Here is a 48,302-nt window from a genome sequence, read left to right as displayed (position 1 = left end):
ACGATGGACACCCTTGCCTTCGGCTATATCCTTCCCACTACCGGGCGGATTCCGGACTTGCACCGGTTAGAAACGTGCGCCGCCGGGCGCACACAAAAACGCCACTGTACACATTAATTGTACAGTGGCATTTGCTTTTTGTAGTGTTACCATAGGTCACTACTTTTCTGTGCGGAAGCGTTTTTCCAGTTCCAGACGCTTGTTTTTGCTGTCTGGGCTTATCTCAAGCTTCTCGAAAATGCGGGAAAGCTGATTTTTTATGGTTCCTTGGGCCAGATGCAGCCTGTCTGCGATTTCTCGGTTGGTCAGGCGCTGTGCCGCGAGCTTTGCAATCTCCAGTTCCCGCCCGCTGAGGCCGTAGTCCTCATCTTCGCCCCATAGGGCGCGTAAAATCCGCTGCTTACTTTTTCTGTACTCCGCTGCCAGCGTGAGAATTTTTTCGATCTGATCCGGGTAGATATCGCGCTTTTGCAGCTCTTGCAGTTGAGTTATGATATAGTCGCAGTTTTCCGCGAAGGGCATCACACTGCCGTCCGGCAAAGCCAGTTCCAATGCGGTTTTCAGTTCCTCTATAGCCTGTCCCCGGCGTCCGAGCTGATCCAGCGCAGCGGCAAGCTGGATATGTAAATGTATACTGCATTGGAGGGAGTGGACTCTTTCATAAAGCGCGGCGGCTTCTCCCTTTTTCGCCACAACCTCTGTGTATCTGCCTTGCGCCAAGAGGTATTGTATATAGATAGCCTCCAACATGGGGGCGGCAGGGTACATCACCATGGATGAGGGCGCTCCGCTGGCAATCCACGCCGGAACCTCCTCTGTACGGCCCAACAAAGAATAAATCCATGTCTGGCACATATCCAAAGTATTCAGCAAGATATACTGCTTGTTTTCCCGCAGACTGTCTCGCAGTCCGGTCATGATTGTCCGGAGCTTTTCGGCGTCGCCTTCCAGCAGCGCCATGCGCATTCCAAGAAATTCAGCCGTCACCCCAATACTGTGCTGCCTGCGCCGGGTAGCAGCGCCTACGGCCAGATGATAGCTGATCTGTGCGTCGGTCAGGCGGTTTCGCATAAAATCCGTTTCGCCCTGCATGACATGCTCCGCGCCGTTTCCGTGACCATCCACTACTTGATAATAATAGGGGATAAATTCCCGCATTTTAGCGGTTTCGTGATCCAGCTCGCCCACGGCGCGGTGGTACATCATGAGTACGGACGGCGCGCCAAAGGTCCAGGCACTGTCAGGGTCGATGCAGCGGGAAAAGCGGCTCATCATGGTACAGGCGTTACGTTGGTGGGCGCTCATGGCGGATATGTCATTGTATTGCAAAAAGCCGATAACCAGCTCATATTCACCCAGATAGTCCTGCCGTTCCTGTTCCGTCAGCGATGTGTTTGTTTCAAGGCTTTTTAGCAAAATCTCTTTCAGCCGAAGCATTTCGGGGACGTGCTGAAATGCGAACAGCTTGTGCATCAGCACCAGCACCGCGTCGGGATGCCCCATCAAAAGGGAGACAGGGCACTCCACGCTCCACTGATACAGCGTCTCCCCATACTCACTGCCCAAAGATTTTCCGCAGTCGGTACTCAGCGCGTCCAGCAGCTTGCCCCAAGCCCCCGCCCGATGATAGGAAAGCTCTGCGGCGACATATTCCTGCCGGTTCATATGCCAGTCGCCCAGACGGGCGTATGCGGCCGACTGACGGTCGGCCGGAAGCTGGGAAAACTTCTGGCGCACACATTGACGCAGCATATGGTGATAGCGGTATACGCCGTTTTCATTCCGGGTAATGAAGGCATTGCTTTGCGACAGGGATTCCAAAAGTTCCTCCGTATCGGACTGCTGCCAGAGCCAGGCAGCTTCCACCGCTGTAAAACCATCTGTGATACCGATCAGGATCAAAAATTCCTGCTGGCGTTCCGGCAGGGGGGAGAGCAAAATCTGATCGATCAGATTAAAAATATCGGCGCTGCCGGAAATCCATGCCCCAGTCTGGGCATACGCCTTGAAGTTCAGGTAAACCATGGAAATCCATCCCTCGCTGGCGGCGGCAAGGGCGGCAATGTCACGCTCCTCCGCTGTCAGCCCGCACCGTTTTGCGTATTGTGCAACTTCGTTTCCATGCAGCCGCAGGTCGTCGGCGGTGATCTCTCCGAGACTTGCGCCCATGCGCATCCGCTCTTCCTCACCAAATATCTGGCTTCGGGAGAGAAGGAGGAATTGTATGCGGTTCTCCAAACGGCGGGAGAGATACAGCAGCAAGGAAGCAAGCTGCTTATCCGTGAAAATGTGCAGGTCATCCAGCACATAGTAAATTCGCCTGTCTGTTTCCGGCAGCGCATCCTCGATTAACTCAGCCATAATGGACATGGCTTGAATATCGCCCGGAAATCCCAGCGCCGCGAGCTGCTCCGCCAGCGTGGGATAACCCCGCAGCGCCCGGCAGAGTCCTGTCCAGAAATCCGTAGCGCTGGGCGTGTCGATCATCTGCCGCAGAATGATCCAGTCAGGATGATATTTGGTCTGCTGCTTCATCCACCATGTAATCGCCGTGGTCTTGCCAAAGCCCATGGGCGCAATGACGGTGGTGATCGAGGCGCTGCCGATAACCGTCAGCCGCTGCTTAAGGCGTTCTGTTATATAAATATCATTCAGGTGCGGATAATAGCTCATGACCTATCGCCACCTTTCTTTATCATTTTGCGCAGGTCCGTTGGCTTTCCGCATCAGCGGGAATCACCCATCACCATCCGAAACGGGTCTGGCCAGGAATGGGTCCCTTAGCGCAGTATTGCAAAACACACCGCTCCGGCACGTATTTATATAATATACGAATATTGAAATACTTTCAAGAGATTCCGCAAAAAAGTCCCACGCATTAAAGGTTCCAGCAGACCAGTTATACCGAATTCGGAACAAAAGCGGCGGTCAATGTCCTGTGCATATGATAGAGTTTTACAGGCCCCAGCAGCCCGGACAGGAGGTTTTCCCCATCCCGGTCTATATTATCTTCATTCCAGTAGCGGTTCCAGCCCAGGGCCATTCCTTCATCCACCAGCATATACCTCCGCTGGTTCGCGGCAGAATTGGATACAATTACCGTGATCTCATTTTCTCCCGGATGTACAAATTCTGTTGCATCCACCTCGTAAGGCTCCCATAACTTCACCGCTGCCAGTTTTCCGTTGATCCAGACTTCCGCGTGGAAACAGATCTGCCCCAGGCGCAGCAGATACCGTCCCGGCTCTTGTTTCAGGGTAAAATGATTCCGGTAAAGCACGCGCCCGGCGTACCACTTCAGGCCGTGCATCCTCCAATCGCACAATGGCGCGAAAAACGGCGCCATCCTGATTTCAAGCGGAGCTTTCAGGCCGTCCTGCCCGCTCCCTGCCTCCATTCTCAGAATCAGCTGTCTCGCTCTGTTTTCAGGTTTCATCCGCACCGGAAAATCTTTTTCCTGCAGCCCTGCGCCATCCAGTGAACAAGTGAATTTTCCTTCTGTTTCCGGGAGGCAGATTTCACAGGCGCCGGCCGGAACTTCGATTTGGTAGGTGAGCGTTACCGGGAAAGATATGCTCTGTCCGAATAGGGGCAGATCCCCCCAGGGCTGCAGCGGCAGTTTTCCTCTCTCCCAGGCAAAGGTCCACTCCGGATCTGAGCCTCCGAAAGGCCGGGCGCTTTCCCAGGCAATTCTCCTGGCCACAGACTCATAATCCCATTCCGGCTGATTCCATCCTTCCCTCTCCTGACCGCACACAATAAAGCTGCCGTCGCTGCTCAGGCGGAAAATCTCCTCTTCCGTTTTAATTTCTGCTTCCAGCAGCAGGGAAATATACCGGTCCGGAGGAAGCTCATCCGTGGCGCACATATCGCAGTCGTCAATGGGATTGTGGTTGATTACATGGACCGCCAGCAGGTTGTCCCCCTGTTTCAGCCCTTTCAGCTCTATTTCCTGCGGCACAGCATACCCCCGGACAACTCCTGCGCTGACCCCATTGACAAATATTTCAGCCGTATCCACCGCTGCAATGCAGATCCGTCCGCGTTCAGGGATATGGTCCAGCCGGAATTTCCTGCGGAAATAGAGGTCTCCGTCATCCGTCCCATCATGCCAGAAGGCCCTTCTGGTGATCCAGGATCCTTTCCACAGGCTCAGGTGACGCCCGCAGTACCCAGGTTCCCCTTCTTTATTGCAGATCCTGATTTCCCTTGGAGAAGGGTCCAGACTGCTGGAAAACATACAAACAGGAATGCTTAAGGAGCAGCAATCCGCCTGATCCGACCATATATCGTCCAGCGTTTTATCCAGAATCTGCGTTTCCCAGCGTCCTCCGATCTGCTGACAGTCATCCTCCTGCCATAGTTCAGGCGCCTGTTCCTGCAGCTTGTCTGTCAGAAGAAGCCAGCCCGCCTGGGCGGGAGCCAGATGGACCCGCACCATTCTTCCGTCCCCTGAAGCAACAGAATATACCGGGGTCATTTCTCCTGACTCCGGATCCAGCCACCGCATAGCTCCGCTTCCCCGCACCCACAGTTCCAGGTCTTTTTCCTCATCCGCTCCGCTTCCCAGGAAATACCACCGTTCCCCGTTCATTTCCCGGCAATTCACAAACAACTCGTATCTGTTTCCATAATTCACCCGGATGTCCGGCACGCCCAGCTCCAAGATGCAGCGGTAGATCTGTTCTGCCCTGCAGGCAGGCTGAGTCAGCAAGTCTGATGGCAGCCGGACTCCGCCGCTGCAGCCATAAGCCAGAACATGGCCCCCTGACCGGACAAAACAGCGCAGCTTTTCCTCCAGTCCCTCTGTCAGCCTCCCATATTCCGGCAGGATCAGCACCTGGAAGCACTGGTCCCCGATCCTGGCTATTCCGTCTCCCATTTCTGCCTTCAGAAGATTCTCTCCATCAATCATGTCCGCGTCGATTTGATGGCGGAGCAGACCGTAAAGGGTCTTATGGAATCCGTCGTGTACAGAACAGCCGGATGATGTGCTCTTCCCCGCCTCTGTCTCCTCTGCCAGCGCTTCTATGGGATAATAGATTCCCACTTTTACCACCGGTTTGCCCAGGCTGTTGAGATAGCTGATCCGGCTCATATAATCGCTGAAAATGCGGAAATATTTCCAGTAGGGATTCTGGTAGAAAAAGCTGGTGGGCCAGTCTGCCTGCGCTCCCTGATGCTCGCATTCATAGTAAAATCCGTGCAGGACAAACTGGTTTGTCCCCAGTCCCGCCATCACATTGATGCCCTGCTTGAACTGCTGCAGGCTGCAGGCCCAGCCTGCCCCGCCCATGGACTCTGCCATGGCCCGTTTTTTTCCATACGCCCGGGCTACGGATACAGCATATTTGGGTTCGCAGGGCTTGATCCAGCGTGGAAAACCGTACCGGTATCCGTGGATATCCGAACCGGGATTGTGCATATGGCGCATGGTATCAAAATAATTTCCCTGCCTGCGGGGATGGTCCTTCAAAATCTCCTCTGTATGGCCGGTAAAAATCAGCCCCCGCTCTTCGCACCAGTCCCCGATCTGCTTGAAAACCGCTTCTTCATACAGCTGTGCTGTTACACTGTAGAAATCCCGGCGAAACGCTTTTGCCTGTTCTGTTTCCCCTTCCATCAGCCAGGGCAGATAATCCCACAGTTCATAACCGCAGCGGGCTTCAAACTCATCCGGGAGCCGGTCAGTCCAGGGAATGGGTTTTCCGGCCATGTAGATTTCATCCAGAAACGCGCCCGGGATTACACTGCCGAATTCTTTTCCAAAGCGTTTTTCATATTCTTCATAGGTATACTGCATAAACAGCCGTATCGTATCTTTGTTCATATAATCCACATAATGAGGATATACTTTCCTGTAAAAAGCCATTATAACTCCATAGGCTTCCGGGATATTTTCAGGATCCAGCCTGATAATTTCCGCTGATTTTTCTTCTCCCTGCAAAAGATACACTGCAAGAGGGCGCCGGCTGTCTTTTTTCAGCTCCGCATTCAGCTTATCTTTCAGGATTTCTCCCCTCTCTGATGCAAAAGACTTCACCTCCAGCCCTTTTGCCATATTGCATTCCCCCTCCGCCAGAACTCTGGAAGGTTTCTGATATCCATATTCAAACACGCTGCCTGCCGTACCGGAGGGCCAGGCGTACTCATCATACAGCCACGCTCCAAAGCCTTTCCTTTTTCCCTCGTCCACACAGGCTTCCACCGCGTCCCACCATTCCTGTTCCAGGTAGGGTGTTTTCAGATATGCGCGGGCGTGCATAAAAGCTCCGTATATCCCCTTGTCAACCATCTCGTCGATCTGCCATCTGAGCCGGTCCGGTTCCAGCGTCCCATTCCAGAACCACAGCGGCACCGCGCTGTATTCCCTGGGCGGATTCTGAAACTGCTTCATCCAATTCATACTTGTATCCTCCTGATCTTCTGTGTTTTTCTTTGCAAAGAGTCCGGCAAGCCAGACTCTCCCGCCGAAGCGCGGTCGCTTTCGCGGCCATTTTTCCTTAGCGCGGAAGGTTTTGATTGCATGGGGAACGCAGTTCCCCATGCAATCAAAAACAGACAGCTATACCATCCCACATTACCTGCAGTATAATATATCTGTCTGTTTTCCACCATCAGGCGTATCTACAAAAACCTTTAGAAATATACAATGCCGTCTACTTTTCAGCCTGCTTTTTATAATAGTCTTCTACAGCTGCCTGTACGGCTTCTTCCGCCAATACGGAACAATGGATTTTGTTGGCCGGCAGCCCGTCCAGTGCCTCCACCACAGCCTGATTGGACAATTTCAGCGCTTCTTCCACCGGCTTCCCTTTAATCATTTCCGTAGCCATGGAACTGGAGGCAATGGCAGATCCGCATCCAAACGTGTTGAATTTCACATCTTCAATCACTCCGTCCTTTACTTTAATATACATCTTCATGATATCGCCGCATTTTGCGTTGCCCACCTGGCCGATTCCGTCGGCGTCCTCCATCTTCCCCATATTCCTGGGATTGGTAAAATGATCCATTACTTTTTCACTGTATAACATATCTGCGCTCCCCTTTCTGCAATTCTTCCCATACCGGAGACATGTTCCGGAGATACTCCACCACCTGCTTTATATTCTCAACCATATAATCTATTTCTTCCGCAGTATTATCCGGGCCGATGGTCAGCCGCAAAGATCCGTGGGCCACTTCATGGGGAAGGCCAAGGGCAAGAAGCACATGGCTGGGGTCCAGAGAACCGGAGGTGCAGGCAGAACCGGACGAAGCGGCAATACCTCTGGCGTCCAGAAGCAGCAGCAGAGATTCCCCTTCAATTCCCTCAAAACATACATTTATATTGCCGGGCAGCCTCCTCTTTCTGTCGCCGTTCAGCCTGGAATGGGGAATCCGCAATAGCCCGTCAATCAGCCTCTCACGCAGCTCCGTGACCTTTCTTCCGTCCTCGTCCATCCGCCGGCAGGATTCTTCCAGGGCCGCCGCCATCCCCACAATAGCCGGCAGATTTTCTGTTCCTGCCCGTTTTCCTCTCTCCTGCGCGCCGCCTTCAATCAGATTCAGCAATGGAACTCCTTTTTTCACGTACAGAGCGCCGGCTCCCCTGGGGCCGCAGAACTTGTGGCCGGATAGAGAAAGCATGTCCACCGAATCCCGTTCCACGTCAATTGATACATGCCCGGCCGCCTGAACCGCGTCCGTATGAAACAGCACCTTTTTTTCCCGGCAGATTCTTCCGACCTCTCTTATGGGCTGAAGAGTACCGATTTCGTTATTCGCATACATCACGCTCACCAGCGCCGTATCTTCCCGAATTGCGCTGCAAACCTCCTCCGGCCTGACGATTCCGTCCCCGTGAACGTCCAGATACGTCACTTCAAACCCTTCCTTTTCCAGACGTTTCAGGACATGAAGCACCGCATGGTGCTCAATTTTAGTAGAAACAATATGTCTCTTTCCCTTCATCGCTCCCAGCCTCGCAGCGCTGAAAATCGCCTGATTATCTGATTCGCTTCCTCCGGAAGTAAAGTATATTTCAGCTGGCCGGGCGCCGATCTGCTCCGCCACACTAATTCTTGCCGCCTCCAGATACTCTTTGGCCGTCTGTCCAGGCGTATGGAGGCTGGAGGGGTTTCCGTAGGCCTTGTCCATACAATCCAGCATCGCTTTTTTGGCCGTTTCGCTGATCCGCGTAGTTGCGGCCTGATCTGCATAAATATTCATCTCAAACCCTCTTTTCAAATTCCTATTTTATCCATAGGATATTTATACCACTTAATTCCTATATAGTCAATAGGAATATTATCATCACTGTGCCTGTGATTTCCATGCGCCTGCTTCTATCAGCAGGCACTCTATTAGTTTCTGTTTGCCTGAAGTATAGCGATTCCGGTCATTTGGAAACTGCAAAGCCAATCTCTGTTTGCACACGTCATAGTTCATTGCTTTTTCTGGGTGCGCATTCAGGTAATCCCGAAAATTGATATAGTTATTCCACGCTGTGCTATTCCACTTTACAACATGAATATGATGCGTGCGCGTATCATTTTCAAAATCACCCATTACGAACAGAAGCTGCCCCGGAACATCTTCTCCGCGAAAAATAAAACCATGCTGTTCCAGCGTTTCAATATAAGGCAAGACTTCGCTCAAATCCCAGACGCCTGCAGCAATATCAATAATGGGTTTTGCTTGAATTGCCACTACAGCGGTACTTCCCACATGCTGGATATCCACAGCGATATTTCCTAAAAGCTGTTTTAAAATCCCTATTATTTTTTCAGCATTTTGGCTCCATGCCTCTTGATGAGGCAGCAGCTCCACGGTTCCTCTTTTTAGCCCTATCATAACAGATTCCTCACGAAAACTTCAAATAAGGCAGGCCGTCATCCCGGCCTGCCTAAAACTTTATCCCAATAAATCAGATCTTCCCGCAGCGTAAATCCCATATGCTTCCAAAAGCTGTTTCCGGCTTCATTCCGGGCAAAGGCTACCAGAGAAACCTTCTGGATTCCCTCAGATTCCAGCGCAGACAGAGCCGCTGTTACCAGACCCGCTCCAATTCCGCCGCCCCGGAACCGTTCTGCCACCGCCATATGATAGATATGGCCGCGGCGGCCGTCATGGCCCGCCAGGATAACGCCTGCCAAAGTCGCCCTATGTTCCGCCACGAAACATGTCCCGGGATTTCTGCTCAAAAACCTGCGGATCCCGATTTCAGAATCATCATAATCGTTGAGCCCCATGCCAGGCGTGGAATCCCACAACAGACGGACGGAGTTATAATCCTGTGGATTCATGTTCCTGATCAAACAATTCATAATCTTCCTGCCCTTCTGATCCTATCTTTGCCCTTCCTAAAATCAGATCTTCCAGCGTCACGCTTTCCAGGTATTGGTCAATAATTTCGTCCAGCTGCATCCACATAGGAAGAGTCAGGCAGCTTTCCGCTCTTGTACAGGCCGGTCTGCCGTCTTCCACACAGGCCACAGGAGCCAGCGTGCCCTCTGTCAGCTTCAGAATTGACCCTATGGTGTATTCAGAAGGTTTCCGGCTCAGCTGGTATCCGCCGTCTTTCCCCCGCATGCTGCGGACCATCTTTGCTTTGTGCAGCATAGCCACTACCATTTCCAGGTATTTCATGGAAATACCCTGCCGTTCTGCGATTACTTTCAGGGATATATAATCGTCAGTGTCATGCAGCGATAAATCCAGCATCACCCGCAGCGCATAGCGGCCCTTTGTAGATACCATCATGGCGGCCTTCCCCTCCTTTTCTCTCAGGTATTGAACCGGGATCTTATTCTGTAAAGCTTGGTTTTTAAAAGTATACCAATTCTTCTTCCGGCTTTTTAGCGGGAAGAATTTCCTGCAGGTATAAAACCGGCCCGCGCTTCCCGTACTCCCTGGCAAATTCGTACCGGCAGGTCACCGTAACCGTGACCCAGTCCCTGTCCTGATAGGGGAATTCCGGCATGGAATACCGGCACAGATATCCCAGGAACTGTACGTCATTTGCACAGCAGGTCATAATGAAACGGCCCGGGACAAAAATTCTGTGGCGCATGTTCTTTCCTTTATAGACCTGGGCCAGAAACTTAAATGTCTTATTGTTATACTTTTTCGGGTTTTCTGACACATCCAGATACCAGAGCCCATAGTCAAAACTCTCCAGTTCAATAAAACTCTGGCTCAGATCGTAAGGCAGTTCATCGCCTAAATCCTGTTCCGGCGTTCCGTCAGGGCGTTCAAATACCAGCTGCGCCCGGGGATTAAATACTTTCACTGTTCTCCGCAGCTTCAGCTTGTCCAGCTGCTCGCCGCTGCGGTTTACGATGATGAGGTTGGAATAACGCATAGGCTCCAGAAACATCTGGCGCATATTTGCCAGATAACTGTCCGCTGTATCTGCGTTCACTGTTGTATAGATGCCCTGCAGCTCCCATCCCTCAGGCATATCCATATCCAGAATCAGATCCATTTCCCAGGTCCCGTTGTATTCGATCATCACCTGTTCTGCATCATATGCGCCTGCAAAGCCTTCCAGCAGCTTTTCTGTCATATCTTCTTTATTTTCAACTGTCACCACAGTCACCTGGTGTTCGCTGCAGAAAGCCGGATCATACTCTTCTTCCCCCTCTTCACAGAGGATCAGGAGCGTGCTGGACACATCCGCAAAATCAGGGCTGGCAATGGTATCCTTAATCAAAGTAGTCTTTCCGCTCTCCAGAAAACCTGTAAATAAATAAACCGGTACTCCCATCACTTCTCCTCAACTTTTTATGCTTTGAACGCCTCTGCCAGCTCCGCCTCCGGCAGGTCCGTGCCAATGACGCACAGCTTGCCCGTATAATCCGGCGCGCCTTTCCGGATCTCGTACTCGCCCGGAACAAGGTCAAACTCCATCCATCCGCCGTCCCTGGCGGGAACGATTCCTTTAGCCCGGAGCACATTGCCCAGCAGCGCAGTTTCAGACAGAATCTTCAGCACTGACTCCAGCTCCTCTTTCGTATACTGATGCGCGGTTTCACGGCCCCAGCTGGTAAATACCTCATCCGCATGATGATGGTGATGGTGGTCAGGACAATGGTCATGGTTTTCATGGCCGCAATGGTCGTGATCCTCGTGACCGCAGCAGTGATCGTGGTCTTCATGGCTGTGGCCGCAGCGGCTGTGATCTTCATGATCGTGGTCATGGAGGTGGTCATGTTCCTCGTGGTCATGGTCATGTCCATGGTCATGTTCTTCATGGCAGCAGCAGCTGTGATCCTCGTGATCATGACCCGCCAGCAGCTGGTCCAGAAGGCTGTGAGAACGGCTGACCGCTTCGGCCAGAGTTTCGTCTGTCAGCTGGTCCCAGGGCGTTGTGATGACTGCCGCTTCCGCATTGTGTCCGCGGATCAGGCGGACACTCTCCTCCAGGCGCTCTCCTGAAACATCCTGCGTTCTGCTCAGCACAATGGTGCCGGCATGTTCAATCTGATCGTTAAAAAATTCGCCGAAATTTTTCATATACATTCTGGCCTTTTTGGCATCCGCCACCGTGATCCGCGCATCCAGCTCCATGCCGGTTTCACCGCTGACATCCTCCACCGCCCGGGCCACATCCGACAGCTTGCCCACGCCGGACGGCTCAATGATAATCCGGTCGGGCGCAAACTGATCCACCACCTTTTTCAGCGCCTCGCTGAAATCGCCCACCAGCGTACAGCAGATACAGCCGGAATTCATCTCTGTAATCTCTACGCCTGCATTTTTCAGGAAGCCTCCGTCAATTCCGATTTCCCCAAATTCATTTTCAATGAGAACAATCTTCTCCCCTTTCCAGATTCCGGAAATTAATTGTTTAATCAATGTTGTCTTTCCGGCTCCCAGGAATCCGGAAACAATATCTACTTTTGTCATCTTCTAATCTCCTTCCAAAGGCAGGCCCGCTGTCCGCCGGAGCAAAACATACTGTTTCAATAAACAAGGGGCAGCAACCTTCTGATTTGCTACCCCAAATCTTACACCTTTTTTTCTTTTCCGTCAACCCAGCGCCACATCCAGCACCATCATAATCAGAAAACCGCCCATCACCCCCAGAGTTCCTGTATTGGAATGTTCGCCCAGATGGGCCTCCGGAATCAGTTCCTCCACCACTACATACATCATGGCTCCAGCTGCAAAAGAAAGCAGCCAGGGCATCAAAGGCTGAATGGTACCGGCAATCAGCACTACCAGAATTCCAAACACAGGTTCCACAAACCCGGACAGGCTTCCCAGCAAAAATGCTTTGGAAGCTTTCATCCCTTCCTGCCGCAGCGGCAGGGATATTGCCGCTCCTTCCGGGAAATTCTGTATGCCCATGCCCACGGCAAGGGCTATGGCGGCGGCCATTGCCCCAGGGTCCGCCCCATGCTGCGCGGCAAGGGCGAAGGAAAGGCCAACCGCCATTCCTTCCGGGATATTGTGGAGCGTTACCGCTGAAACCAGCAGCGTGGTGCGCTTCCAGCCGGAAGAGATCCCCTCCGGCTCTTTTGCGTCCGGGTGCAGATGGGGCAGCAGGCTGTCCATCAGCATCAGAAATACAATACCCAGCACAAAGCCGCCTGCGGCAGGAATCCAGCCAATCCCGCCATTTTGCTCTGCTTCTTCAATCGCCGGAATCAGCAGGCTCCATACGGACGCCGCAATCATCACTCCCGCGGCAAATCCCAAGAAAATCCGTTGAATCAGCGGGTTCGCACGTTTTCGAAACAGAAAAACCATTGCAGCGCCCAATGTTGTCATTAAAAATGTAAAGCCGGTCCCTCCGGCTGCCCATAAAACAGGACTGTCCATCAAATCCTCCTTTGCACTTTTCTGTTATTTATCCTCACTTCATAAATATGCGCAGCGCTTTCATTTTCCATACCTGCGCAGGCTGGTATCTCACCGGCAGATCCAGAAAATTGGATTTTTTCAGAATGCTTTTCTCATGGGTAAAAGTATCAAAGCTGAGCTTTCCGTGATAACTGCCCATTCCACTGTCCCCCACGCCTCCGAAACCCATATGGGAAGTGGCCAGATGCACGATCGTATCATTGATACAGCCGCCGCCGAACGAAATCTGCTCCAGAACTTTTCTGATACATGTTTTATCCCGGGCGAACAGATACAGGGCCAGAGGTTTTGCCCCGTTTAAAACCTTCTTCTGAATCGCGATTGCTTCATCTACTGTCTTATAAGTCAATACCGGCAGCACCGGTCCGAAAATCTCCTCCTGCATCACCGGGTCCGTCAGCTCTGCATGGTCCAGCACAGTAGGGGCGATTTTCTGTTTTTCCCTGCTGCTTTGTCCTCCCAGGAAGATATCCTTTCCTTCCATCAGACCGCACACACGGTCAAAATGCGCCTCGGTAATGATCTTAGGGTAGTTCTCATTATAAAGCGGATGCGCCCCATACATCCTGCGGATATACAGCCGGATCCAGCGCAGCAGCTCCTCCTTCACCTCCCGGTGCACAAGCAGGTAATCCGGCGCCACACAAGTCTGGCCCGCATTAAGAAATTTGCCGAACACAATTCTCTTTGCCGCCATTTTCAGGTTAGCAGACAAATCCACAATGCAGGGGCTTTTTCCTCCGAGTTCCAGACTGACGGGCGTTACGTGCACCGCTGCTCTTTCCAGAACCAGCTGGCCCACTCTCCTGCTGCCTGTGAAGAAAATATAGTCAAACTTCTGATTCAGAAGCTCTGCATTTTCCTCTCTGCCTCCTTCTACCACGGCCACATATTCCTCTGGGAAAACTTCCGTCACAATTTTTCTGATTACGGCAGAAGTAGCGGCTGAGTAATTAGCCGGTTTCAAAATACAGCAGTTTCCTGCCGCCACAGCGCCGATCAGCGGGTCCATGCACAGCATAAAGGGATAATTCCAGGGCGCCATGATCAGCGTTACCCCATAAGGCTCTGGAATCACCTGGCAGGAGGAAGGGAACTGCGCCAGCGGAGCGGGTCTTTTCCGGGGCCTCGCCCATGCTGTCAGATGTTTTCTGATATAGCTCAGTTCAGAAAGCACCATGCCAATTTCCGCCATATAGGATTCAAATGCGGATTTCCCCAGATCCTGCTTCAGCGCCTCCAGTATTTCGGACTCATGGCTCTGGATGGATAACTTCAGACGGATCAGAGCCTGCAGCCTGGTTTCCGGCTTTTTTGTGGCTCCGGTTTCAAAATATGCTCTCTGTTTATTTACAAGTTCCTCAATCCTGCAGTTCATATGCTGTCCTCCTGGTCATTCTGCTTATGGCTCTGTGCAGAGCTCCCACGCCCCGGTCAGGGAGTCCCAATAGCTTTCCCCGTTCATACGCATAATATCCAGCCCTGTGATGCAGCACTGCTGCGCATATATGGTATCCCCATTCTCAGAGTAGGCTGTCACATTGTGGAGAATCCTGGGTTCGCCTTCCTCCTCTCCGAGATACATCATTACATGTCCTGGCATGTAGAGCAGCGTGCCAGGCTTCAGGCCGCGCAAAATCTCCTGTTTTTCCTCTGCGGCAAGCCCTTCCAGCTGTATGCCGCACATCAGGGACTGCCCGGAAGTGTCTCTCGGGAGCCGTATCCCAAAACATTTGTACACGCTGCACATAGTGGAGGAGCAGTCCATATTTCCTCCGGTATCGCCCCAGCCGTAAGGCATGCCCTTCAGCTTTCCGGCCTGTTCCAGAATCAGATTCCAGTCAAATGGCAGATATCCTTCATGGACAGGTTCGCTTTTGGAAATCTGCACATATTGGATTCTCAATGTTCCGTCTTCGCTCTTTGAAGGCATCCGCACTGTATAATACTGTTCTTTCACATTTTCCAGTGCAAAAACAGTCCCCATCCGGATATTTTTATTTTCTAATTTCATTTGGTCCAGCGCTACCAAAACCTGCTGCGGCCTGGACAAATTCAACATCTCCGCCTGGCTGCAAAACGCCACAGAGGCAGTTTCAATCCATCCGCTGTAAGTCTCTCCCTGCACAAAACACCAGATCCCGTCCGCTGTCCGGTGCAGCACCGCCACGCCTTCTCCCACCGTCAGCATGGTCTGCTGGAAATAATCAAAGGCCATACTCCCGATTTCTGACGAACTCTTATCCCAGGTGGGAAAAGACCTGACAGAAGTATTATCCGTCAGCACGCCGAAGGATACCTCTACTGCCGGGGGAATGCCCTCCAGGTTCCTCCGCGCTTCAATCGCCTTTCTGTCCCCGTCCGTCAGCGGAAGCTCATTCAGATACGGCAGTTCCGGATAAACCACCATTTCGATCATGCGGCGGACCTCCGAACCGGGCAACATCTTTGAGAAAAAAGACAGATCTACAGTTTTCGTGCCCGGCGTTTCCAGAATACTGCTGTTAATCTCGTCTTTCTGCCCCATATCCTGCGCCGTTTCTGATATGATTTCCACAACAGCATTTGACATTCCCTCTCCTGCCGCGGATTGTTTCCCTGTCCCTTCTTCATAGTAATATTCCCCGGAAATGCTGGAAGCAGCTTCCAGGTTTTCATATTCTGCATCCTTCTTCCTGGTTTTATCTTCCGCATATGCCTGCGCTTCATTCCCTATGCCGGCCACCTCCCCTATGGTTTCCACATAATACATATCTTTTCCCCCGCACCCGCCAAACAAAAGCAGGCACAAAAGCCCCGCCCCCAGTCTTTTGCCCATTTGATTGCACCTTCTTCCCCTCTCGTGCTTACATCTTCCCTTCAGTATATCCAAAAAAAGCATCTCTGGCAATCAGTTTTTTCACAGTATTTTTTCTGTCCAAACCCTTTCCTAATAACTTGAAATCGTGTATACTATGCGGTAGAGAAAAAAGGAGGTTTACTATGGACACTATCACCTGCATCCGTACCAGACGGAGTATCCGGAAGTTTACAGGCAAACCGGTGGAACGAAAGCTGCTGGAACAGATCGTGGAAGCCGCTTCCTATGCCCCTTCCTGGAAAAACACACAAATCACCCGGTATATAGCGGTGGACGACCCGGTCCTGAAAGAAAAAATTGCCTCAGAGTGCTGCGATGACCATAACGCTGCTATCATCAGAAGCGCGCCTTTGCTGGTAGCCACCGCCATGGTGGAAAAGAGGTCCGGCTATGAAAGAGACGGTTCTTTTTCCACAGAAAAAAAAGACGGCTGGCAGATGTATGACTGCGGCTGCGCCGGACAGACATTCTGCCTGGCAGCTCATGAACTGGGCGTGGGCACTGTCATCATGGGCATCTTTAATATTGAGAAAGCTTCCCAACTGCTGGAGGTTCCGGAAGGCCAGCTGATCTGTTCTCTGATTGCCGCCGGCTATCCTGACGGTGAAGCTTCCGTGCCGAAAAAGAAAACAGTTTCCGATCTGCTGACCTGGAAATGAGCGCAAAGGAGAATAACATGAAACATTTACTTAGCCCTATGGACCTGTCCGTAGAGGAAATTGATGAACTTCTGGATCTTGCAAACCATATTGAAAACCATAAAGAACAATATGCTCATATCTGTGACGGAAAAAAGCTGGCAACATTATTCTACGAACCCAGCACCAGAACCCGCCTCAGTTTTGAGACGGCGATGCTCAGCCTTGGCGGAAACGTCGTCGGCTTTGCTTCCGCAGATTCCAGCTCCGCCGCAAAAGGTGAGAGTGTTTCCGATACGATCCGCATCATTTCCTGTTATGCGGATATCTGCGCCATGCGCCACCCCAAAGAAGGCGCTCCCATGGTAGCTTCCACCAAGTCCTCTATCCCGGTGATCAACGCAGGCGACGGCGGACATCAGCACCCTACCCAGACCCTCACTGACCTGCTGACCATCCGTACTTTAAAAGGCCGGCTGGGCAATATGACCGTGGGGCTCTGCGGCGACCTGAAATTCGGCAGGACTGTCCATTCTCTGATCCATGCTCTGGTACGTTATACCGGCGTCCGGTTTGTGTTGATTTCACCCAGAGAACTTCGTGTGCCGGATTACATCCGTATAGATGTCCTGGAAGAAAACCATATTCCTTATGAAGAAGTGGAAAACCTGGAAGACGCCATGGCAAAACTGGACGTGCTCTACATGACCCGCGTTCAAAAAGAGCGTTTCTTCAATGAAGAAGAGTACATCCGCATGAAAGACTGCTACATTCTGGATAAAGCAAAAATGGCCCTTGCGGGGCCGGACATGCTGGTGCTTCATCCTCTGCCCAGGGTCAATGAAATCTCTGTAGAGGTGGATGATGATCCCCGGGCGGCATATTTCAGGCAGGTGCAGTATGGGGTGTACGCCCGCATGGCCCTGATTCTCACACTGCTGGGTCTGGATCACATTGTGCCCAGAGAGTAACGTCAGCAGAGCTTATAGCCGTTTGCCAGGAGCTTGAAACGGCAGCCCAGCACTTCGGCGGCCCTCCGGCACATGATCATGCGGTTTAGAAATATCTCAAAATAGTCCATAACCGAACACATGGAATCGTCCAGCTCCAGAGTCATCTGGATGGTTTTCTGCTCCTTGTCTATGCTCAGCCGTGCAGCTAATGCAGCATAATTGACCCGGTCATGAATGTCAAAGCTGGCAATGACATGATTTTGCACCCGGTTCCGGCGGACATCTGTTTTGTCCGCCAGAATCAGGGCTGCCGATACGGTATCCACTGCTGTTCCCGTTGCTTCGTCATGCTGTCCGATGGCAGTGGTGACAGTCAGCACATCCTGCATCTTCATTCCCATCTCTTTTAATATTCCATAAGCCAGGACCGCTCCTGTATGGGCATGATCCTGACGATTGATGCTGTTTCCGATATCGTGCATATATCCCGCGATTCTCGCCAGCTCTATCTGCGCTTCTCCATATCCCAGTTCCTTCAGAATACTGCCGGCGCACTCCGCCGTTTTCACTGCATGCCGTTCGGAATGCTCTGTATAACCCAGGGCTTTCAGCACCCGGTTTCCATTTTCAATAAGCCCTTTTATTTCTTCATTTTCTCTGATTTCCTGATAAGTCATCTGAAGTTTTCCGCCCTTTCACCGGAAAGCCCCGCGGCGGAGGCTCCCCATCATCGTTTCAAACCACATGCATCGCTTAACAGTATATCAAATTTCTGTCACAGTTCCAAGCATGACCGGAACATTATTTTCCAAATCCACGATTGCGTAGAAAAAGGGCCGGTCAAAGCTGATCTCATGTTCCGGCAGCGCTGCCGACTCGCCGGCGGCTACAATTGTCACAGCTGCCGCTCTTGTTCCTTCCTTATCTACAGTTATGTGCGTACTGTGGCTGACGTACTCCACAAATATTCCGCCGTTTTTTACAATTCCGTTAAAATCCGCCGCTCCTGCTTCAAAGGCAGACGGCATCCCCATTTCACTGAGGATCTGGTTCAGCATCAGGTTTGTATCGTAGCTGAAAGCGGGAAGCGTCGTCTGTACGGAGGTGGTTTCCTGGCTTTCCAGAAGCGCCCGTAATTTTTCTCCTGTCAGGGAACTGACGAACTCTTCCACTTTTACGCCCTCATCTGGCAAAACAGCCAGGAAACCGTATCTGCCGCCTTTATAGGGCTTCACAATTCCTTCCCCCTGCTCCGCTTTTACATACCGGTATTCCATGCTGTGCATCATTTCTGCAGTCTGCGCTTCTCCATCCTTGGAGGTAAACACGCCTTCCCTGACGCTGCCTTCCTGATAAACAGTCTCCCATTTTCCTTCAAAGGCCAGGGCATTGATGAGGTACATGACTGTACTCCCATCTATTTCTTTCAGCGCTTCCCTGATCATCTCATGGGTATTTTTTTCCACCCATTCATTGATCAGCCCGCGGGTTTCTTCATCAAACGGGCCCTGGTAGGCTCCTGCCTGATAATAATCCGCGTTTGCCTGCAAGAAATCCTTCTGCACTTCCAGGCCATCCCGGAACCAGACGGAATCTGCCACTGACAATTCTTCTCCCTGGCCTGCTAAGCAGGCGCTGAGATAGCTGTTCCAATCCTCAAGCTTCATTTTTCCTGCCATCACCTGCAGCATCTCTTCCAGCGTCCCGCCTCTCGCCCCGTTAGCGGTCATGGAAAGTGCGGCCAGCACTGACAACGGTGCAGCCATCTCGCTTTTTTCTCCTGTGCAGATTTTCTGAAACAGAGTCACAGAGAAATTTGAAACCTGATCATAAAATTCCTCGTCCGGCTTCTGGCTCTTGTTCTGCAGCGGTTCAATCCCTTCCATCAGGCTCAGCACCCGGGCAGGTTTTTCCTGGCTGCCGCAGCCCGCTGTTCCCAAAACCAGAAACATCGCCATCAATAAGCATCCCCACGTCTTTATTTTTCCGCGTCTTTTCATTTCCTCTCCTTTCCGGACGGCCCGCGGTCAGTCTGAATACAGCGCCCGCCACTGGCCCTCCTGCCAGTCTGTCAGTTCTCTGACAATCCCCGGTTCCAGGCTGATGCAGCCCGAATTCCAGATTTCAGCCTCCTGAATCAGTCCCTCTTGTTCCGTTCCATAGATAAACCGAATTCGGTAATCCGGCAAAGACTCCGGTTTCTGCTGTGTATCTTCACCGCCCCCATTCGCCAACAGCCAGGTACAAATGGATTCGATGCGGGAATCCTCCCCGCTGCTTTTCTGGAAAACAATACTCTCTCCGGTATGGGACACCTGTATTTCCACCTGCTCCGGCATTTTGCACATCGTCTTCCTGTTCTCCAGCGCCTCTTGAAATGCCGGTGGATTTGCTGTTACGGCCCCGGCGGCAGGCGAGGTGGTTTCCGCCGGCGCGCATTCCGCGTTTTCTGGCGGCGCGGACCCCGCCGCTTTCTCACTGCTTCCCGGCTCCAAAGCCATACGGTATACGCCCATACAGACCAGCAGCACCGCCGCCGCGCATCCTCCGGCCATACGCCGCCTTTTCTTCCTTTGAAGCAGCGCATGTTTTCCCTTCTCTATGACATAATTTTCAAATTCTTCTGGATTCCTCATCGCGAAAATCCTTCCTGTTCCAAGATGTTTTTCAGCGCGCTCCTGCCTCTGCAGGCCAGATTGTCAATCTGTTTTCTGTTTTTATGCATTACCCTGGCAGCTTCTTCGTAGGACATTTCTTCAAAATACAGCAGATGAAGGGCTTCCCGGTATTCTGGCTTCAGCTTTGCCAGGCCCCGGTGCACTGCTGCCCTCTGTTCATCTCTCAGTATGTTCTCCTCAAAAGCCTCAAAGGATGCGCTGACCGCCGATTCGTCCAGTTCTTCCACACGAAGTCGGGCCGCCCGCCTGACTGCGTTCACAGCCTTATGGTGCCCTATGGTGAACAGATAAGTTTTCAAAGATCCCTGAAAACGATATCTGCCAGGATGGACCAGCAGCTCCACAAAGCAGTCCGCAGCCAGTTCCTCCGCAGTGTCCAGATTATGCACCATGCGGTTGATAAAAAAAATCAGGCTGTCGCGGTACAGGTTCAGCAGTTCAGTAAACGCACTTTCATCACCCTGGAGAAAACGTCTGTAAATGCCGGCGCCGCCATCCATACAGTTTCCTCCGCTCTATATATTTCCTTTTCACTTATTACTCAAATGAGGTGAGGAAAATCCTCACCTCAACTGTAAATTTTATTCGATTAAGGTTCTGTCCTGAAAAAATCCAGAAACTTGATCCAGTCCTCCCGGCTCAGGTAATGCCGGCCTTCCCTGAGATGATAGCCGATTTTCCCTCCATGAAATACATCTCCGGCCTTCGGAAGCCTGTCCTCGCACACAAATCCTTTTTCGCCATATAATTCCCATTCCGGGGAGGCTGCGGCACAGCCCAGGTATTCTGAATCAGGATCAGCCCAAAGATCCTCCGCCGCGCTGCCCACATACAGCCTTCTTGGCGCCGTCAGAGCTAAAAGCATGTGCTGGTCAAAAGGAAGCGCATCTTCTCTATCCGCATATTTCCTGTATGCCGGACAGAACCAGAAAGGAAATTTATCACAGATAGCCCGGACCGTTTCCCCCTGCTTCCCACGGCTGACGGCGGCCCCGCTGCAGCCGGATTCATTGGCATAGACGCAGGCAAACCGTTTGTCCAGACCTCCGGCCAGCAGCGCGGCTTTTCCAAGCCTGGAATGGCCGGCCACCGCTGTTTTATCCGCCGACGCTCCGGGGATTGTCAGCCCGTAATCCAGAACGCGCATCGCCGCCCAGGCCCACATCATCAGTTTGCCCGGAGCGTTCCCCTGGCTCCGGTCCGCGTGCAGCGCGCCGGCCAGCCCGTTGGAAAAATCTCCGTCGTCTGTGGTCACATCCTGGTAACAGAAGGACAGGACACCGCAGCCTTGGTCGCAAATTTCTTCAGAAGGCAGATATTCGTCCGGCACGTGATCTCTGAAATTCATCAGGACCACCAGACGTCCGTCCCACTTTTTCGGGATTACAGAGTACACCGGAAATGTGAAAATTCCTGTTTCCAGCACAGCTGTCAGCTCCACTCTCTTCAGCGGAGCCTTTCCTGCCAGAAAATCTTCTTTCACCACAGTTTCTTCCCAGGTAAGTTTTTCCGGGGACGGAGGCAGCCAGCCATACTCATCGCTGCAAAGCAGATGGATCCATCCTTTTCGTTTCTCCTCCCTGCTGCCCATCTGATCTTCTTCTCCTGACAGAAGCGGCACTTTCCTCTCCTTCAGCAATACTTCCAGATTATGATATTGTTCCATTTTCCCCTCTCCTTTCAGTCCTCGCGAACACAAATTCCAGCTGGCAGTCATACGGCTCTGCCGCAGTATGAACGGGGTCGTACTCCTGTGCCTCCACACAGCCCATAGCACGGTAAAACGCCTGGGTTTCCACAGCGGAATGACCGGAAATATACAGTTTTTCCGCGCCCTGGTTTCTGGCCCAGTCCGCAGCGGCATCAAATAACGCTCTGCCGATCCCCATCCCCCTGCATTCTTCCGAAACATGAAGGCTGGACAGATCCCGGTAGTTTCCCGCCCTTCCCATCGGCCTTCCTTCCACGGATACCAGTCCCTTCAGTTTGCCGTCCGCAAAAGCCCCTAACACCAGCCCGCCGGTTTCAGCCGTATTTTTCAGGCATTTGACCAGAACTTCATAATCCCTTTCGCTCCATTGGTCGATGAAGGGATCTCTTCTCACCACCCATTTGCCGTCTATCTTCCGCCAGCAGTCAGTTACTTTCTGACGCCGTTCAAATTCTGAAAACAGCTCCCTGCCGATCTCTGGAGCCCCTAACTGTCTGTATTCTATTCCTTCCATTTTCTTCTCCTTTTGCCGCCTCTGCCTCTGTTCCTGAGCATATCACAGCAGGCAGGGAAATACAAGACAAAGGCATTGGGGATTTACTTTTTTCCGGTTCCGCGCTATAATTCTTGCATGAAAAAGGATCCCCGGGAGGGTTTTGTTGCATAGGGAATGCAGTTTCCTATGCAACAACAAATGTACGAAAGGAGATTGTCATGGCGGAACCGCTGATTTTTCATATTGATGTGAACTCTGCATATCTGAGCTGGGAAGCGTTGGAGCTGCTGAAGCAGGGCGGCCAGGCAGATCTGCGCCTGATTCCATCCGCCGTGGGCGGAGACAGGGCCACCAGACACGGCGTGATCCTGGCCAAATCTCCCCTGGCCAAAAGAGCGGGCGTGCGCACCGGAGAGCCTGTGGCCCAGGCGCTGAAAAAATGCCCGGACCTGGTTCTGGTGCCTCCGCATCACGAGCTTTACAGTAGGCGTTCCCGGCAGTTTATCGAAACCCTGCGCCGCTTCGCTCCTGTAGTCGAACAGGTTTCCATTGACGAGGCTTTTGCGGATATGAGCGGCACGGAATCGCTGTACGGATCGCCGCTGCGCGCCGCCGCCCTCATCCGGGATACTATTTTCCAGGAACTTGGCTTTACTGTAAACGTGGGAATTTCCCGTAACAAGCTGTTGGCAAAAATGGCTTCTGATTTTGAAAAGCCCGGAAAAATCCATACTCTGTTCCCGGAAGAGATTCCTTCCAAAATGTGGCCTTTGCCCGTAGAAGAGCTCTACTCCGCAGGGGAATCCGCTGCGCGCAAGCTTCACAGCCTGGGAATCCATACCATCGGCCAGCTGGCCGCCACTGCCCCTGCGCTGCTCCGGGCCCATATGAAAAAGCAGGGAGAACTGCTGTATGATTATGCCAATGGCCGGGGAGATGCACAGGTTCTGGCAGAAGAACCGGACAGCAAGGTCTGCGGAAACTCCACCACCCTTTCTCACGATGTCACAGATCCGGAAGAGGCTAAGCTGATTCTGCTCTCCTTGTCCGAGACAGTCTGTTCCCGTCTGCGGGCAGTACAGAAAAAAGGCTCCTGTGTCACAGTTCAGATGACAGACTGTGAATTTCAGAACCGCTCTCACCAGCGGACCGTATCCACTGCAACAGACGTAACAGGAGAAGTCCACGCCATTGCCTGCAGTCTGTTCGACGCCCTCTGGGACGGTTCCCCTCTCCGTCTTCTGGGGGTTTCTGTCTCGCACCTGACAGAAGAAGCGCAGCGTCAGTACAACATGTTCGACATGGATAAATATGATCGCCTGAACAAGCTGGACCACGCCATTGATTCTATACGCGAACGTTATGGGAGCGGCGCTGTCAAACGGGCCTGTTTTCTGGACGCCCAGAAAAAAAGCAGCGGTCCTTCTTGATAAATTTCAGGATCTGCGCTAAGATAGATACAGCAAACGATACCACAGGAAAGGATATTACTATGTTAAATGTCAGCGGATTAAAAGAAGGAATTGTACTGGATCATATTAAAGCCGGCAAATCCATGGATATTTATCACCACCTGGGTCTGGACAAGCTGGACTGCCAGGTAGCGATTATCAAAAACGCACGCAGCAATAAAATGGGCCGCAAGGATATCATAAAAATTGAAGGCGGCCTGGATACAGTGGATTTGAATGTTTTGGGTTATCTGGACCACAGCATTACAGTGAACATCATCCGTGACAGCGAAATCGTCGAAAAACGCACGCTGGAGCTTCCTGACCGGATCACCAACGTTCTTTTCTGCAAAAATCCCCGCTGCATCACCTCCATAGAGCAGGAGCTTCCACATATCTTTGTGCTCACCGACCCGGAAAAGCAGGTATACCGCTGTCTGTATTGTGAGGAAAAATACAAATAAAGGTGTCGCAGAGAGGCGCAGAGGAAACTCCAGAGACTCAATGCCTTACGGCTATTGGCTCTGGAGTTTTCTCTGCCGCCGATTTTCCGGGGAACTTCCGGTCATGGGTGTTTCTCCTTGGCACGACAGCTCCTTCTGTGAATCCCTCTTTCTCCACCGCGATATCTCAACCCAAAACGCCCAGATGTTCCAGAAGAATTTTCAGCCCCATCAGGATCAGAACCACTCCTCCTGCCAGCTCTGCTTTTGATTTGTATTTCGCGCCGAACACATTTCCGATTTTCACGCCTGCCGCTGAAAGTACAAATGTCGTTACTCCGATAATCCCTACTGCTTCCCAGATATTGACCTTCAGAAAAGCGAAAGTCACCCCCACTGCCAGGGCGTCTATGCTCGTGGCCACTGCCAGCGGCAGCATGGCCCGCCAGCCAAAAGATGTGTCTGTGCATCCGCAGTCCTCTTCTTTGGAAAACGCTTCCTTCACCATATTGGCGCCGATCAGCCCCAGCAGAACAAAAGCGATCCAGTGGTCCACATCTGAAATCAAGCCCTGAAAGCTGTAGCCCAGGAAGAACCCCGCCACAGGCATCAGCATCTGAAAGCCCCCGAAATAAATTCCAGCCAGGACCTCATGTCTCGGTTTGAGGTCCCTCACCGACAGCCCTTTACATATGGACACGGCGAACGCATCCATGGATAATCCCACGCCAATCACAAGCAATTCCCAAAAATTCATCTTTTCCTCCTGCATACTTCTGTAGATTTTCGTTTGTGCGCACAGATTCATTAATTCCTATGTACCGTCCTGACGGACCGGCTTTTATATCGAAAAAGAATCCCATTCGCGGGATTCCCCGGAGGGTTTTGTTTCATAGGACGAACTTTCCTATGAAAAAAAGAGACATACCTGCTAACTGCAGGTAAGTCTCATCATTTCAAATAAAGCCAGGAATCTTCTTCCAGAATGTTGACTTCATTACGCCTGTGCGCCGATTACTCCCTCAACCTTTCAATAAATTACCACAATTTCCGTTCCCTGTCAAGTTATAAAAAGTATTCTTGTCAAAAGAGACGCCGCACATGCGGCGTCCCCTCTTCTGAGCAAGACGATAAGCCGGGTTATGTCGCGAACCATCATCCATCTAGCCCTGCCGTTGCCGGCAGGGTCAAGCGGCCTACCCGGAGCTGACGGGCCGCCATATGCTCCATGTTCGGCCTTGCTTCAGGTGGGGTTTACATATGCCCCGTCTGTTGCCAGACAGGCGGTAGTCTCTTGCACTGCCCTTCCACCCTTACCTCATTCATGAGGCGGTACATTTCTGTTGCACTATCCCTGGAGTCGCCTCCGCCGGACGTTATCCGGCACCCTGCCCTGTGAAGCCCGGACTTTCCTCACCTGCAGTCTTTCGACTTCTTGCAGCTGCGATGGTTTATCTTACTCAGACTTTCCCAGTTTATCATGTTTTTTTTTATCTGTAAAGACAAAATTAGACGTCAAAACAGCTGCCTCCGATAAATTCCCTGACCAGAGAGTTCCGCGGAACCTCCTCGCTGCTGATTCCCAGGAAATAATCAAAAAATTTCAGCAGCCGTTTGGCTTCCAGATATTCCGGTTCCTCCGGGCCCACGCTGAACAGCAGAGGCTCCGCATACTGTTTCAGCACAGCCAGCTCATAGACAAGGGCTGAATTGAACATCGCGTCCGCTTCTTCCTGAAAAGGAAAAATATTTTTTTCTTCTCCCCGCCGGACGCTGCTCCACATGCGGATGGTCTCTGCCGCCGTATTGCCTCTCGTTCTGGCGTCCCGGACCATTCTGCGGATCAGCCGTCCGTCCGTAGTGGGAATTCTGTTGTGTTCGTCGATATTCAGCTGCGTCAGCGCGCTGATATAAATCTTAAACTTACTTTCCTTCGGCAGCGCATGGGAAAGCCTGTCATTCAGACAATGGATTCCTTCAATCACCAGTATATCATTTTCTCCAAGCTGGAGAAAATTTCCGCGGTATTCCCGAAGGCCGGTTTTAAAATTATAGGTGGGCATCTCCACTCTTCTGCCATCCAGCAAATCCAGCATATCCTGGTTGAACTGTTCCAGATCCAGGCATTCCAGATCCTCATAATTATAATTTCCAAATTCATCCCTGGGACTGTCCTCCCGGTTCAGGAAGTAATTGTCCACCGCAATAGGATGGGGACGGCATCCATGTGCCAGAAGCTGTGTGGAAAGCCGGTGGGAAAATGTAGTCTTGCCGGAAGAGGACGGGCCCGCCACCATGACAAACTTCCTGCTGCGGTCCTCCATGATCTGGTCCGCCAGCTCCGCCAGCTGTTTTTCCATCAGCGCTTCTTCCGTTAAAATCAGCTGATTCAGACCTCCGCTGACAATCTTATCATTCAGCGCCCCTACCGTCTGAACGTCCAGCATTTTGCCCCAGGCAGAAGCCTTCTGCATCGTCTGGAACAGCTTGAATTGGGGCCGGAAAGGCGGAACGGTTTCCGGCGCATCCACTACCGGAAGCTGCAGCACAAAACCATTCTCATAAGGATGCAGCTGAAAATATTTCAGGTAACCTGCGGAAGGCACCATATAACCGTAATAATAATCTTCAAATTCGCTGAGCCGGTAGATATTCACCCGTGAAGATCTTCTGTAGCGGAACAGCCTCGCCTTGTCATACATCCCATGCCGGGCGAAATGTTCCACCGCCAGATCTGTGTGCACAGAACATTTTTCAATGGGAATATTTTTCTCCACTACTTCCCGCATGCGGTCTTCCACCCGGCGCAGAAAAGCTTCATCCACTTCCGGCCCTCCGGTAATTTCGCCGTAATAACCCTTGCTGAGGGAGTAATCAATAAACACCTTCTCCGGACGTTCTTCTCCCGAGGCGTCATAGACAGCCTTCAGCAGCAGGAGCACGCAGCTGCGGCGGTAGGCGTCCATCCCGGCTTTTTCTCCGGTAGTTACAAATTCCAGCCTGCAATCCTTATCCAGCTCATGGTACAGTTCCCGCAGTTTTCCGTCCTGGAGGGCCAGCACAATATCATGTTCTTTCTGCGGCTGAAATTCCTCCGCGATCTCCCGCAGGGTAATTCCCTGGGGATATTCTCTCTTCTCACCCGATATTTCTACAAACATTTTACCTCCGTCAGACTACTGTATATGGATTTTTTCCTTCTGATATAAGAATCTCAATATTAGAACTGAGCTGGCTGTTCAGATACCGCTCCATTTCTTCTGTAAAAATATGCTCCAGGCCGAAATGTCCGCAGTCCAGAATCACAAGCCCCCGTTCTGCCGCGTCCATTCCCCGATGGTATTTGATATCCCCTGTCAAAAACACCTGTGCGCCTGATTCCATTGCCGCTTCCAGATAATCCTCCCCTGAACCGGGCAGAATGGCCGCCCGTTCCAAAAGCTCTTCTCTGGGGAACTTTCCCCATACCCGAAGTGTTTTCAGCCCAAAAGTGTTTTTGACCTGAGAGCAAAAATTCTGCAGGGTCACCGGCTCTGAAAGCCTTCCCACCCGGCCGGCGCCGATATCTCTGGCCGATCCGTCCATCACCACTGTCTGTTCCCTCTTCAGCAGTTCCAGGTCCTTCATCCCTAACCTGGCAGCAGCCGCCACAGCCATGCCCTGCCCGGACACATCATAATTTGTATGCATGGCATAATAGGAAATATCATGCCCGGCCAGCCGCAGAATCTTTTTCCCCTCAGCTGTATGGTCGGAAATCTGTTTCAGGCCATGAAAGATCAGCGGATGATGGGAAACGATCATGTCCACCTGATCCGCCACCGCCTGTTCCACCACTTCCTCTGTCACGTCTAAGGTAACCAGTATCCGGGAGACATTGCGCTCCTCCCTCCCCAGCAGCAGCCCTACATTATCCCAGCTCTCGGCCCAGGAAACCGGCGCAATGCGCTCAAGCACTCTCATAATATCCCTACACTTCATATGTATCTCCTCTCAGCACAGCCTCTGCCCTTTCGGCCAGCTCCAGCTCTTTGATCAATTCCTCCCTGCGCTTTTGCGCTGTCACCGTACCCTGTAGTTCCAGCGCAAAAATCACCTTCTTTTTCTTCTCTGTCTCCTGTCTGATGTACTGCGCCAGCACCGGGTCCCGCTGCTCCAGCAGTCTTGGGCCATAGGTCAGCCCTGCCTCTGTCATCTCTTCTCTCCCGGGGACGGCACGCATCACTGTATAAAATTTCCCATCCTCTAACAGCATTTTTTCCTGGGCGATCTGAAATCCATTCCGGAATAAAAATCTGCGCACCTGGACGTGATCCGACTGAGGGGAAAGCACCAATTCCCGTATTCTCCCTGTGATCTCCGGATATTCTCCCAGTATGCGCGCCATCAGCATACCGCCCATGCCGGCGATTACCAGGGTATCCGCCTCCCCCTGCTTCAGTTTTTCCAGGCCGTCTCCAAGCCGCAGGAAAATCCTGTCCTCCAGCCCGGCCTCCTGCACATGCTGTCTTGCCCTCTCCAACGGGCCGGGCCTCACATCCATCGCCACTGCGGATGCGGCTTTTCCATTTTGAACAAGGTAGATGGGAATATACCCATGGTCTGTCCCCACATCCGCTACACAGCCTCCGGACTGTACCAGAGACGCCACTGTCATTAGTCTTTTTGATAACTGCATGATTACTCCAAATAGTCCTTTAGTTTTTTGCTTCTGGTGGGATGCTTCAGCTTTCTGAGCGCTTTGGATTCGATCTGCCGGATCCGTTCCCTGGTTACCTGGAATTTCTGCCCCACCTCTTCCAGCGTCCTGGCTTGTCCGTCTTCCAGGCCGAAACGCAGCCGGAGCACTTCTCTTTCTCTCTCGCTGAGGGTTCCCAGAACTTCCTCCAGCTGTTCTCTCAGCAGCACGTCCGCGGCTGCGTCTGCAGGCACTGGCATGTGCTCGTCCTGAATAAAATCCACCAGATGGCTGTCCTCTTCTTCTCCTACAGGGGTTTCCAGGGAAACTGGCTCCTGGGACATCCGCATGATCTCCGCCACCTTTTCCTGGGGCATGCGCATCTCTTCCGCCAGTTCTTCTAAAGTAGGTTCCCGCCCTTTCTCCTGAATCAGCATTCTGGAAATGCGCATCAGGCGGTTCATGGTTTCCACCATATGGACAGGAATCCTGATCGTCCTGGCCTGGTCCGCAATGGCTCTGGTAATTGCCTGTCTGATCCACCAGGTGGCATAGGTGCTGAATTTATAGCCCTTGCTGTAATCAAACTTGTCCACAGCCTTGATCAGCCCAAGATTCCCTTCCTGGATCAGATCCAGAAACTGCATCCCGCGGCCTACATAGCGCTTGGCCACGCTGACTACCAGCCGCAGGTTGGCTTCTGTCAGCATCCGCTTGGCATTCCCGTCCCCCTGTTCCATCCTCTTTGCCAGATCTGTCTCCTCTTCCTGGGACAGCAGGGGCACTTTACCGATTTCTTTCAGGTACATCCGCACCGGATCGTCCGGCCCGGCGCCCTCTGTTTCCGGAAGGGGCTCTGTCTCTTCCAGCTCCGTCAGGCTGCTTTCCTCCCCGTCCACCTGGAGCACATCCACATGGTGTTCGTCCAGAAAGTCCAGCACGCGCTCAAACTGCTCGGCGTTAAGAGGGTCTTCACTGAAAAAATCCAGAATCTCCTGATCCTCCAAAACCATTTTACGTTTTTTCGCAAACGCCAGCAATTCGTTCAATCTCTCTTCCAAAGGCACTTTTGCCTGACTCATATAGCTCCCTTCCTTCCGTCAACTGTCTGTAGTTTCTCCGCTAATCCAGAGAAATATGCAAATCCTGCAAAGCCGCCTGCGCTGCGATTATCTTCTGAAATTCTTTGATATCCGTCACTGCCCTGCTGGCTGCATCCAGGCTGTTCTTCTTCACCCGAATCACAGTTTCCCGGAAGGCCCGGTTTTTTTCCTCTTTTGTCTCTAAATATTCCAGCCTGGTATGAAATACCCTGGCCGCATCTTTATATTCTTCTTCATCGTTAATAAAATGATTCAGTATCTGCCCCGGATTCACCTGCCCCTCTGTCAGTTGGGCGAACAGAAGCTCCGCAATCCTTCGGTATAGATCCACTGTGAAGTCTGAGGGTTCAATGATTCCGCTGATTCTGCCATAGGCCTCCGGCTCTTCCGAAAGCCAGGTGAGAAGCAGACGCTGGGATTGCCGGAACCCGTCCTCCTTCTCCCTGGCGGATTGTATGCCGGATTTGGGCTTTTGGGAGGGCTGCACCCCGCCGAAAGAAGCGCCCATCTGGTTGACCAGCTTGATCAGACTGTCTCTGGGGATCATGAATTTCCTGGAAACTGCGTCGATATAATTGCTGCGCTCCAACTCTTCCGGAAATTCCAGCAGTTTTTTCGCCGCCTCATGATAAAACCTGGTCTTCTGCTCCGGATCGGCCATATCATATCCGCCCTGCAGGGCATGGATCTCAAACAGAAAGCTGTTCTGCGCCTGGTCAATCCGTTCCTCAAAAGCCTCAGGTCCTAAATTCTTTATAAATTCATCCGGGTCTTTATAGGGCCGCATGTTCAGAACACGGATGGACAGCCCCGCCTCCTTCAGAATCGGAATTGCCCGGAGAGCCGCTTTGACTCCGGCCCCGTCGCTGTCATAGCACAGCACCACTTCCTGGGTATACCGTTTGATCAGCGCCCCGTGCTGCAGGGTAAAGGCAGTTCCCAAAGATGCCACCGCGTTGTTAAAGCCTGCCTGGTGCATGGAAATCACATCCATATACCCTTCACAGATCAGCAGATAGGGCCTCCGGCTTCTCCTGGCCAGGTTTAAACCATACAGGTTACGGCTTTTGTCAAAAATTTTTGTTTCCGGGGAATTCAGGTATTTTGGCGTTCCATCCCCCATCACACGGCCGCCGAATCCGATGACTCTGTTGTTCACATCCATGATGGGGAACATCACGCGGTTCCAGAACTTATCATAGGCGCCGCGCTCTTCGATCCTGACCAGTCCCGATTCCTGCAGTTCCTGGTCGCTGTATCCTTTGTTTTTTAAGTAATGGTAGAGGTTGTTCGGATAGGGCAGCGCATATCCCAGACCAAAGGCGGTGATGGTCTGATCCGTAAGTTGCCTGTCCTTCAGGTAGTCGTATCCGTTTTTCCCCGCCCCGCTTTTCAGTTGATAATAAAAATATTTGGCCGCCTCTTTCTGGATTTCCAGAAGCCGGGATTTCAGATCTGCTTCTTTCTTCATCTGCCCTGTCATTTCCTGCCTGGGAAGGGTGACTCCCGCCCGTTCCGCCAGATTTTCCAGGGCCTCCCGGAAACTGAAATTTTCATATTCCATTAAAAAGGTGATCACATTTCCCCCGGCTCCGCATCCAAAACAGTAATACATCTGCTTTTGCGGCGATACGGAAAATGATGGGGATTTTTCGTTATGAAAGGGGCACAGCCCAAAGTAACTGCTCCCTTTTTTCTGTAATTTTACATAGCCGGAGATCACATCCACAATATCATTGCGGTTTCTGACCTCTTCAATCAGTTCATCCGGATAGTACATGCCTTCCTCCTCAATAGTGATTCCAGGACCTGGGCACAAAGAATTCCTCAAATTTTGCCACTGCATACTGGTCCGTCATACCTGCGATATAGTCGCATACCACCACTTCTTTGGGTTCTCCGGCTGCCAGCATGCGCAGGTATTCCGGCGGCAGAATTTCCATATGATCCATGTAATAGTCAAAAAGGTTCTGAAGCATTTTTTTTGCTTTTGCTTCTTCCTGTTTTACGATATTGCTTTTATATACATGACGGAACATGAATTCCCGCAGGCCCAGCATGGCCTCTCCCACCTCCGGAGACTGAATGATATCCGGCTTGTCCATGCTGTTGGTTACCACGTCATGGATCAGGCGGTTGAGCCTGCTGCGTACGGAATGTCCCAGGATATCGGTATATTCCTCCGGCAGCTCGTTCTCCGTGAGGACTTGTCCCCGGATGGCGTCGTCGATATCGTGGTTGATATAGGCTATTTTGTCACAGATCCGGACGATTTTGCCTTCCAGGGTAAACGGCTTTCCTTTGGTTCCGTGGTTCAGAATTCCGTCCCGCACCTCCCAGGTGAGGTTCAGTCCCTCACCGTCTTTTTCCAGATATTCTACAATTCTGACGCTCTGAAGGTAATGGCGGAACCGCAGGCCTGCGGGGGCGACCGCCCGGTCCAGCGCGTCTTCTCCTGAATGGCCGAAGGGGGTATGCCCCAGATCGTGGCCCAGCGCAATGGCTTCTGTCAGATCTTCGTTGAGCCGGAGGGCCTTCGCTACTGTCCTGGATATCTGCGCTACCTCCAGGGTATGGGTCAGGCGGGTTCTGTAGTGGTCCCCTTCCGGGGACAGGAATACCTGCGTTTTGTGTTTGAGCCTGCGGAAGGATTTGCTGTGCAGGATTCTGTCTCTGTCCCGCTGGTACACAGTCCGGATGTCGCACTGGGGTTCTTCCCGGCTCCTTCCCCGGGATCTGCTGCTCTGGGACGCGTATGGGCTCAGTGTTTCCTGTTCCCGTATTTCCAGGGATTCACGTATTGTCATTTGACTCCTCCTTCACCGGTTGGCGGGCTCTGCTGGGGCGGGGGCGTACTGCTGCTCCGCAGTGCCGCTCGATTCCGCTTCGCTCCATCTCGCTCACGGGCTTCGCCCTATGAAAAGAGGCAGTTTCAAATCTGCTTTTGTGCGAGCACAACGCAGCTTTGAAATTGCCTCTTTTCGCACTGCTCATGCCTTTTTGGACATTATATCATAAACCCCGGTGGGAATCTATACTTTCCTGTCTATAGAATATGTTTTCGATGACTGGAATATGACTGGAATTGCAAATATTTTTGTTTGCTGCCTTGACTTTTTTTTCTTGCTGTGCTATACCCGGTTTATATTGTCATAAGGAGGAGTGAGGATTATGTCTAAAATTGATATTGTGCGGGCGGCTATGGTTTCTGCTATGAAGTCTGGGGACAGGGCACGGAAGGATGCTTGTTCTATGCTGCTTTCTGTTTTGAAGAATGCTGCCATTGACGTCCGGCGTGATCTTACGGAGGATGAGGAGAACTCGGTTGTACTCAAGGAGATCAAACAGACTCAGGAAACGCTGGATACCACTCCGGCGGAACGGACGGACATTATTGAACAGTGCCGGCTGCGCATTTCTGTTTACCAGGAATTTGCCCCCAGGCTCATGAATGAGGAGGAGATCCGCGCTGTTATTCTGGAAGTGCTGGAGATTCTTCAGATTGAAACGCCTGGCCCGAAAGATAAGGGCCGTATTATGAAAGAACTGATGCCCCGGGTAAAGGGCCGCGCTGACGGTAAACTTGTCAATCAGATTCTGGCCTCTATGAGCAGCTGAGGCGGTCTGCATATTTTTTTTCCTGCCGCATATCCTGCAACAAGGAATATGCAGGCAGGATTTTTTATGGACAATCAAAAGCTGGAAAATCTGCTCAATCTGGCGCTGCAGACTCCTGAACCCTACCGGGAAAAATCCCTTCAGCTCAATGTAGGCTTTGACCCGCTGCTTCAGGAATGGGAAGTCATCATCCGCTATATCGGGGAACTGCAGCCGCTTCTGGCCGGTTTTCCGGAAGTTCAGGCCACCCCTCTGCTGGGCGGTTTCGCAATTCTGCGCCTGCCCCAGCAGCTGATCGACCCGGTTTCTGCGCTCCCGGAGATCATCTATGTAGAAAAACCAAAACGGCTGTTTTTCGCCGCGGACGGCGGCGTGGCGGCCTCCTGTATCCCTCCGATGTACCAGCCTCCCTATGGACTCACCGGGCGGGGCGTGCTGGTGGCTGTCATTGATTCCGGCCTTGACTATGCCCATCCTGATTTCCGCAATCCTGACGGCAGCAGCAGGGTATTGGAATACTGGGATCAGACAGTACCCGGCCGGCCGCCGGAAGGATATCCTGTGGGTTCCCTGTTTTCCAAAGCCGATCTGGACGCAATTCTCCGGGGAGATTCTTCTGAATTACAGCCTTCTGCCGATACCTCCGGACACGGCACAGGAGTGGCGGGAATCGCTGCCGGCAACGGAAGAGCGGAAAATGGGTTATATCAGGGCGTGGCTCCGGAAGCCGACCTGCTGATTGTCAAGCTGGGCCGCCCTCCTGGCCTTTCTCCTGAGCAGACCTTTCCCCGAACCACGGAACTGATGATGGGAATTGATTTCGCGGTACGGAGGGCAGCCTCTTTGCGCATGCCTCTCGCCCTGAACCTCAGCTTCGGCAACAATTATGGTTCACATGACGGCAGTTCCCTTCTGGAAACCTATCTGGATATTGTGTCCGGCTTCTGGAAATGCAGCGTATGTATCGGCACCGGAAACGAAGGGACTTCCGGAGGCCATGTCTCCGGACAGCTCTCCGCCCAGGCTATTACCATCGATCTGAGCGTGGGCCCCTATCAGCCCTCTCTGGACCTGCAGATCTGGAAATCCTATGTGGATGAATTTGAAGTCCAGCTTCTTTCCCCCGCAGGCGTAACTGTGGGGCCGTTCCGGCAAATTCAGGGCGCCTCCTCCTTCGTCGTGGGGCGGACCAGGCTGCTGATCTATTATGGAGAGCCCTCCCCTTATCAGATCTCTCAGGAAATTTTCATGGATTTTTTGCCGGACGATACCTATATTGACAGCGGCGTATGGAAAATACAGCTCATTCCACGCCGTATTGTCGCCGGAAGATTCGATCTCTGGCTGCCTGGCAGCAGCGTGCGCAGTTCCTCCACCCGTTTCCTGCTCCCCACGCCGGACATCACGCTGACCATCCCCTCCACCTCCGGCGCGGCAATTTCAGTGGGAGCCTACGACAGCCGTTATCACTCCTATGCGCCGTTTTCCGGCAGAGGCTTCACCCGCCAGACCAATCTGGTTAAACCTGATCTGGCGGCTCCCGGGGTAGAAATCACGGCTCCCGCTCCCGGCGGCGGATACCTATCCTATACCGGCACCTCCTTTGCCACGCCTTTTGTAACCGGCAGCGCAGCGTTAATGATGGAATGGGGAATCCTTCAAAATCACGACCCTTTTCTCTATGGAGAAAAAATAAAGGCCTGGCTCCGCTATGGAGCCAGACCCCTCACAGGAATCCAGAATTATCCAAACCCGCAGGTGGGCTATGGGACATTGTGCCTGCAGAACAGCTTCTACCGGCAGATTACTTCAGGAAGCCGTTGACAATCTGGGCTTCCGCCTCTGCTTCTGTCAGCCCCAGGGTCATGAGCTTAATGATCTGATCCCCGGCAATCTTGCCGATAGCCGCCTCATGAATCAGCGCCGCGTCCGGATGATTCGCCGTGATCTCCGGCACAGCGCTGATTTTGGCATCGCCCATGATGATGGAATCACATTCAGAATGCCCGGCGCACCGGTTGTTTCCCCTGATTTTACTGATAAACAGCTGCGTGGACTGTTCCTTTGCCACAGATCGGGACACCACATTTGCTGAGGACCCCTCTCCGTCCAGATCCACCTCAAATTCCGATACAGCGTCCTGATGCCCGTGTGTCAGGAGCTTTTCTTTTATCACCAGTTTCGCGTTCTTCTCCAAATGCGCTATTGTCTGGCGTTTTGTGGAATCTACGCCTTTAATCTGTGTGGCCTCCATCTGCATGTAACTGTTTTCCCCTAAATACACAACAGTCTGGGGATTCATAATTCTCTCCCCGTTCCCGTCTCCCTCGCCGTAATGCTTCTCCACATAGCGGACAACAGAGTTTTTACCCACGAAAAAGCTGTGCACGCCGTCATGCTGCGCGTCCTGGTTTCCGCAGTTATGGATTCCGCAGCCCGCGATAATCGTCACATCGCAGTCGTCCCCGATATGAAAATCGTTATAGACCACTTCCTTCATCCCCGTCTCACTGATGATCACAGGGATATGGACGCTCTCGCGTTTCGTTCCGGATTTAATATTGATATCAATGCCGGACACATCTGTTTTTGTCACAATATCTATATTGGCCGTGGTATTTCTGGCCGCAGATTTCCCGTTTTCACGGATATTATAAGCCCCTTCCGGAACTTCATGCAGGTCCGCAACCTGCGCCAGCATTTCCTTCGCGATCTGGTCCATCACTCTGCCTCCTTCATATAGCGGCAGTTCACTGTGCCTGCCTGTCCCAGCAGTTCCGGCAGGATCTCATCCTTTGTTCCGGTTTTCCGTATCTGCCCGTCCGCTATCACAACGATTTCATCCGCAATATTCAGGATTCTCTCCTGATGGGAAATAATCAGAATGGTCCCCTGAATCTCCCTGTGCATCTTATCAAACACCTGGATCAGATTCTGAAAGCTCCACAAATCAATACCTGCTTCCGGCTCGTCAAATAAAGAAAGCTTTGTCTGCCTGGCGATGATCGTGGCGATCTCAATCCGCTTCAGCTCGCCGCCTGAAAGAGAGGCGTTTACCTCCCGGTTGATATAATCCCGGGCGCACAGCCCCACTTCCGAGAGATATTCGCAGGCGCCTGCGGTGCTGATCCGCTCTCCTGCCGCAAGTGTGATCAGATCCTTCACCGTCACCCCTTTAAAGCGGACCGGCTGCTGAAAAGCAAAACTGATTCCCGCCCTGGCCCGCTCTGTGATGCTCCAGTCAGTGATATCCGTGCCGTCCAGAAAAATCCTGCCCGAGGTAGGTTTTTCAATTCCGGCAATCACTTTTGCCAGGGTGGATTTACCTCCTCCATTGGGCCCTGTAATGGCTACAAATTTTTTATCCTCCACAGTCAGGCTCACATCCCTCAGGATGCCTTTTTCTTGATTACCGTCTTTTACGTCAAATGTCACATGCTCCAGTCTTAACATGTTTGACTCCTTTCCCTTTTATCTGCGGCCTCAGGGCCAGAATGGCAGCATCGCCATAAGAGGCGCCAATACCACTGTAAATATACCGGCCACTACGATTGCAAGGCTGCTCATCGCACCTTCCACTTCTCCGATCTCCAGCGCCTTGCTGGTGCCGATGGCATGAGCCGCGTTGCCGCAGGCCAGGCCCACCGCCACCGGATGGGTGATACGGAACACACGGCATACTGTTTTTGCCAGCACCGCCCCCAACAGGCCGGTAAACACCACCACTCCAACTGTGAGAGTGGAAATCCCCCCGATTTCCTTTGAAACTCCCATGGCGATAGCTGTGGTAATTGATTTTGGAAGCAGAGAAGCATAAATTTCCTTTGATGTATGAAACACCAGGCACAAACCCAGAACTGACACAGCCCCGGCTGCGCAGCCCGCCGCCAGGCTTCCGAGTATGGCCCAGATATTTTTCTTTAATACGCTGACTTTCCGGTACATGGGCACTGCCAGGCACACCGTGGCCGGCGTGAGGAGCCAGGTCAGAAATCCTGCGCTCTGATCATAAGTCTGAAAATCAATCCCAAGCAGGCACAGCGTCCCGATCACCAGCGCCGAGGCTATGAGCAGCGGGTTGCATACCGTATAGGGGAACCGCTTTGCAATCTTTGTACCGACCCAATAACAGCCCAGAGACAGAGTACATCCAAAAAATGAAGACTGCAGAAACATTTCATTCATTCTCTTTCTCCCGCCTCTCTTCCTTCCTGCGGATCATCCACTGCGCCGTCCGCCCCGTCACTGCCATGACCGCCACTGTGCTGACCAGCACGATCACAAGCAAAGGGACCAGACTCTGTAGAACCGTATCCCAAATGGTCATCAGGCTTACCGCCGCCGCAATAAACAGAGCCGGCATAATCTGCAGCAAAAAATCCGCGGCGTCCTCTATCTGAGAAAGCTTTACAACCTTCAGCAAAAGGCAGACAAACAGCAGGATCAGGCCGTATACGCTGGCCGGCACCGGTAAAGGAATCACTATATGGAGCAGTTCCCCTGCCAGGGAAAAAACCAATATCACCAGAAATTGAAACAATACCTTCATATTATGCCCTTATTCTCCACGGAAAAACGACGTTTTTCATCTGGAATTCCCAAAATACTCTTCCAGTTTGACGACAAAAACGCTGGATTCCAACGGAAATCCAGCGTCTCGAAGTAGTGCAGTTGGCGGGACTTGAACCCGCACGAGCGCTATGCTCACATGAACCTGAATCATGCGCGTATGCCAATTCCGCCACAACTGCGCACCGTTGCACGTTTGACTTTCATCTTCCCGTACAACGTTGATTATATTATCATAGTTCTAAAAACTTGTCAACAGATTTTTATTATTTTTTTGAAATTACGGTCAACTTTGCTTTTCACACAGCCAGTATCCTTTTCCTCGGATATTCTGCAGTATTTCTCTGCCGCATCCGTCAGCCAGTTTTCTTTTCAGCCGGCTGAAATGTACCCTCAAAATTGAGGAAGAAGGATCAAAATTCTCATCATAGATATGTTCTGCCACCTCTTCCGCCGTGGTGACTGCAGGGTGTTTCTGTGCAAGGTATTCAAGGATATCAAACTCTTTTGGCGCCAGCAGGATTGGAACTCCATTTGCCGCTGCAGTGCGCGTCGCCGGGTTGATTGACAGTTCCCCGATGGTAATGACCGGGTTTGTACGGCCATGGAAACGGCGTACCACAGCCTGAATTCTTGCCCGCAGTTCCAGCAGCTGGAATGGTTTGGTAATATAATCATCCGCACCCAGATCCAGCCCTAAAGCCCGTTCCTCTATTTCATCCCGGGCTGAAATAATCAACACAGGCGTTTCAATACCGGACTCTCTTAAAAATTGCAATATTTCTATTCCGTCTTTATCTGGCAGGTTAAGGTCCAGCAGAATCACATCATATTCATTTACATAAGCCTTTTCTTCCCCTTCGGCTCCCAGATTAGATACGTCTACATAGAAGCCGTATTTCTCTAATCCTTTCTTCATTGATGCCGCAAGGTCCCTGTCGTCTTCGATGATTAAAAGAAGCATTTATCCATTCCTCTTTATCGTTATTATTTAACTTCCAAATCCCAGAGAATAAAATGCCTTTACGGCACTTTGATCCACATTGCCGTCTAAAAACAACATAAAATAAGGACCGTTAATCGCAGCGATTTCTACTGCTTTTCCGTTCAGAATAACCTGATTCGCATCATAGGCGTCAAAATAAGCGTTTGAAGTATATGGATCATACTGCAGAAACACTACATTTCCATAGGCGATTCCTTTTTCTGCTCCTATATCTTTCACATCTATTGATGCAGGATCTCCGCTGATGCAGCCAGCCTTTTTTACTGCCTCGATTAAATTGTCAAGATTATAAGCCGTATCTGATTTCTGATTTCCGGAAGGACTTTGGGTGTTCTTTGTTTTTTGTGCAGCCGAGGCGCTTTCGGCCGTCTTATCGGAACAGGCAGCCAAAGAAAGCATCATAATCACAGTGAGTATAACCAAAGCACATTTTTTCATTATATTATATCTCCTTAATTTGTGTTTAATTTCGTTCCGACAGGATTCGATTGGGCTCAAACCTGGTGATATACAGAATTCCTGCCGCGCTGGATATTCCTGCCAGCACCAGCGCCACCAGGCTGATTTCCACAGCTGCGGCTGAAGTCATGCGGATTTCAACCGTCTGAAAGTTTTCTTCCTGTCCTGAATCGGACGGGCCGGTTTTCACAGTCTGCTGCGTCAGGATCTCCGCCGCCGGCCCTGCAGCCGCTGTTCCGCCGCCCAGGCCGATTGCCAGGCATACTGCTGTAATCAGGACAGTCTCAGTAAGCATGCCGAGAATAACATTCCCCTTTTTCATACCCATGGCCCGCAAAACGCCCACTTCATATTTTCGTTCACGCATGGACATTACTGATACCAGGACCAAAACAGCCGCGCCCAAAGCCAATACAATCATCAAAAATATATTGCTGATTTTTGACAGTTTTTCCGCCGGGCCCACAACCTGCTTATATTCTTCTTCATTCACTGTAACAGAGCAGTCAGGGGGCAGGCCTTTATCCCGTAATTCCTTTTCAAAATCTTCCAGCGAATCCGGATTTTTCAGAAAATAGGCAGCCTCAAACTGCCGTCCCGTGCTGTTTGCGATAAAGTCTATTGCAATTGCGGTTTCTGCCGTGGTTATCATTTCGTTATTCCTGTTATATAAGGGCATTCCCGCCTGTCCTCCGGTACCGTTTATCGAGTTGTCTGAGTAGATGCCGGAAACCGTCAGCGCAGCTGTCCCGTCTTTTCCGGTCCCGGCGGGTGCAATCTTTACCCGGGAACCAACGGACAGACCATTGAGTTTGGCAAAGTCTTCGCTGACCAGACATTCATCTTTTTTTTCCGGCGCGCTTCCCTGGGCAATGCTGCGCAGACCCTTGCGGAACTCTTCACTCAAATCGGTCCGGGAAGTAGACACAAGGATTACGTTTGCATTTTCATCCGGTATTTCCTCGTCCAGGGCTCTGAGACCGTCCAGCCTTCCGTATGACCTCATGGAAAGTTCCATTTTCTGCAGCAGATCCGATTCCCCGTACTTCAGATAATCTGACAGTTCCGGTTCCTTCGCGCCTGCGGATACGATGAAGACCTGGCTGCCAAACTGCGCCCGGGCATTGCTGATAATTGACTTTGTGCTTCCGCTGATCAAAAAAGATACCGTAACGGCAAAAATAATCAGGAAAGTAATCAATGCCAGAATAATATTGCGCCCCTTATTCCGGAATATGTTCCGGACGGCATTTTGAAAAAGATACATATGAGCCTCCTCCAGGCTGCTTTGAAGCAGCGGGCCGGTTTACTTTAAAAACACAAGATTCCCGGCGTTTAATCCCCACAGTTCATCGGCATAACCGGAGACCGCTTTCGAATGGGTGACAACAATAACACATTTTCCTTTCTCATGGGCCAGGGACTGAAGTATTTCCATAATATTTTTTTCCGTATCTCCGTCCAGGTTCCCTGTGGGTTCATCTGCAATGATGATGTCAGGATCGTGAGAGATCGCGCGGGCAATACCTACCCGCTGCTGTTCCCCGCCGGACAGTTTGAGCACTTTCCGCTCTGCGGTCTCCTGATCAATCCCAACCTTTTCTAAAATCTGCAGGGCATATTCTTTTTTGTTCTTCCTCCTGCTGCCGCTGATGTTCATGGAAAGTAAAATATTTTCCAGCGCCGTGGCATTCGTCAGCAGGTTATAACCCTGGAAAATAACCCCGATACTCTTTGCACGGTAACAGTCTCTGTCAAGGGTTTTCATATCCCGCCCTTCAAAGAGCATGGCGCCGCTGGTACAAAGATCCAACCCGGATATCAGGGAAAGTAAAGTGCTTTTTCCCGCGCCGGATTTTCCCATCACCACATAAAGCTTGCCGGATTCAAACTCTATGTTAATATCTTTTAATACCTTTTTAGCAGTTCCGGCATACTGGTAGGATACCTGTTCCAATTTTAATACTTCCATTATCTTAGTTCCTTTCAGACAAAATTTTGACCGCTTCATACCGCGTGATATATATTATCCCGGACGCACTGGACAGGAGGGCCAGGAGCAAGGCGATGGATACGATTTTTCCGATTGCCTCTCCACTCAACTGCACATTAATTTCTGTCACTGCATTTTCACTGGTTTGTATCCCGGTGCTTGCCTCCGTGTTGTTGAACTGTACCGGTTCCGACTGGTAAGCCTGTACCTGGCTCTGCAGCAGCGCATCTGCAACAGGTTCAGAAACAGCCGCGCCGGTCCCCAGGCCGATGGCAAGGCTGGCTGCTGTGATCGCCAGCATCTCTGTGACCATACCCAGCGCAACCTTTCCTTTTTTCATCCCCATAGCTCTTAAAACGCCTACTTCATATTTTCGTTCGCGGATCGCCATTGTTGAGAGCAGCATAAGGATAAGAGAACCAAGCACCAGAACCACGATGAGGAAAATAGTCACAATGCGGGACAGTCCTTCTACCGGGCCCACTACTTTATTGTATTTCGCAGCATCCGCCGAAACAGTATAATAGTCAGGAAGACCCTTATCATACAATTCCTGCTGAAACGCTTCGGCCAGCTCCGGATTTTTCAGTACAAACGCTGCCTGCACCTCCAGCATACCGCTGTCTTTTGATTTTTGGTACAGAGGAAGGCCGGTAAAAGTTTCAAGGCTGGTCAGAATCTCATTCCCCCGGTTTGTGGTGGCAGTGACCATTCCCCCATTTTCCGCAGGCGTATGATCCTCATAAATTCCGCTGACCGTCAAAATCTGGGTTACCGGTTCCTCACCAGTATAGGAATAGTTTGTAAATATGATTTGGGAACCTGCCGTCAGGCCATTGAGTTCCGCAAATTTCTGACTTACAATACATTCATCTTTGTCTTCATAAATTTTCCCTTCAATAATTTTTCGCAGCCCATTTTGAAACTCTGCGCTGATCTCAGGGTCGGAAAATCCAATCAGGGTTGCAATAGGCCTGGTTAAAAAGGTTCCTCCCCCGCTTCCCTGCTGTTCCTGTCCGCCTTCTTCCCGGGTCAGTCCAGTCCCTTCTGTTTTTCCCTGGTCCAGAACCTTCAGCCCTTCCATCAGTACATACGCATTGGCAGCAAACTCTTTACTTTTGAGCAGCTCTGACTCTCCATATTTTTGATAATCCTCCAGAGCAGGAATCATCAGATTTTCCAGAGGAATATTCTGTTCCTCAATTACTTTGTTGCTGCGGATTAAAGTCACTTCAGAACCAAATTTAGCTTTATAAAACTCGGTCACGCTCTTTGCCGCTGTATTGATGACAATGGATACTGCTGCTGACAGAATCATCAGAAATATGATGCAAAACAGCAGGATATTCCTTCCCTTATTTCTCCAAATGTTTTTTATTGCATTTATGAAAATATACATATTGCCTGATCCCTCCGCTTCCTTGAGATTCGGACTGCAGTCCGGACTACAGGGAGGATTATAGCACGCCTTATGTTTCGCGAATGTTTCCTTTTCCCCGGAAATCAAAGTTTCTTTCTGAGGAAACGACAGATAAAAGGTGGCCCCCTGGCCCGGGCTGCTGTCCACTGCCGCAAACCCTCCGCACAAATCGCAGACATGAGCTACAAGGCTCAGCCCGATGCCATAACCATTTTTGTTAAGGGGATTCACCCGATAATGATGGGCAAAAATTTTCCGCTGGTCTTCCAGAGAAATTCCGGGGCCCTGATCTTTTACCGCTACGATCACACTTCCATGTTCACATTTTACCCGTACCTCCACGGGCCTGCCTTCCCCATATTTCACCGCATTATCCACCAGATTGCTGATTGCCCTGATAATCCATCGTTCTTTTCCGGATATGATGGTTTTTTCACTCTCGTCAAAATCAAAAGAAATTACATCTGTTATTTTCTTGTAGGCGTCACACACAATAGCACATACTGCCGTCACATCCACTGCAGCTGCGGGATCCGCGGCGCTGTCGCTCAGTGTGAGAATATCGTCGATTCCGGCAGTCAATGTATCCAGCTCTGTCAGATATGTGCTGTTTTCCTCCAGTTCCATGCGGGTACGCATCCGCGCAATAATATTTTTCTGTTCGTGGGACAGGTACGAATTCAGACGTTTATAATTGTCAAAAGAATGATCCAACTTTTTTTGTAAGGAATCGTATGCTGTTTCCAGATCGCCCTCCGTATCCCATATTGTTTCTTCTTCCGCAATCCTCCAAAGTTTTCCTGCTATCCGCCGGGTATTTTGGGTCTGTATTCGTTTCAAAATGAACCAGAATGCCACAGAAGTTACCAGTAAAAAAAGGCAGAAGAAAATGGCCAAGGGAATTAGTGATCTGACCATATGCGCATGATAGGCATCATTTAACCGCGCCGTATCTACGATCTGCCCGGGGCCGATCATCCCAAACACGTTTTCCTGTATTTGATACTGCACAGGCCTGTCCAGCGCATAATATACACCGTCAGTCATAAACAGCGCATCCTTCCGCTGAAGCTGCTGCTGAAACATAAGTATGCCTGTCAAAAACGCGATTGTTACAAGCAAGGTATAGCCAATAATAACAACACCGATTTTTAGTTTTTCTTTTTTCTTCGATGCCGGTTCCTTTAAAGATCGTTTCATCCACTTCCCCTCCTTATCTCACTAAATACTTATTGTACAAAATCAAATGTTACTTCAGTGCTTCCTGCCCTAAATTCCAGAGGAACTTCCCATTTCATAAAAAAGGAGCTGCCGCTTCACGATTCTTAAATCGTAAAGCGGCAGCTCCTTTTTCATCCTTGATGCAGTTGGCGGGACTTGAACCCGCACGAGCGTTATGCTCACATGAACCTGAATCATGCGCGTATGCCAATTCCGCCACAACTGCGCACCGCTGCACATTCAACTCATGTTTCCTGTGCAACGTTGATTATATTACCATACTTCCAAAAAGCTGTCAATACTTTTTTAAGATTTTTACAGATATCTTTCACACAGCTGCCAGTATGAAGCGCCATATGCCAGTACCGCAGACATCAGCAGCACTGCATTGCTATAATTGATTCTGCTGGTCCTGACCTGGATCAGCCTGGTGTTCAAAATCAAATACAGCGGAAACATCAGCGGCAGGTAATACCGCCCCTGCACCCCCTGGATCGCAGTCGCTCCCGGCACATTATAGGCAATATACATGGAGGTCCAAACCAGCGCCACGCTCACTGCCACCACCGCAAATATACCGATCCGCCGTCCAGCCTTCAGCCGGATATGCTCCTCCTCATGCCTGTCCGTGGCGATCACCGCAAAGGCAATCAGATACACCAGATAAAACCGTTGATACACTCCCAGGTGGCCGAACTGGCAGAACACCCACTTTCCGGCAAAATCCTCCGGTAGGGTCTCAAAGATATTTTTCAGCAGAACCTGAGCATACTGCAAAGGCTGTCCCAGCACATATTGGCTCATCTGAAGCCCCGGGTCCACCGCCCCGCCCCTCACATCGCCCGTTCCCGGAGAGAGCAGGGTGGGGATGACGAAGGACGCCATCAGCAGAAGGAACCCCAAGGCATAGCCCCCTCTCCAGCACCATCCCTGCCATTTCTTCTTAAAGCCGGACAAAGGAAGGAATAATCCCAGCAGCAGCAGCGGCGCATACACCGCCTTGGGCAGAATGCCTCCGCAGAGTATTAAAATAGAAAGCAGGCAGACCCACCAGGAAATCTTTCCTTCCGGCTTGTACATTTCCCGGAAAAGCAGCGCCAGTCCCAGCATCACACAGGCCAGTACCACGCTGTCATAGGTGTAGGTCACCGCCAGGAACAGAACTTCAGGCATCAGGCTGATCAGCAGCATGATCCGTTTCCCCACCGGCGTAAAACGAATGGCCAGAAACATCATTATACAATAGAATACCAGCCCGCCGATCCTTCCGGCCATATAAACCCAGGTGTAAGACATGCCCAGGGCGCGGGCCAGTTTAATTCCCACCGCATGAGGCAGATATCCGGGAGTATAAATCCCGCTGGTATCCCCGTCCACAACCGCTGTCACTCCATTATCCGCATATTCGTTCAGCGTATCCCTCACTTTGTCCAGCTCCGGCTTGGACTGCGGCACATTCAGAGGCCAGTTTTCCAGGGAGGACGCATCCATCATTTTAGGATAGAGCACAGTGTCCTCAGCGCTTCCCGGCCATATTGACAGCTGATAGGCGCGGCGGAAATGCGTCTCTTCATCCCAGCCCACCTTCGTCGGCGGAAATGCAAATATCAGGATCATCCCCACGCTGAGGGCGATCCATAAAAAGCCATATTCCGGATGAGTCCCCACATGCCCCCAGAAGAGAATCAACAGCATCAGGCCGCCCGCAATGGCAGCCGTGAGCAGAAGCCTCACCAGGTTCACCGCCGGACGGTTATCCACAGACAAATGAAAAATTTCCAGGCTCATCCCATTCAGCTCTTCTTCTGTATATGCGCTGTCAAGCCGGTCAAAATTCAGGCTCATCTGAATTTTTTCCACCCGTTCGCCCAGTTCGATTGCAGAAGACCCGATGACCCTGGGACTGGAATCCTTCAGCTTCAAAACCTCCCGTTCGCCGTAAGGGTTCAGATAAGTTACTGATACGTCCATATCCAAAAGGGTATCAAAAGAATACTCATAAGAGAAATATTTCACATATCGCCCGCCCAGATCTACTGTCAGGGCGCCGCCCTTCCGGACATCCAGAGCATATCGGGCTTCTTCATCCCCCATTCCGCTCTTACCTTCCAGATTCACCTGCTGGAGGCCTCTTTCCTCTTCCGGCAGGAATAAAAGATTCCAATTAGAAGCCAGCTCCACAACAACGCAGGCCAGTACCACAAACAGCGCTGCCAGCAAATATTTCCACTTCCCTATTTTCTTTGCCATATTAACTATTCTTTCCCGCATTTTCCTCACTTATCCTCCGTCCGCCGCTTATACAGATTTTCATTCTACTACACTTCAGCCAAATAAGCAACCCTCTCCCCATTCCGGCATTGCTGAAGGTTATATTGTAAGATTATTTTCAGTTGATTTCTATGAAAAAGGGATTGATTTTTCTTTTTTCTTATGCTATACTATTTTCGTTGCTCAGGCAGCGGGCGGGAATGCTGGAATTGGCAGACAGGCATGACTAAGGATCATGTTTCCGTAGGAAGTGTGGGTTCAAGTCCCATTTCCCGCATCTTTGAAGAAATCCCGCAACCATGATGGAGTGGTTCATCCCCCCATGGTTGCGGGATTTTTTTATTGCATAGGAAACTGCGTTCCCTATGCAGCAAAACCCTCCAGGTTCATATTCATACTGAAATTCCCCGGCTTGTACACCGCAACTGCGATGATGTATCTTTTTGTATACATCCCTTGCATTTTAATTTTATTTGTTATATGATTTTAACAAAAGAAGAACAAGGGAGGTATCACCATGCGTGGAAATGTCATTGTCGGACAATCTGGCGGGCCCACAGCAGTAATCAACTCCAGCCTGGTAGGAGTTTTTAAAACTGCGGTGGATCGCGGCGCAGACAAAGTATACGGCATGCTTAACGGAATTCAGGGACTTCTGGAGGAACGCTATGTGGATTTATCCGAACACATCTGCAGCGAGCTGGACATTGAGCTGCTGAAGCGCACCCCTTCCGCATTTCTGGGTTCCTGCCGTTTTAAACTACCGGAGATAAAAGACGATACCAAAATATACGACCGGATTTTTGAGATACTGGATGGGCTCCATATTGAATATTTCTTCTATATCGGAGGAAATGATTCCATGGACACCATTAAAAAGCTGACGGATTATTCGCTGCTCAACGGAAGCCACATAAAGTTCATGGGCGTGCCCAAAACCATCGACAATGATCTGGACGTAACAGACCATACTCCTGGCTATGGCAGCGCTGCAAAGTATATCGGTTCCATCACCAAAGAGGTGATTCGCGACGGCCTGGTATATGACCGGCAGAGCGTAAGCATTCTGGAAATCATGGGCAGAAACGCCGGATGGCTGACAGGCGCAGCAGCCCTGGCTAAATGCGAAGACTGCGAAGGCCCTGATATGATCTTTCTGCCCGAGATTCCCTTTGATGTGGAATCCTTCCTGAAAAAGATCTCTGAGCTCCATAAGACAAAAAAGTCGATTGTCGTAGCGGTATCAGAAGGCATCAGGCTGGCGGACGGGAGATATGTCAACGAGCTGGCTTCAGACGGCCCGGATTTTGTGGACGCTTTCGGCCATAAAGAGCTCACAGGCACGGCCCGGTATCTGGCCGGCCGGATCTCCTCTGAATTGGGTTCTAAAGCCAGAGCAATCGAATTCAGCACTTTACAGCGCTGCGCTTCTCATATTGTCTCCAGAGTGGATATCACTGAGGCGTTCCAGGTGGGCGGCGCCGCGGTAAAAGCTGCTTTTGAAGGGGAGACCGGCAAAATGATCATTCTGAAACGTATTTCCGACGACCCTTATATCTGCGTGACTGATACTTACGACGTACATAAAATCGCAAATGTGGAGAAAAAAGTTCCCAGAGAATGGATCACTCCTTCAGGAGACAACGTGATGCCCAGATTTATCAATTATATCAAACCGCTGATTCAGGCAGAGCTCACTCCGATTATGGTGGACGGGCTGCCACGCCATCTGACGCTGAATGATCTTCTCAAAAAAGCTTAAAAATCAAGAGTCCGGCTTTCCGGACTCTCGTGCCGAAGCGCGATCCCCCCGGAGGGTTTTATTACATAGGGAACGCAGTTTCCTGTGTAATGAAAAAGAATCCCGCTGGCGGGATTC

At 51.2% G+C, this 48,302-nt stretch carries 42 protein-coding genes, 3 tRNA genes and 1 other RNA gene; 8 read left to right on the top strand and 38 right to left on the bottom strand.

Features of this window, described 5'->3' with window-relative positions; translation table 11 throughout:
* Positions 1-159 precede the first annotated feature (159 nt).
* The 12 genes from EV209_RS14920 to EV209_RS14865 all read right to left on the bottom strand — a co-directional run bounded on the left by EV209_RS14920 (position 160) and on the right by EV209_RS14865 (position 15,673).
* Positions 160-2,673, bottom strand: coding sequence for a winged helix-turn-helix domain-containing protein (locus tag EV209_RS14920; protein WP_130436267.1), 2,514 nt, complete (start codon positions 2,671-2,673; stop codon positions 160-162).
* Positions 2,674-2,899: 226 nt separating this feature from the next.
* Entirely contained in the window at positions 2,900-6,406 is a 3,507-nt protein-coding gene (locus EV209_RS14915) for a glycosyl hydrolase (protein ID WP_130436266.1), read from the bottom strand.
* A gap of 253 nt (positions 6,407-6,659) precedes the next feature.
* A complete protein-coding gene (gene nifU / locus EV209_RS14910) occupies positions 6,660-7,037 on the bottom strand; it encodes a Fe-S cluster assembly scaffold protein NifU (protein ID WP_130436265.1) in 378 nt (125 codons plus the stop codon).
* Positions 7,024-8,214 (bottom strand): cysteine desulfurase NifS, encoded by a 1,191-nt coding sequence (nifS, locus tag EV209_RS14905; protein WP_130436264.1) that lies wholly within the window; start codon positions 8,212-8,214, stop codon positions 7,024-7,026. Before nifS ends, nifU begins: the two co-directional genes overlap by 14 nt.
* A gap of 84 nt (positions 8,215-8,298) precedes the next feature.
* Complete coding sequence (locus EV209_RS14900) at positions 8,299-8,838, bottom strand: GrpB family protein (RefSeq protein ID WP_130436263.1); 540 nt, start codon at positions 8,836-8,838, stop codon at positions 8,299-8,301.
* Positions 8,839-8,876: 38 nt separating this feature from the next.
* Positions 8,877-9,311, bottom strand: a complete 435-nt coding sequence (locus tag EV209_RS14895; protein WP_130436262.1) for a GNAT family N-acetyltransferase — start codon at positions 9,309-9,311, stop codon at positions 8,877-8,879.
* Positions 9,271-9,747 (bottom strand): RrF2 family transcriptional regulator, encoded by a 477-nt coding sequence (locus EV209_RS14890; protein WP_130436261.1) that lies wholly within the window; start codon positions 9,745-9,747, stop codon positions 9,271-9,273. Before EV209_RS14890 ends, EV209_RS14895 begins: the two co-directional genes overlap by 41 nt.
* A 64-nt stretch (positions 9,748-9,811) precedes the next feature.
* Positions 9,812-10,753: a TIGR03943 family putative permease subunit gene (locus EV209_RS14885; RefSeq protein WP_130436260.1), complete on the bottom strand. Its 942-nt coding sequence runs from the start codon at positions 10,751-10,753 to the stop codon at positions 9,812-9,814.
* Between the two features lie 17 nt (positions 10,754-10,770).
* Positions 10,771-11,895 (bottom strand): CobW family GTP-binding protein, encoded by a 1,125-nt coding sequence (locus tag EV209_RS14880; RefSeq protein WP_130436259.1) that lies wholly within the window; start codon positions 11,893-11,895, stop codon positions 10,771-10,773.
* 123 nt (positions 11,896-12,018) lie between these two features.
* A complete protein-coding gene (locus tag EV209_RS14875; RefSeq protein ID WP_130436258.1) occupies positions 12,019-12,813 on the bottom strand; it encodes a ZIP family metal transporter in 795 nt (264 codons plus the stop codon).
* Between the two features lie 34 nt (positions 12,814-12,847).
* Positions 12,848-14,233 (bottom strand): aldehyde dehydrogenase, encoded by a 1,386-nt coding sequence (locus tag EV209_RS14870; RefSeq protein WP_130436257.1) that lies wholly within the window; start codon positions 14,231-14,233, stop codon positions 12,848-12,850.
* 24 nt (positions 14,234-14,257) lie between these two features.
* On the bottom strand, positions 14,258-15,673 hold the full coding sequence (locus EV209_RS14865) for an SH3 domain-containing protein (protein ID WP_165388948.1): 1,416 nt from the start codon (positions 15,671-15,673) through the stop codon (positions 14,258-14,260).
* Between the two features lie 164 nt (positions 15,674-15,837).
* Here EV209_RS14865 and EV209_RS14860 point away from each other — a divergent pair, with 164 nt between their 5' ends.
* Positions 15,838-16,374 carry a nitroreductase family protein gene (locus EV209_RS14860; RefSeq protein ID WP_130436255.1) on the top strand — a complete coding sequence of 179 codons (537 nt, stop codon included), beginning with the start codon at positions 15,838-15,840 and terminating at the stop codon, positions 16,372-16,374.
* 17 nt (positions 16,375-16,391) lie between these two features.
* Entirely contained in the window at positions 16,392-17,324 is a 933-nt protein-coding gene (gene pyrB / locus EV209_RS14855; protein ID WP_130436254.1) for an aspartate carbamoyltransferase, read from the top strand.
* A gap of 2 nt (positions 17,325-17,326) precedes the next feature.
* Here pyrB and EV209_RS14850 read toward each other — a convergent pair whose 3' ends face one another.
* The 6 genes from EV209_RS14850 to EV209_RS14825 form a co-directional block, all read right to left on the bottom strand.
* Complete coding sequence (locus tag EV209_RS14850; RefSeq protein WP_130436253.1) at positions 17,327-17,983, bottom strand: HD domain-containing protein; 657 nt, start codon at positions 17,981-17,983, stop codon at positions 17,327-17,329.
* An 87-nt stretch (positions 17,984-18,070) separates the two neighbouring features.
* Positions 18,071-19,306, bottom strand: a complete 1,236-nt coding sequence (locus EV209_RS14845) for a serpin family protein (RefSeq protein WP_130436252.1) — start codon at positions 19,304-19,306, stop codon at positions 18,071-18,073.
* Between the two features lie 27 nt (positions 19,307-19,333).
* Positions 19,334-19,942, bottom strand: a complete 609-nt coding sequence (locus EV209_RS14840; protein ID WP_130436251.1) for a hypothetical protein — start codon at positions 19,940-19,942, stop codon at positions 19,334-19,336.
* On the bottom strand, positions 19,939-20,484 hold the full coding sequence (locus EV209_RS14835; RefSeq protein ID WP_130436250.1) for an RNA polymerase sigma factor: 546 nt from the start codon (positions 20,482-20,484) through the stop codon (positions 19,939-19,941). The genes EV209_RS14840 and EV209_RS14835 overlap by 4 nt, the downstream gene beginning before the upstream one ends.
* 89 nt (positions 20,485-20,573) lie before the next feature.
* Positions 20,574-21,650, bottom strand: a complete 1,077-nt coding sequence (locus tag EV209_RS14830; RefSeq protein ID WP_130436249.1) for a glucuronyl esterase domain-containing protein — start codon at positions 21,648-21,650, stop codon at positions 20,574-20,576.
* Entirely contained in the window at positions 21,634-22,209 is a 576-nt protein-coding gene (locus EV209_RS14825; protein ID WP_130436248.1) for a GNAT family N-acetyltransferase, read from the bottom strand. The genes EV209_RS14830 and EV209_RS14825 overlap by 17 nt, the downstream gene beginning before the upstream one ends.
* 200 nt (positions 22,210-22,409) lie before the next feature.
* Here EV209_RS14825 and EV209_RS14820 point away from each other — a divergent pair, with 200 nt between their 5' ends.
* Both EV209_RS14820 and EV209_RS14815 read left to right on the top strand, forming a co-directional pair.
* Positions 22,410-23,621 (top strand): DNA polymerase Y family protein, encoded by a 1,212-nt coding sequence (locus tag EV209_RS14820; RefSeq protein ID WP_130436247.1) that lies wholly within the window; start codon positions 22,410-22,412, stop codon positions 23,619-23,621.
* A gap of 62 nt (positions 23,622-23,683) precedes the next feature.
* Positions 23,684-24,106: an aspartate carbamoyltransferase regulatory subunit gene (locus EV209_RS14815; protein WP_130436246.1), complete on the top strand. Its 423-nt coding sequence runs from the start codon at positions 23,684-23,686 to the stop codon at positions 24,104-24,106.
* 166 nt (positions 24,107-24,272) lie between these two features.
* On the opposite strand, the gene EV209_RS14810 is transcribed toward EV209_RS14815, so the two are convergent.
* From EV209_RS14810 to EV209_RS14775, 8 genes are all read right to left on the bottom strand, one after another.
* Positions 24,273-24,842, bottom strand: coding sequence for a manganese efflux pump MntP (locus EV209_RS14810; protein WP_130436245.1), 570 nt, complete (start codon positions 24,840-24,842; stop codon positions 24,273-24,275).
* 358 nt (positions 24,843-25,200) lie between these two features.
* Positions 25,201-25,548, bottom strand: an RNA gene (gene rnpB, locus EV209_RS14805) — RNase P RNA component class A.
* Positions 25,549-25,593: 45 nt separating this feature from the next.
* Positions 25,594-27,246 (bottom strand): nucleoside kinase, encoded by a 1,653-nt coding sequence (locus EV209_RS14800; protein WP_130436244.1) that lies wholly within the window; start codon positions 27,244-27,246, stop codon positions 25,594-25,596.
* A gap of 10 nt (positions 27,247-27,256) precedes the next feature.
* Complete coding sequence (locus EV209_RS14795) at positions 27,257-28,066, bottom strand: Nif3-like dinuclear metal center hexameric protein (protein ID WP_130436243.1); 810 nt, start codon at positions 28,064-28,066, stop codon at positions 27,257-27,259.
* Positions 28,056-28,763 carry a tRNA (adenine(22)-N(1))-methyltransferase gene (locus EV209_RS14790; RefSeq protein ID WP_130436242.1) on the bottom strand — a complete coding sequence of 236 codons (708 nt, stop codon included), beginning with the start codon at positions 28,761-28,763 and terminating at the stop codon, positions 28,056-28,058. Before EV209_RS14790 ends, EV209_RS14795 begins: the two co-directional genes overlap by 11 nt.
* A gap of 2 nt (positions 28,764-28,765) precedes the next feature.
* Positions 28,766-29,845 (bottom strand): RNA polymerase sigma factor RpoD, encoded by a 1,080-nt coding sequence (gene rpoD, locus EV209_RS14785; RefSeq protein ID WP_130436241.1) that lies wholly within the window; start codon positions 29,843-29,845, stop codon positions 28,766-28,768.
* A gap of 40 nt (positions 29,846-29,885) precedes the next feature.
* On the bottom strand, positions 29,886-31,646 hold the full coding sequence (dnaG, locus tag EV209_RS14780; protein ID WP_130436240.1) for a DNA primase: 1,761 nt from the start codon (positions 31,644-31,646) through the stop codon (positions 29,886-29,888).
* A 10-nt stretch (positions 31,647-31,656) separates the two neighbouring features.
* Positions 31,657-32,673: a deoxyguanosinetriphosphate triphosphohydrolase gene (locus tag EV209_RS14775; RefSeq protein ID WP_130436239.1), complete on the bottom strand. Its 1,017-nt coding sequence runs from the start codon at positions 32,671-32,673 to the stop codon at positions 31,657-31,659.
* A gap of 364 nt (positions 32,674-33,037) precedes the next feature.
* Between EV209_RS14775 and EV209_RS14770 the strand changes: the two genes are divergently transcribed.
* Together EV209_RS14770 and EV209_RS14765 are read left to right on the top strand one after the other, a co-directional pair.
* Entirely contained in the window at positions 33,038-33,484 is a 447-nt protein-coding gene (locus EV209_RS14770) for a GatB/YqeY domain-containing protein (RefSeq protein ID WP_130436238.1), read from the top strand.
* 66 nt (positions 33,485-33,550) lie between these two features.
* Positions 33,551-35,308: a S8 family peptidase gene (locus EV209_RS14765; protein ID WP_130436237.1), complete on the top strand. Its 1,758-nt coding sequence runs from the start codon at positions 33,551-33,553 to the stop codon at positions 35,306-35,308.
* Here the strand turns inward: EV209_RS14765 and EV209_RS14760 are convergent.
* The 12 genes from EV209_RS14760 to EV209_RS14705 all read right to left on the bottom strand — a co-directional run bounded on the left by EV209_RS14760 (position 35,289) and on the right by EV209_RS14705 (position 46,402).
* The gene (locus EV209_RS14760; protein WP_130436236.1) at positions 35,289-36,206 is read right to left on the bottom strand and encodes a SufB/SufD family protein; all 918 of its coding nucleotides are present in this window, start codon (positions 36,204-36,206) and stop codon (positions 35,289-35,291) included. The genes EV209_RS14765 and EV209_RS14760 overlap by 20 nt on opposite strands.
* On the bottom strand, positions 36,206-36,937 hold the full coding sequence (locus tag EV209_RS14755; RefSeq protein WP_130436235.1) for an ABC transporter ATP-binding protein: 732 nt from the start codon (positions 36,935-36,937) through the stop codon (positions 36,206-36,208). Before EV209_RS14755 ends, EV209_RS14760 begins: the two co-directional genes overlap by 1 nt.
* 30 nt (positions 36,938-36,967) lie before the next feature.
* A complete protein-coding gene (locus EV209_RS14750; protein WP_130436234.1) occupies positions 36,968-37,669 on the bottom strand; it encodes an LrgB family protein in 702 nt (233 codons plus the stop codon).
* The gene (locus tag EV209_RS14745; protein ID WP_130436233.1) at positions 37,662-38,033 is read right to left on the bottom strand and encodes a CidA/LrgA family protein; all 372 of its coding nucleotides are present in this window, start codon (positions 38,031-38,033) and stop codon (positions 37,662-37,664) included. The genes EV209_RS14750 and EV209_RS14745 overlap by 8 nt, the downstream gene beginning before the upstream one ends.
* A 117-nt stretch (positions 38,034-38,150) precedes the next feature.
* Positions 38,151-38,235 (bottom strand) — tRNA-Leu (locus EV209_RS14740).
* Between the two features lie 104 nt (positions 38,236-38,339).
* On the bottom strand, positions 38,340-39,017 hold the full coding sequence (locus EV209_RS14735; RefSeq protein ID WP_130436232.1) for a response regulator transcription factor: 678 nt from the start codon (positions 39,015-39,017) through the stop codon (positions 38,340-38,342).
* Positions 39,018-39,044: 27 nt separating this feature from the next.
* A complete protein-coding gene (locus EV209_RS14730; protein ID WP_130436231.1) occupies positions 39,045-39,497 on the bottom strand; it encodes a hypothetical protein in 453 nt (150 codons plus the stop codon).
* A 25-nt stretch (positions 39,498-39,522) separates the two neighbouring features.
* On the bottom strand, positions 39,523-40,785 hold the full coding sequence (locus tag EV209_RS14725; protein WP_130436230.1) for an ABC transporter permease: 1,263 nt from the start codon (positions 40,783-40,785) through the stop codon (positions 39,523-39,525).
* A gap of 39 nt (positions 40,786-40,824) precedes the next feature.
* Positions 40,825-41,490, bottom strand: a complete 666-nt coding sequence (locus EV209_RS14720; protein WP_130436229.1) for an ABC transporter ATP-binding protein — start codon at positions 41,488-41,490, stop codon at positions 40,825-40,827.
* Positions 41,491-41,494: 4 nt separating this feature from the next.
* Positions 41,495-44,131 carry an ATP-binding protein gene (locus tag EV209_RS14715; protein ID WP_130436228.1) on the bottom strand — a complete coding sequence of 879 codons (2,637 nt, stop codon included), beginning with the start codon at positions 44,129-44,131 and terminating at the stop codon, positions 41,495-41,497.
* Positions 44,132-44,293: 162 nt separating this feature from the next.
* Positions 44,294-44,378, bottom strand: a tRNA-Leu gene (locus EV209_RS14710).
* A gap of 89 nt (positions 44,379-44,467) precedes the next feature.
* On the bottom strand, positions 44,468-46,402 hold the full coding sequence (locus tag EV209_RS14705) for a DUF2142 domain-containing protein (RefSeq protein ID WP_165388947.1): 1,935 nt from the start codon (positions 46,400-46,402) through the stop codon (positions 44,468-44,470).
* 215 nt (positions 46,403-46,617) lie between these two features.
* On the opposite strand from EV209_RS14705, the gene EV209_RS14700 reads away from it, so the two are divergent.
* Together EV209_RS14700 and EV209_RS14695 are read left to right on the top strand one after the other, a co-directional pair.
* Positions 46,618-46,700, top strand: a tRNA-Leu gene (locus EV209_RS14700).
* Positions 46,701-46,940: 240 nt separating this feature from the next.
* Positions 46,941-48,185: a 6-phosphofructokinase gene (locus tag EV209_RS14695; RefSeq protein ID WP_130436226.1), complete on the top strand. Its 1,245-nt coding sequence runs from the start codon at positions 46,941-46,943 to the stop codon at positions 48,183-48,185.
* Positions 48,186-48,302: the final 117 nt, after the last annotated feature.

Origin of the sequence: Cuneatibacter caecimuris (assembly GCF_004216775.1) — a bacterium.
Lineage (GTDB): Bacteria > Bacillota > Clostridia > Lachnospirales > Lachnospiraceae > Cuneatibacter > Cuneatibacter caecimuris.
The sequence above is the reverse complement of the archived record's forward strand: the minus strand, read 5'-3'. Positions and strand labels throughout refer to the sequence as shown.

Bases quoted from the DNA above. Each gene is read 5' to 3' on its own strand.
- EV209_RS14865 (WP_165388948.1), bottom strand. From the start codon at position 15,673: ATGGGCAAAAGACTGGGGGCGGGGCTTTTGTGCCTGCTTTTGTTTGGC.
- EV209_RS14790 (WP_130436242.1), bottom strand. From the start codon at position 28,763: ATGCAGTTATCAAAAAGACTAATGACAGTGGCGTCTCTGGTACAGTCC.
- EV209_RS14830 (WP_130436249.1), bottom strand. From the start codon at position 21,650: ATGGAACAATATCATAATCTGGAAGTATTGCTGAAGGAGAGGAAAGTG.
- EV209_RS14825 (WP_130436248.1), bottom strand. From the start codon at position 22,209: ATGGAAGGAATAGAATACAGACAGTTAGGGGCTCCAGAGATCGGCAGG.
- EV209_RS14725 (WP_130436230.1), bottom strand. From the start codon at position 40,785: ATGTATCTTTTTCAAAATGCCGTCCGGAACATATTCCGGAATAAGGGG.
- EV209_RS14850 (WP_130436253.1), bottom strand. From the start codon at position 17,983: ATGACTTATCAGGAAATCAGAGAAAATGAAGAAATAAAAGGGCTTATT.
- EV209_RS14810 (WP_130436245.1), bottom strand. From the start codon at position 24,842: ATGAATTTTTGGGAATTGCTTGTGATTGGCGTGGGATTATCCATGGAT.
- EV209_RS14820 (WP_130436247.1), top strand. From the start codon at position 22,410: ATGGCGGAACCGCTGATTTTTCATATTGATGTGAACTCTGCATATCTG.
- EV209_RS14835 (WP_130436250.1), bottom strand. From the start codon at position 20,484: ATGGATGGCGGCGCCGGCATTTACAGACGTTTTCTCCAGGGTGATGAA.
- EV209_RS14895 (WP_130436262.1), bottom strand. From the start codon at position 9,311: ATGAATTGTTTGATCAGGAACATGAATCCACAGGATTATAACTCCGTC.
- EV209_RS14760 (WP_130436236.1), bottom strand. From the start codon at position 36,206: ATGGACCAGATCGCGAAGGAAATGCTGGCGCAGGTTGCGGACCTGCAT.
- EV209_RS14915 (WP_130436266.1), bottom strand. From the start codon at position 6,406: ATGAATTGGATGAAGCAGTTTCAGAATCCGCCCAGGGAATACAGCGCG.
- EV209_RS14880 (WP_130436259.1), bottom strand. From the start codon at position 11,895: ATGACAAAAGTAGATATTGTTTCCGGATTCCTGGGAGCCGGAAAGACA.
- rpoD (WP_130436241.1), bottom strand. From the start codon at position 29,845: ATGAGTCAGGCAAAAGTGCCTTTGGAAGAGAGATTGAACGAATTGCTG.
- EV209_RS14890 (WP_130436261.1), bottom strand. From the start codon at position 9,747: ATGATGGTATCTACAAAGGGCCGCTATGCGCTGCGGGTGATGCTGGAT.
- EV209_RS14765 (WP_130436237.1), top strand. From the start codon at position 33,551: ATGGACAATCAAAAGCTGGAAAATCTGCTCAATCTGGCGCTGCAGACT.
- EV209_RS14875 (WP_130436258.1), bottom strand. From the start codon at position 12,813: ATGGACAGTCCTGTTTTATGGGCAGCCGGAGGGACCGGCTTTACATTT.
- EV209_RS14775 (WP_130436239.1), bottom strand. From the start codon at position 32,673: ATGACAATACGTGAATCCCTGGAAATACGGGAACAGGAAACACTGAGC.
- dnaG (WP_130436240.1), bottom strand. From the start codon at position 31,646: ATGTACTATCCGGATGAACTGATTGAAGAGGTCAGAAACCGCAATGAT.
- nifS (WP_130436264.1), bottom strand. From the start codon at position 8,214: ATGAATATTTATGCAGATCAGGCCGCAACTACGCGGATCAGCGAAACG.
- EV209_RS14800 (WP_130436244.1), bottom strand. From the start codon at position 27,246: ATGTTTGTAGAAATATCGGGTGAGAAGAGAGAATATCCCCAGGGAATT.
- EV209_RS14885 (WP_130436260.1), bottom strand. From the start codon at position 10,753: ATGGGAGTACCGGTTTATTTATTTACAGGTTTTCTGGAGAGCGGAAAG.
- EV209_RS14755 (WP_130436235.1), bottom strand. From the start codon at position 36,937: ATGTTAAGACTGGAGCATGTGACATTTGACGTAAAAGACGGTAATCAA.
- nifU (WP_130436265.1), bottom strand. From the start codon at position 7,037: ATGTTATACAGTGAAAAAGTAATGGATCATTTTACCAATCCCAGGAAT.
- EV209_RS14860 (WP_130436255.1), top strand. From the start codon at position 15,838: ATGGACACTATCACCTGCATCCGTACCAGACGGAGTATCCGGAAGTTT.
- EV209_RS14735 (WP_130436232.1), bottom strand. From the start codon at position 39,017: ATGCTTCTTTTAATCATCGAAGACGACAGGGACCTTGCGGCATCAATG.
- EV209_RS14920 (WP_130436267.1), bottom strand. From the start codon at position 2,673: ATGAGCTATTATCCGCACCTGAATGATATTTATATAACAGAACGCCTT.
- EV209_RS14720 (WP_130436229.1), bottom strand. From the start codon at position 41,490: ATGGAAGTATTAAAATTGGAACAGGTATCCTACCAGTATGCCGGAACT.
- EV209_RS14745 (WP_130436233.1), bottom strand. From the start codon at position 38,033: ATGAAGGTATTGTTTCAATTTCTGGTGATATTGGTTTTTTCCCTGGCA.
- EV209_RS14840 (WP_130436251.1), bottom strand. From the start codon at position 19,942: ATGAGGAATCCAGAAGAATTTGAAAATTATGTCATAGAGAAGGGAAAA.
- EV209_RS14705 (WP_165388947.1), bottom strand. From the start codon at position 46,402: ATGGCAAAGAAAATAGGGAAGTGGAAATATTTGCTGGCAGCGCTGTTT.
- EV209_RS14815 (WP_130436246.1), top strand. From the start codon at position 23,684: ATGTTAAATGTCAGCGGATTAAAAGAAGGAATTGTACTGGATCATATT.
- EV209_RS14795 (WP_130436243.1), bottom strand. From the start codon at position 28,066: ATGAAGTGTAGGGATATTATGAGAGTGCTTGAGCGCATTGCGCCGGTT.
- EV209_RS14715 (WP_130436228.1), bottom strand. From the start codon at position 44,131: ATGAAACGATCTTTAAAGGAACCGGCATCGAAGAAAAAAGAAAAACTA.
- EV209_RS14870 (WP_130436257.1), bottom strand. From the start codon at position 14,233: ATGAACTGCAGGATTGAGGAACTTGTAAATAAACAGAGAGCATATTTT.
- EV209_RS14845 (WP_130436252.1), bottom strand. From the start codon at position 19,306: ATGAAAAGACGCGGAAAAATAAAGACGTGGGGATGCTTATTGATGGCG.
- pyrB (WP_130436254.1), top strand. From the start codon at position 16,392: ATGAAACATTTACTTAGCCCTATGGACCTGTCCGTAGAGGAAATTGAT.
- EV209_RS14730 (WP_130436231.1), bottom strand. From the start codon at position 39,497: ATGAAAAAATGTGCTTTGGTTATACTCACTGTGATTATGATGCTTTCT.
- EV209_RS14770 (WP_130436238.1), top strand. From the start codon at position 33,038: ATGTCTAAAATTGATATTGTGCGGGCGGCTATGGTTTCTGCTATGAAG.
- EV209_RS14900 (WP_130436263.1), bottom strand. From the start codon at position 8,838: ATGATAGGGCTAAAAAGAGGAACCGTGGAGCTGCTGCCTCATCAAGAG.
- EV209_RS14750 (WP_130436234.1), bottom strand. From the start codon at position 37,669: ATGAATGAAATGTTTCTGCAGTCTTCATTTTTTGGATGTACTCTGTCT.
- EV209_RS14695 (WP_130436226.1), top strand. From the start codon at position 46,941: ATGCGTGGAAATGTCATTGTCGGACAATCTGGCGGGCCCACAGCAGTA.